Source organism: Microcoleus sp. Pol11C3 (assembly GCF_036701485.1).
Taxonomy (GTDB): Bacteria; Cyanobacteriota; Cyanobacteriia; order Cyanobacteriales; family Microcoleaceae; genus Microcoleus.
The window spans coordinates 115,344-173,014 of the sequence record NZ_JAUBQW010000001.1 but is presented as its reverse complement, the minus strand read 5'-3'; the positions used below and the strand labels follow the sequence as shown (position 1 = coordinate 173,014).

Genomic DNA, 57,671 nt, shown 5'->3' with positions numbered 1-57,671 from the left:
CAGCAGAGAACCGTTAGGCTTGAGAGTATCAAAGCAAAACGATATAATTTCTAAAAGTTCCTCTTTGTTGCGGAGGTGTTCAAAAAAATTTGAGATAAAAATGCGATCGAACTCTTCGGTAAAAGAGGTGTAATCCTCCAAATTTAACAGATCAATATTAAGCACCTTCACCTCAGCATTAGCAAATAACTTTGAATCGGGATTGAGGTCAATTAAACATTTTTTCTCAGCCCTAATTTGATTAATAAACTCGCAGTAACCGCCGCCAATATCTAAAATCGCGGATTCGGGAGGAACATAATTTTGCAAAAAATCGTCAATTAAAACTTTCCAGAGTGCAATCTTAGCTTGTATCTGTCGGGAATCAAATCGATTGCCGTACAATTTTTTGAGATATGCGTCAGCTTTCATAGTAAAATAGCATAGACTGAGTATGAGTTTATCACTTTCACTGCTAACTATGAATGTTATATCTACCGAAATTCCCGAAGTTTTGATAATTGAGCCTAAAATTTTCGGAGACGATCGCGGTTTCTTTTTTGAGAGTTTCAATCACCGAGCTTTTGTCGAAAAAACAGGTGTGACGGCAGCATTTGTTCAAGACAATCATTCCAAATCCTCTAAAAATGTGTTGCGCGGTTTGCACTACCAAATGCAGCAGCCTCAAGGAAAATTGCTGCGGGTAGTTGCTGGCGAAATATTTGATGTAGCGGTGGATATTAGACAAAGTTCGCCGACTTTCGGAAAGTGGGTGGGGTGTTTGGTGAGTGCAGAAAATAAGCGGCAATTTTGGGTGCCGGCGGGATTTGCTCACGGTTTTTTAGTAGTTTCGGAGACGGCTGAAGTTTTGTACAAAACGACAGATTATTATGCACCGGCACACGAGCGGTGTATCCTGTGGAATGACCCCGATTTGGCGATCGACTGGCCGCTAGATGGTGCCCAACCAATCTTATCAGCTAAAGACCAAGCGGGACAAACCTTAAAAAAAGCTGAAGTTTTTTAACAATGAAAATTTTACTCGCAGGTGGCAGCGGACAGCTAGCTCAAGAATTGCAGCCGATTTTATTATCTTGGGGAGAGGTAATTGCGTTCGATCGCACTCGCCTCGATTTATCTCAACCGGAAAGCATCCGTCAGGCAATGGCTGAAGTTCAACCGAATTTAGTCGTCAATGCGGGTGCTTATACTGCGGTAGACAAAGCGGAAAGCGAACCGGAATTAGCAAACGCAGTCAACGGTATTGCACCCGGAATTCTCGCAGAAGAATGCGAAAAACTGGGAGCAAGTTTGATTCACTTTTCTACTGATTATGTATTTGACGGCAGCCACGGTTCTGCTTATCAGGAAACAGATTCTACAAACCCGCTGGGAACTTACGGCAAGTCGAAATTAGCAGGCGAGGAAGCAATTCGGAAAGCGGGAAACCGACATATTATTATTAGAACCGCGTGGGTTTACGGCAACGGCGGCAAAGGTAATTTTGTCAAAACCATGCTGAGGTTGGGAAAGGAAAGGGAAGAAATTCGAGTAGTAGCCGATCAGATCGGAAGTCCTACTTGGACTGGGGATTTAGCGGAGGCAATTTCGCAAATTATTCCTCTGCTTGAACCAGAAACTTTTGGGACTTACCAGTACACTAACAGTGGCGTTTGTAGTTGGTACGATTTTGCGATCGCCATTTTTGAGGAAGCAGCAAAACTCGACCTTCCCCTAAAAGTTCAGCGCGTAATTCCCATCACCACCTCCGAATATCCGACACCCGCAAAACGTCCCGCTTTTTCTGTCCTCTCTACGGTAAAAATATCAGCACTTCTAGGCACGCATCCTCCCCACTGGCGGCAAGGGCTCAGACAAATGCTGGCAAGAGAAGTGAAATGAAATAAGACTTACCGATAGAAAGAAACCCGGTTTCAGCGCGCCATCTTTGGTTTGACGACTAGACAGACAGGAAGAAACCGGGTTTCTGGTTCAACAGGAAAACTCAAAACGCGAGGGCGGGTTTTGTTGATGAGTTACCTGTTATATGCAAAGTTTCTCGCCTAAACCCGCCCTTACCAATTAAAAATCTCCCCATGTCGGAATCCATGAAAGTCAAGCAACCATATATTTTAATTGCCGCATCAGTTTTCGGCATTCTAATACCAGCGTCATATATTTTGTACCTGATATCCCAAGCGGGAGACTTGTCTAATTTTGATTATTGGTGGATGACGTGGAATTTTTATTCAGTAGACGGTTTCTCTACAAATCCTTTTAATTGGATATTTCGGGCGAACGAGCATTTTGTCTTGATTCCGGCAATTATTTATGGCTTGAATATAGTTGTCACCCAAGGTTCAAATATTGGTTTATGTTTAGTGACCTGGTTCTTGGCTTGGATTCAGTGTCACGTATTAATTGCTCTGCTGCCGTTAAAATTGAGGCGTTTTCCCCTGCTATTTATCTCGCTACTCCTTTGCATTTCTATTTTTAATTTTACTCCGGCGGCGGCTCACAATTGGATGCGGGGATTCAGCGGCGTTCACTGGATAATTGCTAATTTATTTGTGATTTGTTCGATATTTTGTTTGCAATCTTATGTGACTTTTTTTGGTACACCGGGGGCGGGCACGGGGGCACCGCCCCTACGGAATGGTTGGGTAATTGGCAGCATTGTTTTTGGCGTTTTAGGCTGTATTAGTTACAGCACTGCTTTAGCTTTGTGGCCGATATTGTGTGCTGCTGCTGTTGTGCTGCGGTTTCCTCGGCGAATAACTTATTTGTATTTCATTGCTTCGATTGCAGTGATAGGCATTTATTTTTTAACTTATAAAACTCCATCTTATCACCCTTCTTTAACTAAGATTAACCCGCTCAAAGCTCTCGAATATATTCCCACTTATCTCGGCGGAATATTTAGCGAAAATATTATTGTTGCTTCAATTATTGGTATAATTGGTTTGATTGCAGCGACGGGTTTTGTGAGTTATTGGCTATTTGTAAAAAAGGTCGATAGCCCGGATTGGCTGCCTTGGCTATCAATCCAACTTTACGCGCTGCAAACGGCGTTAATGGCTGCGGTTAGTCGATCGGGATTTGGCGTCGAACAGGCTACTGCTTCCCGCTATGCGACACTCCCAGCTTTGTTTTGGATGAGCACAATTGTGCTGACAGTATTGTGGGTGCGCGAGTGGCAGCCAACACCAAGAATTCAAGGGCGTTGGCTGACACCGCTGTTTGCAGTCGCCACAGTCGCGATTATTTTAATGTACGGGGTGGGAGGCGAAACTGCAATGGCGATCGCCCGCAGAGCAACCTATCAACCCTTAGTAGCATTATCACTCCAATTAGGCATCACCGACGTAACGCTCATTAAAGACCGCGTAGGCAACAAACCAGCCGCTTTTATCGGATTAATCGACGCCTTAAAAACTAACAATTTAGTGCCATTTAACCGAGACATCAAAAAACACAATTTCTGTGCAGCATTAGACACAAAAATCGACCCAAATTTACTGTCAGCGCCCAAAGACGGAGTACCCGGATTTTTTGATACAGCCACCAAACTTGCACCAACAGCAGCGAGAGTAATTGGCTGGGTAGGAGACCCCGAAAACAATGTAAAATGTATTGCTATTCTCAACCAAGAAAATGTCGTTCGAGGTTTCGCCATGTCAGGATTTCCGCGCCCTGATTTAGTTAAACTGTTTGGCTATTCCTACGAATTCGCCGCTTGGAGAGGATACATTCAAACATACCCAACAGATAAATTATTGACAGCTTATGCCTCATTTAAAAACCGCGAAGGTTGGATAGCTTTGCGGAACTCCCAAGTTATCAATAAAAACTAAAAAACCTCTCTTTCTCCTCCTCTGCGCCCTCTGCGCCCTCTGCGGTTAATAAAAAAATCTCATTTACAACACTAATGAAATAGAATAGCCCTATGCCAAAACACCTCAGCTTCGTAATCCCAGTTCACAACGAAGAAGCCACCCTCAAATTACTGTTTGAAAAAATCCAACTTGTCATGTTTCAAACAGAAATTGACAGTTACGAAGTCATTTTCATAGATGACGGTAGCCGCGATTATTCGTGGCAAGAAATCGCCGATTTAGCCAGCCTACATCCCACACTAATTAAAGCCATTAAAATGCGCCGCAACTTTGGCAAATCCGCCGCACTTTCAGCAGGATTTCGCAATGCAGCAGGGATAATTATCTTTACTCTCGATGCTGACCTTCAGGATGACCCCGCTGAAATTCCCAAGTTTTTACATCATTTAGAATCGGGATTTGATTTAGTTTCTGGTTGGCGAAAACAGCGGAACGACCCGCTTTCTAAAACTTTACCTTCCAAGCTGTTTAATGCCGTTGCGTGTTTGCTGACTGGGGTGCAAATGCACGATATGAATTGCGGTTTTAAAGCTTATCGTAGGGAAGTTTTACAGTCGATTAAATTGTACGGGGAATTACACCGCTACATTCCGGCTTTAGCAAACAATTTAGGATTTAAAATTGGCGAAGTAGTTGTGGAACACCATCCGCGAAAACATGGTAAATCGAATTACGGTTGGGAACGCTATGCACGGGGTTTTATTGATTTGTTGACGGTGTTAGCCACGACGCAGTATTTGCACAAACCGGGTCATTTGTTTGGGGGTTTGGGATTGTGTTTTGGCTTGGTGGGAACGGTTTCGCTGAGTTATTTGATAGTTATTTGGTTTCTGAATTTGGCGGGGATGAATTTTGGCCCTATCGGGAATCGACCTTTGTTATTTTTTGGGATTTTGTGTACAATTCTGTCGGTGCAGTTGATTTCTTTGGGGATTTTAGCTGAATTGATGGCGCGGAATGTGGATGCTGATTATGTGGACAAGCAAATTAGCGAAATTATTGATGATTCGGGTTTTGATATTTAACCGCAGATTAAGGCTGATTAATGCTGATTAACGCAGATAAATCGGATCTTGAAATTGCTTCTATACAAGCAAAGTCTGCATCCGCAGACTAAGATAAAAGTCATATTTGGATTTAACAAGTTTTACCAATTACCTATTATCTAATTTTAAACAGTATCCATTTGCCTTCTTGATCTACTATTTCTCCGTCAATATTTGGATGCCAATCGCTGCGAGTCAGGATATAATCGGCATGATAGTTTCGGGCTACTTTGACTAAATCCGCACTGCTGCGTCGGATGAAGAAGTCATTTCCTCCCCAAATCATTTGCGGGTTTAAGGGAATTCCTAAAACAGCTTCCATGCGAGTTTGCCATTCTTGGATGCCTTTTTCGGTAAAGGGAAAGTTCTTGAAGTTTACGACAATCGCTCTTTCGGAGAAAAACTGGAAGCTGGTAACTGAGGGGGGAATTAATACGAGTGAATCGCGGCTACTACTTTGCGAAAATCGCACAGCTAATTTGCTTAAGTCGTCTCTGGGAACCGCATTGATATTAACTCTTGTTTGAAATACATTTAATATAGGTTTGGGCAGAATTCCTGCTATTCCAAAAACTAAGGTGGCGGTAGTTATTAAGGCTAATGTGTGAGTTAGAGTCTGTTTTATAGATGTAGTTAGGGAGGTTTTTTCTAAAATGAATGGGAAAGCGAGGATTGAGAAAAGGATGGGAATGCTAATTAGGTGATCGCCCATTATTTCCCATGAATCAGTCACCGGATATATCAAGCTGAAAATTACCGTTCCTACTGCTAAAATCCACAACAATATATTATATCGTTTGGGAAATACGTATTTTTTTGTTTGCCAAACTGATAAGCCTAGGAAAATGATACCCCTAAAAGGCAAAGTTAGTACAACTAACAGCAACAAGCTAATAGCTATTTGTTTTTCTCTGTAAAGTAGATCAATTGTCAAACAAACAGCAATAAATATGATTAATTGAGCAAAAGGTACGGTTCTAGCTAACTGTAGTTTGGCGATAAAAGCCAAAGGATAAACTTCTACAAATATGTAATTTAGAAACAGTGCAAAAATTGATGTGCCAACAATTACATAAAAATTAACCTTGTCTTCTTTTCGCAATAATTCGGCATTTTTGATGCACAGCAAGCCACCCATTATGAAACATATAAAGTTCAACCAATTCCCCAAATCCCAATTTGACGGGAGGATGTGGTGGGGGTTGCGGACTTTGGCGTGAATGTAGACAAACTGGGCGTTGTCGATAGTGTGAGTGCTGGTAGTACCTGTTAATAACATCGGTACGTAAACGATACTTGCCATTGCTGCTAAAAGTGCGATCGCCAAAATCAATGTTTTAAACTTCCGCTGTCTTACAGATTCAATAAATAAAACAGGAAGCATCATCAATCCGGGCAACAAACCAACTAAAAATTGCAGCAAACAACCCAGTCCAAAACAGAAATATCCGATCAGCCATTTTTGGCGCAAACTAAAGTAAATTCCCCAGACTGCGAAGGCCATAGCGAAGGTACTGGGTACTGATTTAGTGGAAAATATTAGGGTGTTACCAACATCTGTAAATGAAGCGGCTATACATAAAAAAGCCATCGCTGCGGCAGGCAGTTTGGAATTAGTATAGATATTGATAATTGCGTAGCAAGCTAGGATAAATGAACCGAAGGATAGGAATTGATAAATAAAATGCGCTAGGGGAATGCTTGTTCCTAAGTTTGCGAGCAAATAAATAATATAATAATAGTAATATCTGGGATTAAACTTAACCATTTCCTGAACGTAATAGTCATTTTTGTATAGTTCAGGATTTAACATAAATTGAATGGGTGGCACTTCGGGGAAATTGCCTCCAATGGGGAAAATATAGCCTGTAGCCATCAGGGAACCGATGATTACAAAAGTATAGAGAGATAGATTAAAATACCAGTTGGATTTTTGATGTTTCTGCATGGATGCTTCCACTTACCTACGCACAGCCAAATTGTTAATCTCCAGTTGGCATTGCTTTGTTAAATCCTGTTTGCTGCTACTCAATACCTCAAGCAGCAGATACATGGGATTTTTGCCCTCAACTAATAGATTTAAGCCGATGATCGCACTTTTTTGACTATAAGCCATCTCTGCTGAGTCTACTAATTTACCTTGCTTGTCCCACAAAGTCAAGCGCAGGGCAATTCCCGGACATTGTTTGTTAGGTAAATTGAGTTTGCCGGTAACTTTTGCTTTGTCTGAGATGGCACCTAAATACAGGAAAGATGTATCGAGTTTCTTGCTGTTGTTAATTGGATGAGTTACAATATTATATAGGTTATCCGATTCTTGACTGACTGAATAATTGGCACTTGTGTAGATTGATTGATGCAAACTAATCCAATCTAACTGCGTGCCAGGTCGATCGCCTATTTGCCGCTGCATCGCCTCCATAGTCCTAACTGCCGTTGCTGTATCAGTCGGCCGCACCCTCCGGTAAACGCTGACAGTCACGCCGTTTTCTAGCTTAAACTGTTCCGGTAGCAATTGGAAATCGCGGGCAATTTCCCAGTTTTGAGTAAAGGCATCGTACACAACTTTAACAACATCTTGTTCGTGCGATCGCAAAACTTGTTCGTCCGTCGGTAACACCTGCTGAAAAGGTACAGCAACCACCGCATATTGTGCCTGCAACAACTCCGGTAGCGGGTAAGTATCGCGTGAGTCAATTTGCGGCCTCCCGATTGTATTTAATTTCCACCAGCCCTCCGGCGGGTTTAATTTTCGGTTGGCTTGTCTGAGGATGTTAGCATTGAAATTGTTAGAAGCACCGACAATATAAATCGGTTCTTCGTTGGGTGCTAATTTTCGCAGAAACTCTACTAATTTTACAACTTCGCCGTAGTCCGATCGCACTAACGGCGGAAAATTAGCCATAAACAGTCTTGACAAATCAATTTTGAGAGGAATTAACCCGACTGCGGCATTCAAAACCAGGTACAAACCCGCCGCGCCCAGCATGAAATACCGGACTTTTCTCTTGAGTGTCAGCCAAGTTGTCCAGAAAAATGTGGATAGTCCTAAAAGTGCGATCGGTGTAAGATGAATTGTATAGTGCAAGTAGCCGTAACGCAAAACTAACAGCCATTCAATCAGCGACAAAACCCCAAACAACGAAACAAAAATAGCCGCCGCCGGTACCAGGGTTCGGGTGAGAATTCCCGCAGAAAAACCAATCAGTACCAGCAGCCAAGTTCCCAAACCGTAAAAATCCGCATAACGAGTTAAAATATCATTTACAGGCAAACTCCAAGCGACATACAAATTGCGGTAGTCAACCGTCAGAGCACTGCGAGTAAAATCTCCCGCTACCAACATTAAAATAGTCAAGCTAGTTACAGCTATCAAACCCAATTTTACACAGGATTCAAACAAGCATCTGTAGGCAAACGGCACTGCAACGTCCTTGTCTTTTGGAGACGACAATGCCGTTTCCCTACGGTATATTAGTACAATAAACTCGATGAAAGCCTGTAAAGTCGCGGCACCAAAAAATGCGATCGCACTATAAGCAAAATGGCGCCGCAACAGAATCGCCCCCGCCAGAAAAAACCCAATTAACGGGATTTTCCACCAAGATTTTAGCTTAACATCCTGCAAATAAAGCCAAATTGCCAAGGCTACAAACACACAGCCGCCAGTATCCAAATATCCCCGCAGAGTCGGTATCCAACTCATCGGAATTAATAAACTCAGCAGCACAGTTGACCAAAATACCCGGCGGGGATAAACTGGAATTAGCTTTGCCGAAATTGCCCCCAGCAACAGGCGCAACGGCACTACATAAATCAGGGATACGCTGAGAATATAACTCAACCGAGACTCGCCAAATAAGAGAATAAACGGCACTAACGGCAGAGAAATTAACAGGTTTTTTTCCTTAGATAGCGATTCTATAACTCCCCGCCATGCTTTATCTGGCGAGTCTCGAAATAAATTTGCCGTGTTGACTGTAGCGGTATTGTATCCCGCGTAATCCCACCAATAGAAAGTATGTTCGCTGGATACATAGATTGATGTTACTGCCACTGTGACGAGAACAACTAACAACAATAAAAACCCATCAATCAGAAACTTGCGAGGCAATTTAAAAGAAACCCAATCAAATAATCCCATCAGTCTAGCAACCCTAAATAACTCCTCAACTTCCTCTTTATCTCTTCCTTCGCGCCCTTCGCGCCTTCGCGGTTCGTTAACTTACTTTAAAACAGCACGTTGCAAAAAAAACTCCAGCTTTTCTGCATATTGCCGATTCGCGATCGCACTTGGATGAAGGTCATGAGGTAAATTATTATTGGCAGGTATTTTCAAATCAACCGAAATATCCGCCGTAGCAATTCCCTCCTGACTTAACTCCTCCAACATCTTAGCAGAACCTGTATTAATTCCCGCCACAACTAACTTAACACCATTAGCCTCAGCCACACGGTTAAACTCTTCAATAATTGCCTTAGAAACCTCGTGACTTTTGTACAATCCCTCTTCAAATTGATTGTAATTAACCTCCAAAAAATGGCTTAATGCAGAAACCCGCATCAGGGGGAACTCGCGATATTCAAGTTTAGCCATGCTGTAGGTAAAATTATTTTCTCCATTCAGCCTAGCATCGGGCTGGAATAAAATACCCAGTTTATTCCAAGCAGCCATTTGCTTTCTTCTCGCCCTTAACAAAGTATTGCGGCGGTCATGAAATCCCGCATAAGCAATCACCGCAACTTTGGGTTTATTTCCTTGTTTGAGCGCTTCTTTGAATTGAATCAACGAGTGCAGCGTGCCGTAGCCGTTAACGCCGAAATTCACTATTTCATATTTGGGTAATTTCTCTTGCAGCAACCAAGGATAAGTTTCGCTGTCATTCAATGACCAACCGTAGGTAAAAGAACAGCCAAATATCCAAATTTCTGGCTTTTTTGAGGATTGATTGTAAGTATTGAGGGGATGTGTTATTCTTAAACTATTAGTGAGATGAGTTGCATTAAATGAGTAATTACCGTTAAGTATCACCTTGAATTTACCAGGCAAATGCTTGTAGCCGAGCTCCGAGTCTTTGGTGAAAAAGTTACCTTTGGGTTCGACCGCAACATCAACATTTTCTATTTGCCAGGGTTTGTATCCCGCAACTCGCAAGACAATTTCAGCCGTGGTGGTGGATAAAAAAATTGGAAAAATTAGATATGTTATTAATCTGAAAGCAACATTTTTAGCAAAATCTTTTTCGATCCTTAACATAATATGAAATGTCAGCCAAAGTATAGTAAACTTCCATGCGAGTATTATCTAGTTCAGGGATCTAATTTAATTAGATTTAGCGCCTTTACTGCATCCCCCAATCTACCCCATTCGATTGTTTGCCAGAATTAAATATTATTCGTAAAACCCCTGCCTACAAAATATTGGTTTAAACTGAGATCCTGCACCATTCTCAATTACTTGTTTAGGAACAGGCTTTCCGGCCTGTTCCACAAGAAGAGATCAATTTTATTGTGGAACAAGCCGGAAAGCCTATTCTTGACATCCGCAACGGGCTAGAAAGAAGCCCGTTCCACAAAAAATAAACTTGATTGTGGAACGGGCTTCTTGCCCGTTCTTAAGAAGAGTGCAAAATATTGGTTTGAGCTAATTGATTAATTTCTAATAACCAGCCTCCTCCTCGTACTCAGGAGTCTTAGTTTTCTCAGGGATATTCACCCGAGGAGCCTGGTAAGGCTTCGGCGCCTCATCGTCAGCCCAAGCATCCGCCTCCACATCATCCTCGTACTCGTACTCCACCACCGGCTCCTTCGGGCGAAAACTCTCAGAGCGAGTGTACTGCGGCTTCACCTCGTACTCCTCCTCGTAATCGTCCTCCTCGCCACCCCAATTATCCTCTTCGTAATCCTCGTAATCGTCTATCGGCTCAGGCTGCACCGCGCGCATCTGCTGCTGCTGTTGTCGCACCGGCGGTCGTTTCCACTGCGAATCCTCGTCCCAAGGAACTTCCTCCACCGCAGGCGCGGCTACCCGGCTCCGCATTTCCGGTGCAGGTATCCGCACGCCCGGGCCCAATTGATTTCCTGTAGCCACGGGTTTCGGATAATAACCTTGCTCGTCCTCTTCTCGTTCCCAAGGTGCTTGGCCCAAACCGACGCGCTCTAGCAAACCCACACTAAGCTGCCTGAGCCTTTCCTCGGAACCTTCAAACACAATCAAGCGATTCGGGCCGCTGCTGACAATTTCCTCAATCCCTAGCTCGTAGGTACTGAGAACTTGGTCGGGGATTTGGGGGATTCCCAAGGAAGCGATAATTATAGAAACTAACTTACCGTCTTCGGGGTCGAACCTAAAGCCCCGCACCCTACCTAAAAGTTCGCCGGTTTCGGTAATAACTTCGCTGTTAATCAAAATGCTGTAGACTTCAACATCAACATCATCTTCGATCGCGCTCTCATCTTCCACCAACAGCACGTCGCCGATTTCACTAACATTGCTGAGAAACATAAACCTCGGCATTCCAGCGACCGCAAATATATTATCTCGCAGACCGATCGCCACAACTTCCCGCCGATCGATGTCCACCCACAATTGACTAACCACCCCCAAGCGTTTACCTCTGTCGCGGGTGATGACCTGAGTGCCTAGAATGTCGGAGCGTTGGCAGATTTGTTCGGATGTCATTGTAAGTTTAATCCTGATTTATTAAGTACATATATCACTCAACACGATCGTTAACAGAGACTCCGGGACTACAACTTCAGTCCTATGACTTGAGTATAAGCTCCCCGCGCTTGAGTAACCCCAATTGTACGCTCAGCCGATTGAATCATAGGTCGCCGCAAACTCACAACAATAAACTGGGCTTGTTCAGACTGTCGCTTTATCATTCTAGCCAATCGCTCAACATTTGCCCCATCCAGAAACATATCCACTTCATCAAAAGCGTAGAACGTAGACGGGCGGTAGCGTTGCAGCGCAAAAATAAAACTCAGCGCCGTCAACGACTTTTCGCCTCCAGACATGGAAGCCAGCCGCTGTACGGGTTTGCCCTTCGGGTGAGCCACCAAATTCAAGCCACTGCTGAAGGGGTCTTCCTGGTCATCTAGCTGGAGATAGCCATCGCCTTCGGAAAGTTCCGCAAAGATAGTCTGGAAGTTCTCGTTAACCGCGTCGAAAGCTTCTTTAAAAGCACGCCGCCTGAGTGTGGTAAAATTTTCGATTCTCAACAGCAGTTCAGTGCGTTCTCCTTCCAATGTCGTCAATTTTTGACTCAATTCTTGAAGGCGTTCTTGAGTGCGGTTGTACTCTTCCAAGGCTAGCATATTGACTGGTTCTAAAGCTTGAATGCGTTTGGCGATCGCCTTTACTTCTTGCTGCAATTCCGTCAAATTGGCTTTCTCGACATTTTCAGGAATCGACGGCACGGGGTCGGGCATTTCCGCCCGCTGCGTTTCCAATAGAGTACGGATTGCGGCTAATTGTTCCCGGCGTTCTTGCTGGGTTTCGTGGAGTTTTTGCAACTGCCATTGTAACTGTTGTTTGGCTAAATGCTGTTCTCGCAGTTGAGATTCCGCCCGATCACGCTCTCCCTTCTGCACGCCCAATTTTTCCTCAATTTCCCCCAAAGCCGCCTTAGCAGCAGCAATTTGTTCATCGAGTTCTAACTGCTGCGAAACAATGTGATCGAGTGCATCCGCCCCCGCATTTTGCTGCACTTGCCATTCCTGCAATTTCTCGCTGCCTTCCTTAATTTTGTCTTCCAAACGTCCGAATTGATTTTCCAAGTCTACAAGGCGCTGCTGGACGTTTCTCAGAGCCAATTCTCGCTCTTGCAGTTGCGCTTCTAGAGCTCGCAAACTCGATTGCATTTGCTGCCATTCGCTGTGACTGTTCGACTCTTCCAACTGCGCCAAAGTTTGGCGGTATTGCTGCAATTGAGTTTCCTGTGCGGGCAATTCTCGTTCCAGCAACTGCAATCTCGATCGCGAATTAGTTAATTCCTGTGTATTTTTCGCAATTTGCGATCGCACTTGTTCCTGTTGCGCTTGCAAATTCTTACTTTCTGAATCCAACTGTTCCAAACGCAACTGATTTTCGCGCAAATTCTGTTTCGCTTCCATCAATTCTTGGCTGCGAGTTTTGACAGCAACAGAAGCGCGATCGATCGCAATTTTGCACCGTTCCAAAATCCGCTCAATTTCCTCCAACCTTTCTTGCAAAGAGGCGATCGTCCGCGCTTCAATAGCAGCCTCACTAGCCTCAACCGTGCCAAAATGTAAGGTAGATCTATTAGTAGAACTTCCCCCAGTCATCGCCCCGCTAGTTTCCAAAATTTCCCCGTCCAAAGTGACAATCCGGTACTGTCCCAAATAGCGGCGGGCGTCGCTGAGGTTACTAAACACAACCGTATTGCCAAAAACGTAAGCAAAAATTTCCTGATACCGAGAATCGCAATCAATTAAATTCACAGCCGCATCCACAAATCCAGCCGCGCGGCGCAAATTTTCATTCACCGAATACCTGCCGCCCCTAATCTTATTCAAAGGCAAAAACGTCATCCTTCCCGCCCGTTTTTGTTTCAACAATTCGATCGCAGCAGCAGCCACGCTGTCATCTTCCACCACCATATTTCCCATGCGCCCGCCCGCCGCTATTTCCAGCGCCAACTGATAGCGCGGTTCCACCCTGCCGAGTTGAGCCACCAAGCCACAAACTCCGCCAATTCCGCTTTGCGCGACAATTTTTGCAGTAAACGTTCCCGTCGCTTCTTGCAGTGCTTGAAACTGCACTTCTAGTTTGTCTAATTTGCGCTGTCTTTCCCGCTGTTCTTCCAACAAACGAGTTTGAGTTTCCTGTTGCAGTTGCAATTCTTGTTCGGCTTCGACTAAAATCTGATTCAGCGATTCTACTTGCAAAGATGCAACGCCTTTGGTTTCCACAAGGCGAGATTGCTGCTCTTTTTTCGCTGCAATTTCCTGTTCCAATACTTGCAGCGATTGGTTTTGTTCTTGAATTTGGCTTTCCAGGCGATCGGCTCTTTCGCCAATGGTAGCTTGTTCTGTACGCTGTGGTTCTAAAGTTTGTTGAATTGTTTCGATTTGGCGGTGCAGTTCCGTTTGCTGCTGTACCCAAACTTCTGCCGTAGAGGCGATCGCATTTGCAACTTCCCGACTTTCATCTAAACTTTGCTGGGCTGCATCCCGCTGTTCCTGCAAACTTCCTGTTTGAGACTTAACATAAGATATTTCAATCTCAATTTGCTCCAAACTTTGCCGGAATTGCCGAACTTCTTGCTCGGTTTGTGCTATATTAGCCGCCATTTGCCCAGCAGTTTTTTCCAAATCCTGTTTGCGGTTTTGCAGTTGTCGCCGTTCCGCTTCCTGAGTCGCAATCGTGGCTTGCAAAGCCAACAATTCCGACTCTCCCAAAGCTTTAACGCGGGCATTCAGCGCATCAAGTTCGGCGGTTGCTTCTTGAATTTGGGTGCTAATTGTTTGCAGTTGTTCGGTGAGAGATGCAGAAGTGCGATCGCCCGCTTCGATTTGTTCGCGCAGTTTCCATTCTTGCTTTTGCAACTGGCGGAATTTCAGCACAATTTCCCACTGCGACTTTTCTTGAAATTCCGCCCGCAGCTTTTGATATTTTTCCGCTTTTGTGCGATCGGAAGCCAGTCTATCGCGCTGAGAAATCAGCTCTTTTTCCACAATCCGGCTGCGTTCTTCCACCTCCTTAACTTCATCTAACTTCTGCCTAGCTAAGGTGATTTTGCGATCGAACTGAGCCACCCCAGCTAATTCGTCAATGATTTCTCTGCGTTCCTTAGAATTCATTGAAATAATGCTCGTAACGTCTCCTTGCAGCACGACGTTATAGCCTTCGGGATAAATTCGCAAGCGGTTGAGTTGTTCGTGAAGTTGAGTCAGCGTGCAAGGTTGGCCGTTAATGTAATAAGTTGAAGTGTAAGTACCTTGGCGAGTGACTCGAAGTTTCCGCGTCACACTCCACTCATCCGATTTTAGATTTTGGATTTTGGATTTTTTATTAGTAGCGAGTAGTTGTCCGTTGTTGTCTTGAGTTGCTGCGATTTCAATCTCTTCTACGTCTTCAACAGATAACTCATCCGATTTTGGATTTTGGATTTTGGATTTTCGATTGGATGATTGTCCGTTGTTGTTTTCAGTTTCTGTAATTTCGATTGCTTCTATATCTTCTGCTTCCACAGATAACTCAGCCGATTGTGGATTAGCAGCAGATAGTTGTTCGTTACTCTCTTGAGTTTCTGAGATTTCATCCTCATCTTCATCCTGGGCGAACCATTCCTCCCCCACATCTTCCAGTGCAAAAGTCGCAGTCACACTAGCTTCGATCGTACCGCGTTTGTTTTGGGCGCTGTTCACCAAATCCGGTAAACGTTCAGCCCGCATTCCCTTAGAACTCGAAAGTCCGAGACAAAACAGCAAAGCGTCGAGGATGTTGGACTTCCCAGAACCGTTGGGCCCGGAAACCACAGTAAAACCGGGCAGCACGGGAATGGCCGTCGTGCCGCCAAAAGATTTAAAGTTAGTCAGTTCGATCCGTTTAATGTGAACCATGTGCTAGGAGTAGCTTTGGCTCTAGGTTGTTGTCACAGGGTAGCACAGGCAATGGGGCGATCGACAATGTGTGAACTTTCCGGCATTGTCGATCGAACCGATATCTTACAACTTTGTCAACAACCCAGCCGGCTTTTACTTAAAAAGTTCGTTGACAAAGGTACAACATCTGTGAGCCGAGCGATCGCTACAAATGAACGTAAATTTTGATACAAATAACTCCATGAGACTTGAGCGACTTTATTTGTGCCATTAAACCTGAAAGCCTTGCACTGTATGAGTGCTGGCAAATATAATTCCCGGAATTGCTAATGTTACCCCTAGACATATAAAAACTTTCCGGTAAAATCGAACCAAAATTAATAATGTATAAAGTAACGAAGCGCATTATGGAGGGCAAACCCATTACACCAGCTCAGAACTCATCTAACCTGCCAGCTTCACCTGAAAGCGACCAACAAGTATTACAAATTTGGGGTCGCGAACCCCTGAAAGGACACGTCAAAATCAGCGGTGCCAAAAACTCGGCCTTAGTAGTCATGGCAGGAACCCTGCTATGCCCAGAGGATTGCCGTCTCCGCAACGTTCCCGGTCTAGTCGATGTAGCCCGCATGGGGCAAATTCTCTCGGCTGTAGGAGTCAAATTACAGCAGAACGGGGACGTTTTAGACATCAACGCCAGCAACCTCATAGACGCTCAAGCCCCCTACGAATTAGTCAGCCAACTGCGGGCGAGCTTCTTCATCATCGGGCCGCTGGTAGCGCGTTTGGGATTTGCCAAAGTGCCCTTGCCCGGTGGGTGCGCCATCGGTGCCCGACCCGTTGAACTCCACGTTCGCGGTTTGCAAGCCCTCGGTGCCGAAGTCCACATCGACCACGGCACGGTTCACGCTTACGTCAAAGGGCCGAACCGCCGCCTCAAAGGAGCCAAAATTTATTTGGACTACCCCAGCGTCGGCGCAACTGAAACCTTGATGATGGCGGCGACTCTGGCTGAAGGAGAAACCGTGATTGAAAATGCGGCTCAAGAGCCCGAAGTCGCAGATTTGGCGAATTTCTGCCGCGCAATGGGAGCAAAAATTCAAGGCGCGGGCACGAATACGATCGTCATTTCGGGAGTTCCCAAGCTGCACGCGGTAGACTATTCTATTATTCCCGATCGCATTGAAGCCGGAACATTCTTAGTAGCAGGAGCCATCACTCACTCCGAAATCACTTTGTCGCCCGTAATTCCCGACCACCTGACCGCAGTCATTGCCAAATTGCAGACAATTGGGGCGAAAATTATTGCAGAATCCCCCGACATTTTGCGGATAGTTCCCGGCCAAACTCACTCGGCGACAGACATCGAAACTCTGCCTTACCCCGGTTTCCCCACAGATATGCAAGCTCAGTTTATGGCTTTGCTGACGCTGAGCCAAGGAGACAGCTTGATCAAAGAAACCGTGTTTGAGAATCGCTTGCGCCACGTAGCAGAACTCAACCGCATGGGCGCCGACATTCGCCTTAAAGGCAATGTAGCGATTGTGCGCGGAGTGTCGCTGCTGTCTGGTGCGCCAGTAGTGGCAACAGATTTGCGGGCTTCGGCGGCGTTAGTGCTAGCGGGACTTGCAGCCGATGGTGTCACAACAATCAGCAGCTTGCAGCACTTAGACCGCGGCTACGAGCAGTTAGAGGTGAAACTGCAAAAATTGGGAGCTAAGTTGCGGCGCGTCAAAGAGGGTACAGACCCGGCGACTGCTGAGGCTCCTGTCAATCCCGTGCGATCGGGTTTAAACTGTTAAGTAGTCAGTTGACCGTTGACTGTTGACTGTTGACGGTTAACTGTTGACGGTTGACCGTTGACTGTTAACTGTTGACTAATGAATAATCACTACAATGTCGAACATACCCCTCATCGGTTTGAAAGCAGACCAGTTTCGCCACCCGCTAGACTTGGAAGCCACCAGCACTCTCAAACAACTGCCCGGCCTGGATTTGATCGTGCGGCAGTTGCTGGGACAACTTGGCGAACAGTTTTTCATGCTCGAAAATCTAGCCTCCAGCGTCCAAGTCGGCGAAAATCAATTGCCCCACCTGCATCAATTGCTGTTGGATGCCTGCAAAACTCTGGATTTGGAACCGCCACAGCTTTATGTCCGCCAGCATCCGATGCCGAATGCTTACACCTTTGCGATGCGGGGAAAACAGCCTTTTGTGGTGATGCACACTTCTCTGATTGATTTGCTCACAGACGAGGAAGTTAAGGCAGTAATCGCTCACGAGTTGGGGCATTTGAAGTGCGAGCACGGAGTTTACCTGACTCTGGCTAATTTAATTGTGTTGGCCGCCGGTCAAATTTCGCCTGTGGGAACCGTGCTCGCGCAGGGTTTGCAGGCGCAAATGTTGGAATGGTTGCGGTGTGCCGAATTTACGTGCGATCGCGCCGCCTTGCTCGCCACTCAAGACCCAAGAGTGGTAGCATCTTTGTTGATGAAACTGGCCGGAGGTTCGCCGACTTTAGCTCCGAAACTCAATGTAGATGCGTTTTTGGCGCAGGCGCGGGTCTACGACGACCTCAGCAGCACTCAACTGGGAGAAATGCTCAAACAAGCTCAGACGGCTCAGTTGTCCCATCCTGTACCAGTATTGCGCGCCAGAGAGATCGATCGCTGGGCAAGTTCAAAAGATTATGAATCTTTGCTTGCAGGAAATCGATCGGTGTGTTATGATGGTGAAACCCAAAAGGGCGGGTGGCGAAATTGGTAGACGCATCAGACTCAAAATCTGACACCGAAAGGTATGAGAGTTCGATTCTCTCCCCGCCCACTACTAGAAAAGCTAGTGATGTCTTAATAAATAACTGTGTGCTAGGTAGCCCAGTAGCTCCAAGTGCATATCTCATCACTTGATATCCCCCTTGCTGGTGGCTGTGGTTGGTAGCCGAGTATTTTCCGAACTTCAGTTGAAATAACTCATGACCAACCGCACTATCGTCTGCTTTTTATGTAATAAAAACAGAAAAAGATGAGTAAGGAGGCAAGCAATATACCTTCTTTGGATTTAGCTATCGTTCCAGGCACAGTTTATATCCAAGATTGTGTCTGGAATCAGTTAAGTAAACTGTATACTCTTGATTTAGCCACAGGTAAAGCAACATTCATCGGTGAGATCATTACAGAAGTGCATGATATTGCCTTTGTTGATTCACGACTCTATGGCATGGAGCGAGTACGAGCTCGATAAAATGCTCGTTGCTGCTGACTTCGCACCACTGAAAGATGACAAAGATGTATCCGCTCAATAATTCGGGGCGGACTACCCACTCAGGAACGATTTTGCGTCATTTGAGGTGCATCGTTGAGCGATTTACTCCGGATTATTGAGCGGATACAGAAAGATGTTACGCTTTATTACGAAAAAAAAAATTATCTACCCCTTTAGATAGACTAATAGTCATTCCCGGAGCTGTTAAACTTTCGCCCGATTCTACCAGATGCTGAGTTTATCAGCACTAAGGGAAATACCGTCATCAGCAACCTCGATTAGGATTTCTTAACAGGTTTGCAAAACAAGTCTAATAGCATATATCACATTAAGTGATTACCAAAAACTGAATGTAGACGAGTTTTTGGCGCAGGCGCGAGCCTACGACGATCTCAGCACCACTCAACTCGGAGATATGCTCAAACAAGCTCAGACGGCTCAGTTGTCGCATCCTGTACCAGTATAGCTGGCCAGAGAGATCGATCGCTGGGCAAGTTCAAAAGATAAAGATGAGTAATCAGGCAAGCAATATATCTTCTTTGGATTTAGCTATGGTTCCAGGGACAGTGTATATCCAAGATTGTGTCTCAAATCAGTTAAGTAAACTGTATACTCTTGATTTAGCCACAGGTAAAGCAACATTCATCGGTGAGATCATTACAGAAGTGTATGATATTGCCTTTGTTGATTCACAACTCTATGGCATTGAGCAAGAAGGCGGCACAACGCAGCTCGTTAAAATTGACATCAAAACGGGCGATACGATTGTGATTGGGGATACGGGCTTTGCTACAGCCGGCTTGGCTTATAATGCCCAACGTCAAACCCTTTATGCCAGCACAGCTAAACAACTGATTGCCATTGATATCAAAACAGGAAAAGGTACACCAGTAGCTACTGTAGCTAATAAAGACTACAACTGTGGTGAAGTTGCCTTTGATAGCAATGGCATAGCATATATAACCTTAATTGGTTACGAAAAGAAGAAATTACTTGCTAGATGCAATCTCGATACTAGCGAAGTTAAAACGATTGGTGATACCGGATTTCCTGGTATTGGCAGTATGGAATTTGTTGGTAATGTCCTTTATGGCGTTACGGGCAGATTTTTTAACTTGGGAAAAGACGGTCAATTAATCCGCATCAATACGAAGACAGGTAAAGGCACATTAGTGGCTCAAACCAAGCCTAGCGGTCGTTGGGCAGGAATTGCACTTTATCAACCAGCAGCAGAAGCGATCGCAGCCATCACTCCAAAAGTTAACACTGAACCTACACAAGCTGCACAAACAACTACTACAACTAGGGAGGCATCTATGAAACTGTTAACAATTGATACCAAAGCAAACTGTTACGTTATCAATACCGAGCAGATGAATAACTTGCAACAAAATGTTGCTAAGTCTCTGACATTAGACAAAGGAAGTTTTGACATCCAAATTACCAGTGGTAGCTACAGTTATAGTGCCGACAATACCGTCGGTGAGCCTTTTGTTTTTCTCTGGATTTATGGACTTGATGGCAGTACCTTTATCAACACAAAAACAGGTGTTGAGACAGGTGGAACTTGGGCTACTTTAAACGGCAATAACGACAAATTGCAGTTAGATATCAAAGAAAAAGCTGTAGTCTGTGCCTTATTCTTTGATATCTATAGTGGTGATAATCAAGGACAAGTCACTGTTTCAATCACTGGCAATCAACAGAATCCCCAAACTTTAACCGTTGATAGCAAGACAAACTGCTACCCGCTTGATGGCAATTATCTCTCAACTCTTAAAAAAGCCAATGCTAATTCTATCGAGTTAGCAGCAGGTAACTATCGCGTCAAGATTCGGGAAAGCAATGCCACTTATGGAGCAGAAGCAAAAAATTTCCAATTAGAACCTTGGGCGTTACTGTTGATTGAAGGGGGAAAATTTATCTCCAAGTTGACAGGAATTGAACTTAGCGAAAGCTGGTGTTCCTTAAATGGCTTCAAAGATGAAGTTATTTTTGAAGTCAAACAAAAAACAACCATCTCGGGCTTCTTTTTTGATACATACATAGAAGATAACGAAGGGCAAGTTGTTTTAGAAATCAACAACATCAGTGATCTAGAACTAGCCAAAGAAAAGGAAAAACTAACACCTGATAGGGGCAGCAGCGAAAGCACTGTTAGTGTAGTGGATGGTAGTAGCACAAGTAGCTCTGGTGGTACAAGTAGCTCTGGTGGTACAAGTAGCTCTGGTGGTACAAGTAGCTCTGGTGGTACAAGTAGCTCTGGTGGTACAATTACCCCGGGTTCTGAAAATATCAATATGGGCAGTGGATTTGGGTTCACTTTTGACCAAGCTCAGATGGAAGAAATGTGGCAGAAAATGGCCGGCGACATCACTCGTTCCATCACAGTAACAGGTGACCCGAACGAGAAAAAAGAAGCTTATTGGGACAATTTGGAAAAATGGCTGCTTAAAGGCTATCAAACTCAAGCTAAAGACTTAGGTATGAAGGTAGCACGGCTGGAGTTTATGCTTAAGACTGTTACCCAACAAATGGAAGTTAGTTTTAATCAGAATTTCCATAATTGGTCGGCGCACTTCAACCAAAATCTCAACGACTTATTTATTTCCCGAATTCCCCGCATTGTTAGCGAGCAGGTGAATTTAAGAATCTCTGAACAAACCCAAGAGATTAAAAGCTTAGTGCTGCAACAAATGCAAACCGAACTCAATGAGCGTGTTGAGGCCGTCGTTAATCTCAAAGTGGCTAATCAGACTCAAGAAGTTAAGAACCTCGTAGTTCAGCAAATGCAAACTGAACTTGAGCAACGGATTGAGAATGTAGTTAACATCAAAATTGCCAATCAGTCTACAGAGATTAATACCCAGGTAATTAATCAAATGTCTGCTGATATTGATCAGCGCATTAGTAACTCCGTTAATGTCCAAATCGCCAATCAATCTCAAGAGATCACTAATCAGGTCATTCAGCAACTCCAACATAATATTGATCAGCGTGTTGAGAATGTGGTGAGCATCAAGATTTCTGATCAAACCCAGAATGTGAAGAATCTGGTGATTCAGCAAATGCAAACTTACATCGATCAACGCATCGATAATGTCGTGAACCTGAAAGTGTCTAATCTATCTCAAGATATTAACACTCAAATTGTTCAGCAAATTCAACACGACATCGATCAGCGGATTAATGCGGTAGTTAATCTCAAAATTGCTGACCAAAGCCAAAACATTAAAAATCTGGTCATTCAGCAGATTGAATCTAACATGGATCAACGCATCAGTACCATTGTTAATCAATCTAGCACTAGCAACGTGCAGTTAGTGACTAATAATATTGTCAATGATCTTGACAATCGCATTAATGTTAGCTTGGATAACAAGATTCTCAACTTCCGTAATGATGTCTCTACAATCGTCAAAAATGAGCTGAACCAAAACTTCACGCAGAACCTCAAAAATACGATTTTTGCAGAATTGAGACAGCAACAATTCTACCTGGATATGAACTTGATCAAGTCAGAAGTTGAGAACTTCTACTCTAATCTTGCACAGTTTGAGAATCAGTTCTATTTACGCATCGAACAAGGGGACACTCAACTGTATAACTGGACGCTGGAACAACTTCTTGCTCTCCAAGGTTGCTTAACAGATCGTCAGGCTTTAGTGGAAATGTTTGAATCTTTCGCCAATAAACTCAAAGACGAATTAGATAATGCTGAATGCGTTCGTCCCGATCGTTTTGGTTCTTGGGTAAGAACAGATATGCGGTCACAATTTCAACCTATGCAATCTCCGCAATTACCACAAGGTTAATCAGTAGGTAGACATATATATTGGGTGTCCGAAGAAAGGAACGAAGCCATCCCAAACCGCAAGCGAATTCGTTCCTCTATTCGGACATGATGGTATTGATTTATGTTCACCGCCCACTCCTAAAAAAGGTCAATAAATCTAGGGTTCCAGGTAGGCCACCGGGAACCCTAATTTATATGGCATGGGGAATCGGGCATGGGGAATTGGTAAAAACAGTCAACAGTCAACAGTCAACAGTCAACAGATTTTATGGGTGAATTAGCCGCTTTAGGCGCTGCATTTGTCTGGGCTCTATCTTCCACAATCTGGCAGCGAGTAGGACAGCAAATTCCCGCAGTGGTGCTAAACTTGCTCAAAGGCGCGATCGCCCTTTTCATGATCCTTGCCACTGTACTAATTTTAGGAAAATCTTTACCCGCAATCAACCCTAATATTTTAGCAATGCTGCTGATTAGTGGCGGCCTAGGAATTGGCATCGGAGACACCGCTTTCTTTATCGTATTAAAATATTTAGGCGCGAGGCGAACGCTGCTTTTAGAAACCCTATCTCCCCCTTTAACAGCTTTATTGGGCTTAATATTTTTGCAAGAAAAGTTATCGCCCATTGCTTGTACTGGCATCCTTTTAACAATCTGCGGCGTAGCGTGGGTAATTGCAGAACGAACAGCCGAAACAACCTTATCATCAAAACATCTTTGGCAGGGATTAGGTATTAGTTTATTAGGACAAACAACCCACGCCGCTGGAGCAATTCTATCCCGCGCCGTCTTCACTCAAATAGATATTGATCCTCTGTGGACGGCGGCCTTGCGTTTGAGCGGCGGCATGGCAGTCATGCTGTGCTTTTTTAAGCCAACAAACCTTGACAGTTTTAAACAATTAAAATCCTCAAAAATATTAGCTGCAATAATTCTGGCAGCTTTTTTAGGAACCTATCTCGGGATTTTCCTGCAACAGACTTCGCTGAAATATGCACCCGCAGCAATCGCTCAAACACTCAGTTCTACCAGTCCCCTATTTATACTGCCTTTAGCAGTGCTGGCGGGCGAAAAAGTCAGCATTCGGGCGGTTTTGGGGGTAGTTGGTGCGATCGCTGGCATCGCGCTATTATTGGGTTTGAAGTGATTAGATGTGAGAATAGAGATTTTAGATTTTAGATTTGATATCATTTCCCAAAAAGAAGGAAACTGTAGGTCGGCTCTCAACCATGATAGTGATCATTGACAGTTGACAGTTGACAGCTTGCCCGCTCGCGAAGTCGAAGGGTTGACAGTTGACCGCACGGGTAGCGACCTCTACCTGGAAGGTAGAGGATTGGAGTAATGAATAGTCTTCTTTTAATTTCTCCCGATCGGGGTTCCGACTTTAAACCAATTCTTTCTGGTAATTTTCCCATCTAAAATCTAAAATCGTATGACTGATTATAAAGGCGATTGGCAGACCAGCAATTTAGCAGCTATTAACCAACAAATCAAGTGGCTTCAGCAACAGCCAGACGGCATCCTATTTCAACACAATTACGGCGACAACTGCATCGCCGTCAAAAAAAATAAATCAGTGCTACTACTGCTTTTAGTAGACACAGAAACCTTCACCACAAATGTAGCTCAATCAATCCTCGACATCAACAATCCACTAAATTTAATCTTTCCCTATGCCAGAGCAGCGCTGTTAGCATTAGTCTGGAAAAGTCAACCCAAAAACATCTATATAATCGGCTTTGGCGGCGGCAGCATTCCTAATTTTTTTCACCACTATTTCGCTAACGCCATAGTCGAATGTGCAGACATTGACCCAGAAATAGTGGAAGTAGCTCAGAAATTTTTTGGCATTCTATTCGACGATAGACTAAAAGTAGCTATTCAAGACGGGCGCGAATATCTTTCCCAACAAAATTCAACAGTCAAATACGATATAATTCTTGTAGATGCAGGTTTTGGCAGCGGCTATATGCCCTATAGATTGGTGACGCAAGAATTTTACGAACTGTGCAAAACTCGCTTGTCAAGCGCAGGTGCTTTAGTTGTCCACCTGTTCCACAAACCAGAGTTTAATGCGGCTGCGGTGAAAACCCTTCAAACTATGTTCGTACAAGTTTATATATGCAATTTAGAAACCGGCAACAGCATTGTCATTGCGACTAATGCTCCCGATTTAACTAAAAATGAAATTTTATTGAAAGCCGAACTTATTCAAGATTTCCACAATTTAGGATTTTCCTTAATAGAAATGTCGCTTCAGCTAAAAAAAGTAGCCCAATTGCCGGAATGGGTGAAAAATTGGGAAACGCTGCCAATTTTTACAGATGCTGAAATACCTGCAGGATATTGGGACTAATAAATACAAAATTAAAGCTGTTGAGGCTAGACAAAAAACTCTAATTTTAGGGTGCTTATGGCCCACCATCGCTCTGCCTCTAGCAAATCCCAATCAGTCAACACTTGATACTATGAAACATCTCTCAAAAATACTTGACAGTGAAATTGCGTCAGTCTATTATAGAAGTAGTACAACCAATTAAAAATATGAGACTAAAAAGTTGGGAGTCTCCCCGCAGCGAGGGTAGAAACTCCAAAGGTAAAGGCGGCTCAGCCAGGGCTCGGCAACTCAAAAAGCAACAGCAAACTCTGCGAAAACAGTTAAAAGCTCAACACGATCGACACACCCACCAACACAACCATCAAGGGAAGGAAACCGATAATTCCTTCCCTTATTTTGTATCTTTCCCCCGCTCAATCCCGCTGAATGTTCGGACAAATCGTGCGAGTAATGCTCGCCTGCGAGGGTTGCTCTTGCCAGCAGTTGAGAATGCCTTGCAACTCCCTCTTCAAAGTTTCTAAAGCTGCAATTTGCACGGAAATTTCCTCTACCTTAGCCGTAAGATGCTGCTTCGCTTCAGAGCAAGGCAACTCTCCCCGATCGCGAACTTGTAAAATATCCTTAATCTCCTGAAGGCTCAAACCCAGAGTCTGAGAGCGTTTAATAAACGCCAACCTGTTGAATACCGTTTCGCCAAACAAGCGATAACCAGCGGGCGAGCGCTTTACCGCAGGAGACAGCAAGCCCATCTCCTCATAGTAACGAACAGTTTTCACCGACAAACCACTACAGGCAGCTACAGAGCCAATTTTGTACAGTTTCTCGGCAACAGAAATATTCATAAACCAAGCATCCAAGATCGAAAGACTTTCTTGCCCTCTCTTTTAGTGCCTCAGATTCAGGGAGTCGATCGGCACATCGCCCAGTCACCATTGCCCGGTAATCTTAATAAGGAGGATTTTTTTTAGACACATTAAGCACAGGCAACTGAGGTCTAGAAGACTGAGGAGGAAGATAGTATTCGGGAGCAGGTGCGGGTTGTTCGGCTCCAGAGCGGTAAAATTGCCACCACCGGAGAGCCATCGCCACCCCAGCGGTACCCAGCCCAAAAGCCAATAAAGAGCCACTGGCACCGATGCTGCCGATGGCTGCATCGACAACACCCACTGTCACAACAAAGCTGGTAATTGGCTCTCTACGGTAAGCTGACCTCAAAAGTCGCGTCCACGAAGCATTCATTTGGTTTTACTCTGTTCTATATTTATTTACAAGCTCTAAAACTTAGAGTTGGCGGAACGATCGGGATTTCTAGCTCAAAGACTAGCTTCACCTAAATTAATCTTCTCGCCTGTGGGGAATTGTACGGGAGCGAGGCAAAATTGCCAAGCTTGTCAAATCAAAATTCCACCCCATATACACCTCCAAAAGCCAGCTATTGCATTCGGGAACAGATCTCTCTCAGCAGAGAAGTCGCTGGGCTTGTTTGTAATTAATATTTTAATCAATTCCCGAATTTGTCGCGGTCAGCAAAAGTCACACCCGCTGCCGGAAGAGTCAAGACAAAGTGTAAGGCTGACCGCGCCATTGCTAAAATTAGTTGAGACCTAACCAGGACAGCAAGCCCTGGCCTGTGACATACTCGATAATTAAAGTTAAAGAAAAACCGATCATCGCGGCTCGACCGTTAAGGCGTTCCGCGTAGCTGTTGAAGCCAAACTTTGGCTGTTCCAGTTTGGGAGTGACAGTGGGTTGTAGTTGTGTCATTGCTTTGGGTACCTGGCGATCGACGCTATTCAAATGTGAAATCCAATGTTAGTTACAAATCTTAAACATTGCTACTTCTATTATAAAGAGGGTTAACCGCCGTCAACCGTCCCCGAAGAGAAAAAACTGCTGCCAACTAATGCCAATTAATTATACCCGCTCAAAATATGACTAATCAGTTAGATAACGATAAGCTTCCTGTCGCCGTACAGCGAGTTGCCTTTGCCCTTCGTACAACAGGCTGGGTTTGCTTCTGGGTACAGTTAGTGCTAGCGGTGGTAGCGGGGATCATTTTGCTCTTTGCCATCCCCTTCGCCATCCCCAGCACTACCGCCGGTGCGAGTTCAACCAGTGCTGGCACCGGCGGGGGCGTATTTTTTGCCATTTGCGGGCTGGCCGTACTCGCTTACAGCGTATATCGCTCTTTCCGCTTCACCCGTTTGTCGAGACAACTGCGATCGCCCGCTAACGCTGTCCGCCCCAAAAAAGCAGACACCATCAAAGAGGTGCGGCTGTCACTTTTTAGCAACTTGTCAGGAATGCTGCTGACGTTGATCGGCGCAGAAGCCATCAGCGGCACGCTTTTAGCCAAATCTCTAGCTCAGCCACAAGCCTTGTTCGGTGCCGCAGTCGATGTGGGCAGATTTATTCAGCCCCTAGACATATTTGTGGTACTTGCCAATACTCACGCCACTGTTGCCCACTTTGTCGGGATTTTCGGGGCTCTTTGGTTGCTCGATCGCATCCACAAGCAATAGACAATCAATAAGTCGGAATTGCGCCTCTCCCACTCTCCCACTCTCTCACTTTCTCACTTTCCCTCACACTCCTACTCTTCCCCAACCCACATCCGGAATCACTGCCAACCTGTCGAAGAACGTACTCAGATACCTTCTACTAAGACAACATGAATATCATGGCACTGAAACCCGAGGCTTATTTTGGGGTGACAGATCACCCAACTATTGAAATTTCTCAAGAAAGTTTTCGTTCTGTTCTAGGTCAAATAGAAGCTGAACTCCTCTGTAGCGACACCTATAGCCACGCTCTAGCTAGCCTGCAAACAATGTTGGGCGAAGCAGCCTCCGCTGCCGAAATTTTAATTAGAGCAGTTAGCAGAGAAGCGGTCAAGCTCGCATTTGACCGATTTCCCAAACAAAACAAAATTGAATCGCAAGTACCCCAAGAGAGTTTTACTGCTGTAAGTCCCGCCATTGAGACAGTGACAGAAATTAAAGAATTGGAGCCACCAGTAGCTGTTCCTGTCTTCTATTGGCGCAGCGCTAGTGTGGAAGCGCCGCCCCAAACTGAATCCGACACTGAAAATTCCGATCGAGACACTAACACTTCTGAAGACAGCAAACAAGCGCCCCAAGACGAAATTAAAGTCGAGTCGGCTCCACCTGCAACTGTCACAGTCCCCGGAAAATCCTTCCCAGGGTTCGGTTTTCCCAAGAAGCCAAAAAAACTCACCAAGGAAGAAGAAGCAGCTTTAGCCGTTCAACAGCGAGAAGAGTGCCTGCGGGAGTTGGGTAGAGAATTGCGTAAGGGACGGCAAATTCGCTCCCTATCCATGCAGCAACTCCACAGTCAAACTCTCGTGCCGCTGCACCACATAGAATCGATCGAAAATGGGGAAATCGACAAACTGCCCCAAGATATTTACGTGAGAGGTTTTATCCGCAGACTCGGCGACGCCTTGGGACTAGACGGCACCGCTATGGCGAATGCTTTGCCCAAACCCGCTGCGAGTCCAATTCCCAGTATGTATGTGTCTGTTTCCGATTCCGACTCAGGCGAAGGCTTTCAAATGCGTCCGGTGCATTTGTACATCGGCTACACCGCTTTGATGGCTGGGGCTGTAGGGGGTTTGGGTTGGCTGTCGCAGCAACCCGTGGTGCCAGGAGCACAGGCAGCACCTCCAACGCAGGTGACACCGCCAGCCTCAGTTGCACCGGCTCAGAAGACCCCAGAAAAAGCACCTCAACCGGGCTTGAAGAAGTCTAATAGTCACGGGGGAGTGATTGTGGGGGCTGACATGGCGCCGCCGGAGGTGATTTTTGGTTAGTGTGTGTCGGGCGAGCGATCGTCCGACAACTCTCTTGGCGCAGGTGAACTCGGAAACCGGGTTTCCGAGTTCACCTACATACGGATACTTGCTTGAAGAAATAAGTCCAGGAGAGCAATTACGGTGGAGATTTTAGTTCAATCCCCCACCTTCATCTATCTGTGGAGTCAAATCTAAAATCTAAAATCTAAAATCTAAAATCTAAAATCTAAAATCTAAAATCGCCGGGCCGTTTACCCAAAGTGATTTTTCAACTGCATCAGGAAACCCGATATGTGCGATAAACTATCTATTTGACCACTCGTAAAAGAGGTTTCCGATAAGATGAGTTCCCCAGCCACCGCTGCTTTCTCCGATCTCGATCCGCTATCGACTCACTCGCCAACAGTCACGAGTTTGGCTGCACCAGACAGTGCTTTAGTAACGGCGGCTCAACTGCCACAAAAATCTTGGACAATAGAAGATAGTGAGAAACTCTACCGAATTCAAGGTTGGGGCGAACCGTATTTTTCGATCAATGCAGCCGGTCACGTTACAGTCTCTCCCAAGGGCGATCGCGGCGGTTCCCTCGACTTGTGCGAACTGGTAGAATCCCTGAAACAGCGAAATTTGGCTTTGCCCCTGCTGATTCGATTTTCTGATATTTTGGAAGACCGGATCGAGCGCTTAAATTCGTGTTTCGCCCGAGCGATCGCTCGGTACAATTACAAAAATGTCTATCGCGGTGTCTTTCCAGTTAAATGCAACCAGCACCGACAATTAATTGAAGATTTGGTGCGTTTCGGTCAACCCCATCACTTCGGCCTCGAAGCCGGATCTAAACCGGAATTAATGATAGCTTTGGCGACCTTAAAAAACCCAGGCGCTTTATTAATTTGTAACGGTTACAAAGACCGCGAATACATCGAAACTGCTATTTTGGCGCAGCGGCTAGGGCAAACTTCTGTAATTGTGCTGGAGCAAATAGAGGAAGTAGAACTCGCAATCGCTGCGAGCAAAGCATTAGGAATTAAACCGATTTTGGGAGTGCGAGCAAAACTCACTACCAAAGGCGTTGGCCGCTGGGGAGGCTCCACGGGCGATCGGGCAAAATTTGGCTTGACAATTCCTGAAATTATCCGCGCCGTCGGCGAACTAGAAAAAGCTGGAATGCTCGATTGTTTGCAGTTATTGCACTTCCACATCGGCTCTCAAATTTCCTCAATTAGTGTCATCAAAGACGCCATTCGAGAAGCCAGCCACATTTATGTAGAATTAGCTAAATTGGGAGCTAATATGAACTACTTGGACGTAGGCGGTGGACTTGGCGTTGACTACGACGGGTCTAAAACAAACTTTCACGCTTCCAAAAACTACAATATGCAAAACTACGCTAACGACGTAGTAGCGGGAGTGAAAGATGCCTGCGACGAGCGCAAAATCCCGGTTCCAATTATCATTAGCGAAAGCGGGCGGGCGATCGCTTCTCACCAATCAGTGTTAGTTTTTGACGTACTCGGTACTAGCGATGTCCCCAGAGAAGTACCAGAACCTGTAGACGAAAAAGCACACCAAATTCCGCGCAATCTCTACGAAATTTACCAATCTATTACTCCCGAAAATTACCAAGAAGTCTATCACGATGCTATCCAATTCAAGGAAGAAGCAGTCAGTTTATTTAACTTAGGCTATTTGGGAATTGCGGAACGGGCCAAAACCGAACAGTTGTACTGGGCTTGCTGCGATAAAATACAGGCGATCGCGCGGCAAAAAGACTATGTATCGGACGATTTGGAAGACCTAGAAAAGGTGATGGCATCCATTTATTACATCAACTTATCTGTTTTCCAGTCAGTACCCGACAGTTGGGCAATTAACCAATTGTTCCCAATTATGCCAATTAACCGACTCGACGAAGAACCAACTCAACGCGGTATTTTAGCCGATCTTACCTGCGACAGCGACGGCAAAATAGACCAATTTATTGATTTGCGAGATGTCAAGTCGGTTTTGGAGCTGCATACTCTCAAACCCGGAGAACCTTACTATTTGGCGCTATTTTTGGGAGGTGCTTATCAAGAAATTATGGGCAACCTTCACAACTTATTCGGTGATGCAAATACAGTTCACATTCAGCTAACGCCTTCTGGCTATCATATCGAACACGTTGTGAAAGGGGACACTATGAAAGAAGTCCTCAGCTACGTACAGTACGATTCAGAAAGTTTGGTTGAAAGCATCCGCCGTCAGACAGAAGCAGCTTTGCAGCAAAATAAAATTACTCTTTCCGAGGCCCAACTTTTGCTGCAAAATTACGAGCGGAGTCTAGGCCAATATACTTATCTACAGTCTTAAAATTTAGGGTGCAACCTAAGCACAATATTAGACTTGAAAGGTGAGATAATAACCGTAAAAGTAGGGTGCGCCTAGCGCACCTTACCTTGAGTAATTACTTATTAGCAATTATTCAGCATGACCGAGAATTTCAGATATCGCCCGCCGCTCTTCTCCGTGTTGAGTCGGTAAAACTTGGCGAGCGTCAGTAATCAGCCAATCGAGAGCCGCCGCTTGCAAATCGATCGCAGCCCCGGTTTTATCAACGCAGTAGCGCCCGAACACCAGTTTGTCAACCAACCGCACCTCCGGCCCCAAACGGGAATACTCAAAAATCACGCTGTTTTCCACAGTTGCGCCACTGCAAAGCCAGCAATTTGGGCCAATCATTGTCGGCCCGACAATTTTGGCTCCATCCTCAATGATCGTCATCCCACCAATGTAAACAGGCCCAGTAATATCAACCTTATCCCAGTTGACAGCTACATTCAAACCAGCGTAAATGCCGGGGCGCACTTCAATTCCCGGAATCGAAACATTTTTAACTTGTCCTAGGAGCACGCTCTGAATTGCCCGCCAATAGTCAGGAACTTTGCCGATATCCACCCACTCAAAGTCCATGCTAATCCCGTAAAAAGGCGCGCCTTCTGCTACTAGCTTGGGAAATAACTCCGAACCGATATCGTATTCCTGGTCTGAAGGGATGTATTTGAATATTTCCGGTTCAAAAATATAAATACCAGTGTTAATGTCGGTACTCAGAGCTTCCTCTACAGAAGGTTTTTCTTGGAAATCTTTAATTTTGCCAGACTCGTCTGTTACCACTACTCCGTAACTGGGAACCTCCTCGCGGGGAACCGATTTCATAACAATAGTAGCGATCGCCCCTTTTTCCCGGTGCCACTTCACAGCAGCAGTCAAGTCCAAGTCAATCAAAGCGTCGCCGCACAGCACCACAAAAGTATCGTCAAAAAACGGCGAGAAGTCCTGAATTCGTTTCATGCCACCAGCCGAACCGAGAGCCTCTCCAATCATTTCTCCCTCCTCAATTCGCCCTTCAAAAGAATAGGCAATTTGTACCCCAAACTTTTGACCGTCGCGGAAGTAGTTTTCAATCACGTCTGCCAGGTGGGAAACGTTGACCATAATTTCGTCAAATCCGTGTTGGCGGAGCAATTCAACCAAAAACTCCATCACTGGCTTTTGCAGGATGGGAATCATCGGTTTGGGTATTGTCTGAGTAATAGGACGGACGCGAGTGCCTTTACCGGCCGCCAGAATCATCGCTTTCATTATTAACTTCCTCAACCCTCTGTTAATTGATATAAACTCAACAATTAGATGCTAGCGGTTGCGATCTTTGAATCGATCGAGCACAGCAAAATCCTGACCTGTTTATAGGCGACATCGTACCAGGCTATCAATCATTTATTCCGAATTTACCTGGATTTAAGAAACCAGGTATCGGGAATCAGCAAAAACTTCGCACTCCCGCTGTCCGCATTCGAGACTCAGCAGCAGAATGGCGGCGAGCGAGTTTCTGTCTGGAATTTTAACCGACGCAGCGACACAGTTATTAGTTTCGCCGGAGAAACTAATACCCTGCAAGCTCAAAGCGCCCGGATTTTCAGGTCTTTATAAAACTCCTCTTGAAGCAACTCTACTTTAGACTGAGCCGACAGTAGCAACAGCGCCCAAAAGATACCCACGCGGTCATGATTTGGCAAGTGAACTTCCCCAGTCGATACCGGAGGTTCTGGGTCAACAGAGGAGTGCAAATCCTTATGAGGCCAAAGTTCCAGCAGTTGTTCCAAGTCCAGCCAACCCTCGTCAATTTCTTGGCCCCGTTCTGCCAGAAACCGATCGAGTTCACTAGCAGTTTCCACCAAATTTTCTTGGTGAGCTAGCTCAAAGATAGCCTGCGCTGCTTGCGATCGCATTTTTGAGGTAGGGCGACGCCGGGGGGCAACTGTCTGCTCCATTGCTGCTTTCATTAGCTGCAACTGCTCAATTAGTTCGGGGAGAGTCACCGGGCGTTTTTGCGGCAGTTGAGCTACACCCCGACGGCGCAATTGTCGCTCCAGATGCTGCGGCAAATGTCGTCCGCCTAAGTGCTCTGCATCTTCTAGTTCCCCCTCGTCCGAGTCGGGGTTCACGGGGGGTTCTGAGAGGACGATACTTTCTGCTTTGAGCAACACCAGCATTGAAGCGTACAAAAACGCTTGACCGGAGTGAGACAAATCGGAGAAATCCTTACTTGGATCGGCATCACAGGCGTTCGTAAGCTTGCTCAAACATCGATCGAACACTTCAATTACCTTAACGTCCCAAGGATCAATTTCTCCCCGTTCGGCTAGGTCAATTAAAATTGCGATCCCCTCGGAAATCGTTGCTAAGCCATCTTGGTCTCGGGAAACGGCCATTCGATTTTAGATTTTAGATTTTAGATTTTAGATTTTAGATTTTGCCTCTGAGAAAACGAGAGAGCATATCAAGTTAATTGGCGGTCATTTCAGCAGTTGTGCCCTCAATTGCTGCTATTTCTAAACTTATCGGTTCTGCACTTTCTAACAAAGGTTGTTTGCCTTCTATTTCGGCTTTATAGCGTTCAAGATTTTGTTCTAATTCCTGAATCCGCTGCTCTTTTTCGCGAACTTGGCGGAGTTGTTGGCGCGAGGCGAGGGTTCGCTGCATTCTCGACCACAGACTGAACAGCCACGCTAGGGTTGCCCCTAATCCAGTCGCTACAATTAGTTCTACGCACAGCGGAGCTTTAACTTGGACGCCTTTGATAACTTGAATCGCGACTGGCTCTGTATTTTCGATGCTGAATAATACTAGAGCCAAGCAAATCAGAAAGATGAAGAAGAAATTTAGCGATCGCATTTTCTCTGTTCCTAATTCTCAATTCAGCTTAAGCAAATTATTTACCATTTGTCAACTGTTTTTTGACAGAGGTTCTCAGTTTTTTTTGATAATATCAAATCCAGTCAATTAACCATAATATCCGGGGAGGGGCGGGTTTATTGGAGTTCTGAGAGTTGATTGAAGATATTGGTTAACCCGCCCCTCTAGGACATATCCTCTTTAGGTTTGACCGATGTTTTGCGGTTTCTTGGCCATTCCCAGTGCTGGCAATATTTGATATTTCAAAGCATTGCCCGCGGCCACAAATAAGGCAATAATCAGCGCCCCAATTCCTACGGGACTGGGAATCCAGAATATCGCCTCCAAATAGTTAATTTCCCCGGGTTTGAGCTTCCAAACTAACTGTTTCCCCTGCTGATAGCTTTCGGGAACCAGCGCACCGGCGACAGTTTCAATACTTTCGGCGCCCCAAGGCGTGTTCAAGCTAAAGTCTAGCTCCAAAAGTCCCCCCGGACTCAGCAGCAGACTGCCATTAGAAGAAAGCAGTGAAAGAGAGCGCAAATCCAATTCCAAACTCAATCGATTTCGCAGCACCAATAACAAATTATTCTGCTTGACACTAAGGTGAGATTCAAACTTCGGCAAATCTGTTTCTAGCGGACTTGCGGCCCGATACTTTGTGGTTGGTGCGATCGGATTGTAAAATTGGTTGAACTTGTCTTGTAACTCGGCTCCATTATTGAAAGGAATCCTCACTAGAACTTCTGTGGGGGAAAGCCGTTTAGTTTTTCCGTCCAGCAACCTCACCCGGCGTTCTACGCTTTTCAACCATTCTGCAACAGTTTCGCTGCTGAAGCTCGTCAACCTTTCCCCCAGTTTAATGTGCTGCACGATTTCGCCGCGAGTTTGACTCTCAAAGTTCACCCCGACATCGTACTGAACGCATCCAGTCACTAGAGTTAAAAGGCAAAAAACCAAAGGTAAAAGAAAGAAAAAATTCTTTTTCTTCTTCCCAGTTCCATCCTTGACATTTTGCTCTTTCATTATACATTTTTCCCTATTTTTACCTATTTGCATGAATTAGCAAAGCGTTGAATTGCCGACACTGTTTCTATGTTTGTTTAACTGGTTCCTAGGCTCTGCCTGGGAACCAATGTCCAGAGGCTTTGCCTCGCAAGATTTCATCCAAATTCGAGGCATAGCCTCATGATATGTATTACCAGGCAGAGCCTGGTAACGAGTAAAACCGCACTGAACTTATTGCCTGGAAGCTACACCCAAATGTTGAAACAGCATACTCGGCAAATATGCCGCACCGCCTACCCATTCGGCTTCGCTGCTCAAATCTGCCAAATTTTTAAAGGCTTCAAAAATGCTGCCTGCCACCATTGTATTCTTGACGCGACCCACAATTTTGCCTTTTTCTACTTTATAGCCTAAGTCCAAATTGACAGAAAATTCGCCAGCTAATTGATTGGACTGACCGGCACCTAAAACCTGCTCTACTATTAGACCTTCGTCCATGCTAGCAATCAAGTCTTGAGTGGTGGTATTTCCAGGGGAAATGCAAAAGTTAGTCAAATCAGGGCCTGGGCGAGACAATCCGCCGCGAAAACCGTTGCCGGTTGATTGTACACCGGCGCGAGCGGCCCACCTGCGATCCCAATAAAATCCGGTGACAGTACCTTTGTCTATCAAGACTTTGCGGGTGGTGGGTGTACCTTCGTCGTCAAAGGGACAAGCAGAAGGGCCTAAAGTGGGGTCTTCAAAAAAGGTAAAGCGTTCGTCAAATAAGGTTTCGCCGATTTTGTCGGCTAGGGGAGAAGCTTTTTGAACTACTGCTTGACCTGAAAGGATGGTATCAAACAAGCTGCCGAGGGTGCTAGCGGCGGCGTTGGGGGTGAATAATACTGGGTATGAACCGCTGGTGATGGTGGCTGAATTTTCGGCGAGGCGGTATTTTTCAAGGAGTGATTGGAGGATGCTGTTGGTGTCGAGGGGGCGATCGCGCGCCACATCGTAGCTATATGCTTGCATAAAGTCTTCTCCCTGTACCAAATTTCCGGCGATCGAGCCGCTGACTATTTGGCTGCTTCTTTCGGCATACAGGTCTTGCGTCGTGGCAATTTTCACTCTGCCGCTGCGGACGTGGAAGCCGACATCTACCATAATATCGGGATTGTAGGCGTGAACTTGCTCGATCAGGTTTTTGCCGTTTTCGACTAATTCTTGAGTAGTGGGTGGAGTGTAGGTGGTTTCCGGGCCTTTTAGGTGGAAGTTGGAGGCGAGTTCAAATTCTGCGGGGTCGCCGATTTCGGCTGTTTGAATCGCTGCATCTACTAAATCGTCTATCCGCGTTAAATCTGTGGAACTAGCAAAACCGATTTTGCCTTGGTAAATCAGCCGGAGTGCTACGCCTTGCAGTGCTTTGGTTTGCAGGGATTTGAGGCGATTGTTTTCAAATTCTATGGGGGTGTCTTGACTCGACAGGTAGTATACTTCAGCCGCATCGGCGCGCTGAGAGGCCAATTTCAAAATCTGGTCTACGGTTGAATCGCTCACAATAATAGCCTTTCTGGTTTGGTCTTTTTTTTATTTTAGCAATTATCGCTATTCAACTTCTGACTCCTGCCTCCTGCTTGATAATTAAGCCGTGTATCCGTGTGAAAATCAGTGTCGTTCCTAACTTTTTCCTTCTCCTATAATTGTAATTCACACTGTTTAAAAACATAGTTAACGGCTGCAAACAGTCGCTCTAAGTCCTGAATTGTATAGAAAAATTTATTTTGAGTAAACATTTCTAATTTCAGCTTGCCAAACTGCCAAATAGCCCCATTAGAAACAATACCAAAGATAGTTTGTTCGGGTTCATTGTTAAGTCGCTGCACGGCGATCATTTCTGCCAAACACTGCCCCCATCCTTCATCAAATGCGCTCTCTTTCTTGGCTTCAACTAATATGAAATAGGGCTTGTCAAAAACTACTGTGCCGAGGGGTGAGCGCTTCGCCAATATATAATCTGGAATTCCTGACAGATTCTCATTATAGACTAAGGTTTGGTGACTCCACAGGAGAAAATTACTTCGATAATTTTTCCAAACTTCTTTTAATACAGGATAAATGATATTTTCACAAATGGCGATTTCCGAGTTGTCAAATACTCCGTCATTGAAAATCAATTCTAATTCATTCCGAAAAACGTCGCTGACTGCAAATTCTGTTTCGACAAGGAAATTATCCCGCAGGTAATTAATTTGGAATTCTTTGGCGACGGCGCTGATACTTTTATAATTGCTAAAAGGCATTGCATAACTTCTCTCAGGAGTAAGGCAAAAAAATGGTTTACTCCGCTATTGGGATCGCAAATTAAATAATTTACACAAGTTTGTGGGGAGTAGGGGTTGGGCGTCCCGCCCGCCCTTTCTGGACGGGCGGGACGCCCATCCCACAAGAACCATCAAAATTGTAAGGTATTTAATTCTCATTCCTGGTAGGGGTATGGTGGGGCGAGGCGCCCCCTACAGATAAAGTTTGTGCGAATGAAAAAATGATTAATAACTAATAAATAAGCCACCTAAAATTAGCCCGATCGCAATTAACGCCACCCAGATAAACCTATTATCTTTCGTATTAACCTGACTCAAATCTACTGGCTCTGGTACGGCGGGCTTGGGTTTAGCGTACTTGATATCAGCGTTTGGATTGGCTTGAAAACTGATTGATTGATTTTCATCTAAAGCTGCCAAATCAGGGATTTTCACCATCCATTCAGGAGGGATAGTAAGTTTGGGAGCTTCGAGAATGAACAGCAAGCGCTTTGCTTGCTGGCGGGTTTCTTGGCGGGGATGGCGGGTGAGCTTGCGGCAAAGCTCGATCGCCATTTCTGTATTGCCAGAGGCTTCGTAGGCTGTCACTAGCCACATCTGCACCTCGCCGCCCAACCGGGAAGTGCGATCGACTAAACCGGTAGCTGTTTCTAAACTCTGCACAGCTTGAGCATACCGGCCACTCTCAAAAGCTATTTGCCCAGCTTGGTACTCAGTTTGAACAATTTCTAACTTTTCTGAAGTCACGAGCACCCACCCAATTCCCAAATATTACTTCCCAAATTCCCCAAACGCTAGAATTCGCTGTTTTGTTGCGACATACCCGACTCGTTGTCGCGTTTGGAACCCAGCAAGTCTAAATGGTCTACCTTAATTACCGGCTTCGAGCGATTGGAACCCGTATTGCGGTCTTGCCAGCGATCGAACTTCAAAGAGCCTGTGACGCCAATTAGAGAGCCTTTGCGAACGTAGTCAGCAGCAATCTGCGCTGTTTTGCCCCAGATTTCCAGATTGAACCAGTCTGGTTGATCGCTGTTCTTGGTTCTGCGATTCACTGCCAGCGTCAAACTACACTTCACTGTACCCGACTCAAAATACTTCACGTCCGGGTCGCCGCCGACGCGGCCTACTAAAGTCACAACATTAAGACTCATAAACTTTTTTGGGAATGTGGTCGATCGGTGATGTAGTTAAACAGTCCACACGCGCATTAGCCTCCAAACTGAACTTGGAACAACGCTTGTGAGGCTTCATCCTGATTGTACACCCAGTTAGCAGAACATATTGATAGTGGATGATTGGCGAGTCTGCGCTCAACCTGAGCTCGACAATGTACATTTCTGACTAGACTCAGGATGAAAAACGTAATAGAATCCACCTCGGTTACACTTTTGTAACAACATTATTGCACACAATAGTATTTTAGTTTATGGGGGGGGTACAAATCAGTGGGTCTTCTCAATCGATTTTCGTTATCTAGAGATATGGGTATCGACCTCGGTACTGCTAACACGCTCGTTTATGTATCGGGCAAAGGTATTGTTCTGCAGGAACCTTCTGTAGTGGCGATCGACCAAGATTTAAAAATACCGCTGGCTGTTGGAGAAGAAGCCAAAAAAATGCTCGGGCGCACGCCAGGGAATGTCATAGCACTGCGCCCGCTTCGCGACGGGGTAATCGCAGACTTTGATACGGCGGAACTGATGCTTAAGACTTTTATCCGCAGGGTTCACGAAGGCCGAAGCTTAGTTTCGCCCCGGATAATTATTGGTATCCCCAGCGGTGTCACCGGAGTCGAGAGGCGTGCTGTCATTGAGGCGGCGACTCAGGCCGGTGCTAGAGAAGTACGGTTAATTGATGAACCCATCGCTGCGGCGATCGGGGCTGGACTGCCTGTTGCTGAGGCGACTGGCAATATGATTATAGATATCGGCGGAGGTACGACGGAAGTTGCGGTTTTGAGTTTGCAAGGTACGGTGATCAGTGAGTCTGTGCGGGTAGCCGGCGACGAACTCAATGAGGCGATCGTCCAATACATGAAAAAAGTTCACAATTTGGTCATCGGCGAACGCACTGCTGAAGAAATTAAGATTCAGGTTGGTTCTGCATATCCAACTCCAGAGGATGACGACGTAATGATGGAAGTGCGAGGCTTGCACTTACTGTCTGGTTTGCCGCGAACTGTTACGATCAAAGGCCCAGAAATTCGCGAAAGTATGTCGGAACCGCTTTCAGTAATTGTGGAAGCTGTCAAGCGTACTTTGGAACGCACTCCCCCGGAATTAGCAGCAGATATTATTGACAGGGGAATTATGCTGGCTGGTGGTGGCGCCCTGATGAAAGGTTTAGATACTCTGATCAGTCACGAAACAGGAATTGTCACTCACGTGGCGGCAGATCCGCTGTGCTGCGTGGTTTTGGGAACTGGTAGGGTATTAGAAAACAAACAGTTGGAACGGGTTTTCAGCGGGCAGTCGTCGCGTAATATGTAGTTAACAAATTTGGGATTTTGGATTTAGAAATAGGGCTGCCATCTCAAATCTAAAATCCTGACATAACAATTTTAGATTAGTGAAATTATGCTAAAAAATACATTCCGAAAGTGGTGGGATCTGCGGCTGCAAATTGCTCTTCTAGGTTTAGCTGTAACTGCCGCTTGGGGAGTTCGGCAAACACAAGGTGCGGCAGTATTTGAAGTTTACAATTGGGTGACTCGTCCGTTTCACCCCAACGGCTCGGGGCAAGAGGAACTCATCTCGGCGCGCACTCAAGAATTGCAAGCGCAGCTATTAGAATTAGAAACTCAAAATCAGAAGCTAAAAGAGCTTTTAGGTTACGTTTCGGCTCAGAAACCTAAAGGGATTGTTGCTCCTATTGTCGGCCGCAGTGCCGACCACTGGTGGCAGCAAGTAACCTTGGGGCGCGGCAGTAACGATGGCATCAAAACAGATTTTACTGTGATGGGTCCCGGCGGTTTAGTAGGCAGGGTGGTCAGCGTTACTCCTAATACTAGCTTGGTGCTGTTAGTCAGCGACGCTACGAGTCAATTAGGTGTGGGAATTACCCGCAGTCGCCACATGGGTTTTATGCGCGGTAAAGGCGGAAATCAGGCTGTGATGGAGTTTTTTGAGAATGTTCCCAATGTCAAGCCTGGGGATGTGGTTTCAACTTCTTCTTATAGTCAGTTGTTCCCTGCTGGTTTGCCGGTGGGAAAAGTGGTTTCGGTGGATATGAATAAAACTCCGGCTCCCGAAGCTGTTGTTGAGTTCTCTGCACCGATGAATGCTCTGGAGTGGGCGGTGGTTTACCCCCACTCTAAGCAAGCCGAATCAAAGGATTCGCAGAGTCAATCTTCTGCTGCATCTGGGGGAGTACAGCAACAATGAAAGCTTTATCTCGGATGTCTTCGCGATCGCGCCAATTTCTCAACTTCGCAGTTACATTTCTATCTGTGATGCTGTGCATACTGATATTGCCCACTCGGATGCCGGGAATGGAATTGCTGGGAATTGGACCTAACTGGCTGTTAATTTGGTTGGTAGCTTGGAGTATTAAGCGGAAACGTACAGTTTGGGGAGCTGCTAGCATGGGCTTGGTTTTGGGGTTTCTTCAAGATGCGATGACAGCTCCTCATCCCACCCATGCTGTCAGTCTAGTTTTTGTAGGAGTCTTAACAGTTGTTTTGCAGAAAACCTGGTCGATTCCGGTAGATATTGTTGAGAGAGATCCGATTCCGATCGCGTTAATTGTGTTTGGGATGGCGGTGGTAGCGGAAACGGTGATGGGGCTGCAATTTTTTGCTATGGGCGATCGGGCTTTACTGGAAATTTGGAGCTATCACCAGCGAGTGGCTTTGTGTTCTGCTATTCTTAGCAGTCTTTGGGCTCCGGTGATTTATTTTCCCCTCAATCGTTTGTGGGAAATGACCAGGAATTTAGAAAAGCCTTAGTCAGTTGACAGTTGACAGTTTTCAGTTTTCATTAGTTAGCTTAATTGGGACTTACGCGCGAGTGGCGAGAAAGCGGGTTTTTTACGAAAACACTTAATTTCAGTCCACCGATTCGGTAAAAAACCCGGTTTCTAAGGGGCGAAGTACATTCAAGGCTGTAGTCATTCTACTATTACTTGTTGGCTGGAACCTAATAAGTGATGAACGGCAATAATCAAGTCGCTGAGAATTAAATTAGGCTGGTGCTTTTGCAGTTGATAGCGGCTGCGAATTCCGCAGGTAACGGCAATTGTAGGTATTCCTAATGCTTGTCCTGCGAGGATGTCTGCTTCTGTATCTCCGATCATCCAAGCCGAACCCAGCGATGACTCAAATTCTTCTGCAACTTCAGCCAACAATTCCGTTTTTAAGGCTGTATAGTTGTGATAGGCGGCATCCGGCATCTGAGTTCCGCGAATGCTGGTAAACAGTCTGGCTAAACCGTAATTTTGTAACAGTTGAACGGCTTGATTTCTCGGCCGCAGGGTAACTAAAATCAGCCGCACGCCACGGGAGTGCAAAAGTCCGATCGCCCATTGCACTCCCGGCTGGATGCGATCTAAGTGCAACAAGTCTGGCTGATTGACAATCCGACTCACGCATCCGAGAAAAACGTGAATTTCTTCTCCCGACAAGCCGGAACTTTTGGCTATTTCAGCATCGGGTACTCGGTTTTGTTTCATTTGCCAAAACTGCTGTTTGCTGAGGATTTGGAGGTTGAGGTTGATTCCCCTAGCAAGATAAGCTGCTTGAGTGTCTGCTAATCCCTGTTGATAGGTGGCATAGTAGCGATCGGACACATCGACTATGGGCCCGTCTAAATCGCAAAATACCGTCATCCGGGGGGACGAGTCAGCCTCTGATGGTAGCTTGTACTGAAGGTTTTGGGAGTCTTGGGCGACAGCAGTTAACATAAAACGTTAAGTAAATCAAGGGAGTTAGACATTTCTTGACTGTAGCAAAAAATGTATAAGTTATAATACATAATTTTTAATGATCTTATTAAAAAAACCTATTAATTTTTTGAGGATGGGGCTCAATAAGGGCGATCGAGCCTGCGCGTGGATAAATTCAAGGGAAAAAGTGATTTTTGTGGCTGTTAATATGTGCTTTAGCCATTAAAGTTTAGAATTAAGTTTTTAGTCTTTTGTAATTTACCCATGCTCAAACAAAGCGATTTTGTTAGGAATTCGGACACTAATCGAGTAGAGGTGCTGTCCGAAGCACTGCCTTACATTCAACACTTTGCCGGTCGCACCATAGTGGTCAAATATGGCGGTGCGGCGATGAAAGATAGCACGCTCAAAGACAAAGTGGTTCGGGATATTGTGCTGCTAGCTTGCGTGGGGATGCGTCCGGTTGTGGTTCACGGCGGGGGCCCGGAAATTAATATTTGGCTGGAAAAATTGGGAATTGAGCCGCAATTCAAGGATGGTTTGAGAGTGACTGATGCGGCAACAATGGAAGTTGTAGAAATGGTTTTGGTGGGGAAAGTAAATAAGGAAATTGTTTCGTTAATCAACCAAGCTGGCGGCAAAGCAGTGGGATTGTGCGGCAAGGATGCCAATCTGATTCAAGCTCGTCCAGATGGCAGGGAGGGAATTGGGTTTGTTGGTGAAGTCAGCGGCGTGAAAATCCAGATTTTGGAGTCTTTGGTGAACAGCGGTTATATTCCGGTGGTTTCGAGCGTGGCAGCGGATGAAAATGGTCAATCTTACAACATTAATGCTGACACGGTGGCTGGAGAAATCGCGGCTGGTTTGGGAGCGGAAAAGTTGATTTTGATGACTGATACTGCGGGAATTTTAGAGGATTATCACAAGCCGGATAGTCTGATTGCTAAGTTAGATATTCAGGAAGCGAGAGAGTTGGTTGAGTCGGGAGTTGTGTCTGGCGGGATGATTCCGAAAGTTAATTGTTGTGTGCGGAGTTTGGCTCAGGGTGTAAAGGGTGCTCACATTATTGACGGTCGAATTCCTCATGCTTTGCTGCAAGAAATATTTACGGATGCGGGGATTGGGTCGATGATTGTGGCTTCTGAGTTTAGCAGCGCGAACTTAAGGCCTAAGTAAGGGGTAAATCCTACCGTGGGGAGGGCGGGTGCGTGAAAGGGGTAAACTCGCTGCGATTGCGTATATCCTAACTAAACCTGCCCTTACAAACCTTAAGAGGGTACTTCGGGGAAATGACTTCAACTAATTCTAACCATTGTTGAATTTCAGCTTTTCTTAAACTATGATCAAACACTTTAGAGTTTTGGATTCTGTTGCGATTCTCAAGCCTATTTCACATACGCGATTAGCGCTAGTGGAACCAGAATACGCATCTATTTCTAGTTTGCCAGTTGGACTTGTGGGAACGATTGTTGAAGTGTATGATACGGGAAAAGAATCTCAGTATTTAGTGGAGTTTGCTGATAGTCAAGGGAGTGAATATGCTATGGCTATGTTGAACGCGGATGAAATTTTAGTTCTGCAATATGAACTTGCAGTTGCTTAGTAATGTGAGGAGAATAGAAGTTGGATAAGGGCGATCGGACTTTGGGAAAAAAAGCGTGATCGTACTAGAGAAAAGGAAAAATTGCGCTACACCCAAGACATTATGAAACTGCTTCGAGGTATTGCGTTACAGGCTTCAAATCAATGTCATCGTTGTCAGTCAGTATTTTAAATAAATGACGCGGGATGCCGCCTGCCATCAAAAATTCCAAATCGCGATCGAGCTTTGAGCACTTCTCATAAATGCCGACTTGCCTGACTTACGCTAAACAGGCTTTTCATTCTCCCGCGAACTAAATGCAGAAAGCGATCGCCCATTGATAGAGTTTCAGTGCTACACTAAAATTAAAGCATTGTTCGGTGGCAATTGCGTGATACCCTACTTGCACGAGGAAAATATATGGTAACTACGCTCGAAATTGACAAAACTCTCCTTCAAGAAGCCCTTGATTTGAGTAATCATCCCACACCTACTACATTAATCGAAGCTGTTTTACGCGAGTACATTCAACGTCGCAAACAACTCAAACTAATGGAATTGTTTGGTACTATTGACTACGATAATGAAAATTAGGTGATGTTAAAGTGTCATCAACCAAACCGAGTTTTAGGGTAAGTTATAATCAAGATCGATGTGTCCGGTTAATCTATCATGACTACACAATCTGCTTCGCGTTATGTCGCACGTCACCCTGAAATCTTGCAAGGGGAACCAATTATCGCAGGAACGAGAACTTCCGTTCGTGCGATCGTAGAATTGTGGCGTTTGGGTATTACTTCCGTAGGGTCGGGTTCTCAAAAAATCTTCAATTCCAATCTATAATCTAATTAAACCCGCCCTCTCGTCTGAATCTATAGGTCAGAAACCTGGTTTTTACAGAATTTGAGTTTTCTACAGTGATTTTTTGAAAAAACCCGGTTTCTGGTAATTTTTTAAATCAATCTAAATCGTTTCAACTTGCCAATCTTCGGAACTTAATCCGACTCTTTCAATCACTTTTAAACAAAATGAATTAATATCTTCAGCCGATAAATTAACTTCAATAAATGCCCCGTTTTCTAGTTGTCTGGAATATCTTAAATTTTGATCATTCCAATTCACAAAACGAGGATAATCTTGAACTAATTCCTGAAACTTATCTTCATCTAAATCAGCAACAATATTTAGGGTAGTTTCCAACACATCACGCCAGGTTTTAACAGTATATTTTTTGCCATTTACAAACAAAACTTTCGGTTTTGTTCCCCTAACTATACCCTCAACTTTTTCTTGTCCCGATCCTTCCCCAAAGTAGGGCCATATTTTCAGGCAAATTTCGGCTAAATCTTCCGATCGCTGTTCAATATCTTCTCTATTCCAGGTTGTTTTTTCTTGAAAATACTGATTTAATTCCAGATGACTTTCTAGTAAAATCTCCCGCTTTTTTGGAAAAGGATGATTAGAAAGTTCGGGATTATATCCTGTTAAAGTTAAATTTCCCAGCGTATGTAATAAAAGTTCGTGAATTATTTCCCAATCTTCCCCTAAAGATTTTTCCCAATCTTTATTTAGCTTTTGGGGCATAATATGTTCAATTGAAAGATTATTGAAAGATACCCCTTCTTTATGACCGAATGATTGTTCGATTGATTCTAAAATTAGTCTAGCCTTTTCTGACTTCTTAACACCATAAAGTTCTACTTCTTTTAACATTGATTTAAACTTCTCGTCCTTGGGATAGTTTTTGCTACTAAGAGTTTCCTTTAATCCCACCATAAAATTTTGATCTATTTTTTGTTTAATTTGACTGTATAGAGAAGGAAACATTTTGTTTAGGGAGTTAGTGGGAAGGTTACAAACAAAACGCCGAATAATAAAATTTTCAAGAATCTTTAAGACTTCCACAAATTCATCAATTGAAAATTTACCTTCGCTGTAATCATCATAACAATTGAGTAGAAATGGATAGACTGTAGTTAATTCTAGTCGTTTGATCCGCATCAGCCAACTATTAATATATTTATTGGTTTCCTGACTCGGATTAATTAGTTTATTGTAGTAATCAGCAAATTTAGCTAAATCTTCTAAAGATTCTAAAGCATTTTTGACATTAACCCTATCCTTTAATGTCAAATAAACTTGGTCGTTTTTAACTTCCCGACCATATTTCATTAAGTAATGACGAATAAACTCAGTCAAATTATCACCTAAAGCAGCTTGCATCGGTTCCCAATATTTGGCATAATTTTTCTGCTGTTCTTCTTCATTAATCTTCATAAAAAAGTAGTTTCTAATTAAGTCAGCTTGACTTAATGGTTTTCCTTTAGCATTTAAACTTTCAAAAACTAAGTGCGGATTTTCGTCTTTGTCTAAAAGAATACTAACCAAGGAAAAACCGCTAATAATGGCTGTTTTAATCAAGCTCAATTCAATGTCTTTCTGACTTATTTTTTTGTCAAAGAAGTGATAACACTCATTAATTAAAGATGTTTCAAAATTTGGATCACCCTGATCGATAATGTGATGAAAACTCCCGCGATCTGCTTGAGTAGGTTGTAGTTTATATAGTTCTAAACCTGTTTCATAAGGATTAATTAGAATAGTATTATTAATTTGTTCTGCTAGTTTATTTGTTTCTTTTTGTTGTTTGGCGCGATCGCGGACAACAGCCAATAAAATCAAAATAGTTGTTAGTCTTTGTTGACCATCAATCAATAAATATTTAGAGACTCCTTCAGGTACAGAAATAGTTTGCAAGGTGACAATAGAACCCATAAAATGAGGTGTTATAGTTTCCTGTTCTGTCAAGTCTATTAGATCATTCCATAAATTTTCCCATTGTTGTTTTTCCCAGCTATAAGGACGTTGAAATAGCGGAACAAGATATTGTTGGGTTCCTTCTAGGATTTTTTGTAGTTTAGTTTCTGATGCTTTCATATTTTTTGAGGTATATTTCAAGTAAAGTTATTTAAGGCTTGATGTTAGTGGTTTACCACTAAGGTCATTTTTTCAGTCTTTTCTCGTCCGTTGGGTTAACGCAAGAAAAACCAATATTTTTTTCCATCACAATCTAATCAATATGGCAATTATACATGGAAGTTGGTGCATTACGCCGAATCAGGATTTCTTTCTTTGGGGAGAAACTTGGCGACGAGTCACGCCGGAAGTTCTGAGTTCAGATGCGATCGCCCATTGATATATTTTCAGTGTTACACTAAAAATACAGCATTGTTCGGTGACAATTGCGTCATACCCTACTTGCATGAGGAAAATATATGGTAACTACGCTCGAAATTGACAAAACTCTTCTTCAAGAAGCCCTTGATTTGAGTAATCATCCAACACCTAATACATTAATTGAAGCGGCTTTACGCGAGTACATTCAACGTCGCGAGCAACTAAAAATATTGGAATTGCTCGGTACTATTGACTACGATGAAGATTATAACTACAAGCAACAGCGACAAACAAGCGAAAATTCGTTATTAAATTCAGGCGTAAAAAAATAGACACGTTATTTCCTCGTGTTGAATCGGGACAAGTACAGAGACTTGCCGCGTGTTTTCTTGTATTAAATAAATGATTTCTTGTCAAAAACGATCGCGCCCATTACTGACTCTGAGTATTTCTACTCGGCGTTTAACCGCTTCAACAAGCTCAACTATGCCTGATGTATATAACAATACAGTAAGTAAAGCTAGCATAGCACACAACTAACAAACGTTAGCAAATTCGGTTATGCTAACGTTAGCTAAATCTCACAAAACCCGAAAATAGCCTCAAAGGAAGACTTATTTGCCGAAGCCGCCAAACACTGGGACTTAGAAAGGCTGTACCAAGCTTTTGCAGAAGCTAAACGGCAAATCTCACCCCGATCGCGCAGGGGACTAACAGAAACTGAAAAGCTTTATCTCCGAGGGCTACTTTCCGGTTGCAGTCCCGCCGAAATAGCTAAAAAAATGTTTCAGACTCCGAAAAGTGCAGAGGTTTATCTGTGTAAAACTTTATACCAATATGTTAAAAAACTCGCAGATTTACCGAATGAACCTGTAGGAAATTGGCGCAATATTTGCGATCGCCTACAGGAAGCCGGATATAAAACTCAGTCTTCTCCTGAATTTAAAATAAATAATTCTGTACCTACAGAAGCATTAGTAAAAATAGTTAATATAGGTTTCAAAGAAAGTACAGTATCAATTGATATTAACATTCGACTAGAATTCCCTTCAACTTCAGAAACTCATAAAAAAGAAGATTTGCATAAAGAGGATTAGATGGGCGATCGCACTTTGGGACAGAAAGGGCGATCGCCCCTCCACTGACAGGCACCCATGTTAATAATCTTATAGCTAATAGTTTGAGAAGGAACTTTTTGATAAAATATAAAAATTAAAACTGCCTCACCCGCTTCGATTTAACCTAAAACAATCAAATTAGTCAAATTTATGTCTCGATTAAGTATCCGATCGAACAACAAAGCTCTGGGCTTTGTGCTGGGTTTATTAATTTTTGTCATTTTCATTCCCGGATGTTGGGCTTTAACAACTAATATTGCTCCCACCGCAGCACGGCAAGTAGATAACAAAATAGCTGTGCGTGCAGATGTACAAAATACGTCAAACTCTCACTCCTCTTTAGGAGTTGGACTTAATGGTATTGCTGACTGGTCAACACAATTACCCTTTTTAGATGGTTTCAAATCTTCTCGACAATGGATAACTCAATGCGTCAGCGGACAACCCAACTGTAAAGGTGAATGGGATACTGAAGAATATAATCTTTTAAATCTTGATGAAAATGGGTGGGTGAAGTCTCTCCCATCTGCCGAAGATGCTCCTAAATATACTAGAGTAAGTACCCTATTACTTAGGGAAATTCCCAATCGCTATCCTTCAGGGCAATATATTGTTACTTATGAGGGTGAAGGTGCGATCGAATATAAATTTGATTCCAAAAAAGATGAGGCTGCGTCGAAAGCCGGAAGGGATATCATTAATGTGGATGCCACACAAGGCGGAGGCATCATGATTATAATTACTGCTACCGATCCCAAAAAAACAGGGAACTACATCCGCAATATTAAAGTTGTTCGCTCCCAAGATGAACAGCTTTATAAAAGCGGTGAAATATTTAACCCGCTGTTTATAGAAAAGATTAAAAAGTTTAGAGTCTTGCGTTTTATGGACTGGATGGGGACAAATGGTTCTGAACAAAAAGAATGGTCAAACCGACCGAAACCAGAGAGTATATCCTATGCTTACAAAGGAAATGTTCCCATTGAAGTTATGGTGAATTTAGCTAACAAAGTCCAAGCCGATCCCTGGTTTAATATGCCACATCAGGCTACGGATGAATACATGACTAACTTTGCTAAAATGGTCAAAGATAGTTTAGATCCAAAGCTGAAAGTTAATGTAGAGTATTCTAATGAGGTTTGGAATTGGTCATTCCCACAAGCGACTTATGCTTTGAAACAAGGTAAAGCGAGGTGGGGAGATAAAGGCGATGCTTTTATGCAATGGCACGGAATGCGTACTGCTCAAATGTGCGATATCTGGAAAGGCGTCTTTGGGGCTCAAAAGAATCGAGTTGTGTGCGTGTTAGGAACTCAAAGAGCATGGAGAGAGTTAGGAGATTATGCTTTAGATTGTCCCTACTGGGTAACTGAAGGCAATAAACCTTGTTATCAACACGGCATTGATGCCGTAGCCATAGCTGGATATTTTAGCGGAAACTTGGGCGGGAAAGAAAGTGTCAGCACTGTAGAGTCTTGGTTGAATGACGCAGATGGTGGCTTTGGCAAAGCTTTTAAGCAATTAAGAGAGGGCGGGTTGCTACCTGGATTCAAAGATAGTTTGCCCGATGTTGAGAAGGACTTTAAGTATTACTTAGATGTGGCTCAAAAGAAAGGTCTCAAGTTATTTGTTTACGAGGGGGGTCAACATATTGTAGGTATTGAAGGAGTTGAGAATAACGAAAAACTGACCAAGTTTTTTATGGAATTAAATAGGCGTTCAGAAATGTATGAGCTTTACACGCAATTACTGAATAGTTGGAAACAAGCTGGAGGCAGTCTTTTCATGCACTTTGTGGACGTGGGTGGATTTAGTAAGTGGGGAAGTTGGGGGGCTTTGGAGTATGTGGAGCAAAAGGGTTCGCCTAAGTATGATGCTTTGATGGATTTTATTGATAAGAATCCTTGCTGGTGGGATGGCTGTGCTGTGGAGGGATGATCGGGAATTGGGTGGAATCAAGAATCGTTCGATCGCACTTCCTCAAAATCTTCAGCATCCCCCGGCAAACCAGAACCCTCGCTACCCCTCAACCGGGGCGATTCCCCATTACTCGTACCCGCACCGTAACCCCCAGAATACCTGTCCTCCAAACCCGAATCCCTCAGCGAAAGCGCACTTCTTTGACTGGGCGACAATCTATCTGTTGATCGGCGATTTGTCCCAGAAATCGGCGGCTTCCGAGTTAAAGTTTTCCAAGCAGCCTTCATCCCACTCACCACGCTGCGAGTTGTAGCCTGCACATTTTGCGCCTGCTTTTTGGCGCTACCAATACTTCGATCGACCTGTTTGACAACCTCGCCCGCACTTTGTACCCCCTCGCTGACATCATCCGTCAACTCGCTAATTTCCAGACCCGTCAACCGAATCGCCTCCAAAGTGGGCGGAAACTCGCGAGAAAGCGTGTCAGCGAGCTTTTCCACGCTGCGGGCCGCCCTTGCCAGCGCTTGCACCGCAGGTATTAAAGTCACTAAAACAGCAGTCAGGCTAACTGCCACTAGCAAAATCGAAAGTCCTAGCCAGAATATGGGATCACTCACTTGAATCTCGGATTTGGGGTTTGGGATTTCATGTCATTTAGCGGATGGGAGGGCGCGACGGGGGACTCACTTCAGCTTCAGTTTCCGACAATATTTGGCGTTCCCGCTGAGTCGCTTCTAAACCCGCTGCGATCGCCTCTTTGAGTCTAATCAAAGTTTCGTCCCAATTTCGGATTGCAGTTTCAGAAAGTCGATCGGCCTGCAACTGCACGCTAGTCGATAAATCCTCCGCCAACTCCGGCAAAGCATCGGCCGATTTTTTCAATATCTGCCGCGTCTCCTTGCCCGGTCGCGGTGCCATCAGCAAGCCAGTCACGGCCCCGATCGCAGAACCCACAAGCAAACCGCCAATAAATAATCCTGAACGTTTAGTTGACATTTTTATAACTTCTCTCCATACACCAATTTTAGGGGCGTTTGCCCGATCACAGCCCTTTACAAAGGTAGAAATATTGTTGAAAATCCTACGGAGTTAGCACGGGCGGCAGTTTTAGGATAGCTTACCTCAAAGGTCGATCGCGCCTGGGCCAAAGCATCCGTCCCAAACCCAGCAATCCCAAAAATTGTTGAACCTGTTGCAGTTGCAATTCGAGTTGTTGATAACGTCGTCGCAGTTGGCGGGTACCTTGCTGCCTTTTAGCAAGGAAACCGGGCGACATACTGAGGACATTGCTGCTGCGGCGTTCCATTCCTGCGATCCGAATTTCCAAACGTGCGATCGTCCGCCTGATTTTCCACACTTTCGCAGCGATATAAAAACAGACCACAGATATTAGTAAATTGATAATTACAACAGCAGTCAGCATTTATTACTTATTTTTAAACTACTAACATATTCGGCTTTTTATGGCGGGCTAGAAGCCCGCCCCACCCGATATTTGGTAGGGACAAAACAATGTTTTGTCACGATCTATATGTCCCTATCCATAAGGCGCGTAAAGTGTTAAGCCTGAGACATAGCAGGCAAACAAACCTTAGTACCGCCCAAACCGCAATAACCGTTCGGGTTTTTAGCAAGATACTGCTGATGATAGCTTTCTGCGTAATAAAACTCAGGAGCATCAATAATCTCAGTGGTAATCTTGCCGTAACCGGCCGCCGTCAAAGCCTGCTGGTAAGCATCTCGCGAAGATTCAGCTAGCTGCATTTGGGTAGCTGAATACGTGTAAATTCCCGATCGATATTGAGTACCCGAATCATTACCCTGCTTCATTCCTTGAGTAGGATTATGGCTTTCCCAAAAAACCTTTAGCAGCGTTTCGTAACTAATTACTTTCGGATCGAACACAACCAGAACTACTTCATTATGTCCAGTCATCCCGCTGCAAACTTCGTTGTAAGTAGGATTCGGAGTAATCCCCGCCGCGTAGCCAACAACAGTCGAAAAAACTCCATTTTGCTGCCAAAATTTGCGTTCTGCTCCCCAAAAACAGCCCAGGCCAAACAAGGCAGTCTCCATGCCGTTTGGAAAGGGAGGTTTGAGCGGATTGCCGTTAACAAAGTGAGTTGCCGGTACCGACATCGACTCTGCCCGTCCCGGCAAGGCCTCTTGGGGAGAGGGCAGGCTCGACTTTTTGCCAAATCCAAATAGCACCATAAGTTTGTGAGGGGATCTCTGATAAACGTCTTTACCTTACTTAATAATATCAGATGTATACTGAAAATAGTGGCCCTCTTAAAGGTAGAAGGTAAAAACCCGAAGGCAGATTTTTTTTACGGAAGGTTTTTGGTGATACTGCTCACTGCCAACGAAGTTTTAAATCACATTAGGCAGTGTTCTATGTCACCAAAACATACCTCAAATATCACCTATTGTTGAGTTATAAATCACGCGGATTTTAGGCAAAATATCCGATTATTAAAGGTATGGTGTTGTAGTAGTTATTCAATACCAGTTATTGGGAGTGTGTAGAAATGGGCGCTAAACCTTGCAGTCAACCTTTAAAATCTAATCCGTTTATTACTTACCGCGACCCGATTACGGGCAAGTGGATTGTCGTAAATCAAAATTTGCCCCAAGCCGCAGAACAAGCACAGTTAGCAGCAGCTTGAGTTGTACTATTAATTTTTGACCTAAAAATTAACCATTCTTTCAAACTTCAGGACTTACGCAAAAAGTTATTGGACGCGCTACTTATATTCGTAAGGTGCTTACGTTGCACCTACCTAAGCACCTTACTTTGAAACATTTCTCATCTCTTTTTGCAGTTCCAAATACCGATAGAGATATTCCGAAATTATTCCGTGCAAAAACAAGTCGCGTGCTGCATTAAATGGACTGTTGGGCGCTAACGGGTGGCGGTTGACAATTATATGATTCCAGTCGCAATTTCCGGTAATTTCGCTGACGTAGACTCCGAAGTTTTCATCTAACTGAAGCGACATGACTGCTCGCGCAAATTCGTCGCTAGTCAAACACAGAGAATAAAAGACTTTAAACAATTCGATCGCCGATTCTAAATCCAGAATTTTTAGCCATCTGCGTTTTTCAAAGTCTATTGCAACTTCTACAGGTTGAATACTCTCATAATTTATTCCCCGTTGTTTGACGAGCTGCAACCAGTTAGGATTTGTCAGCATTGCCTGGTTGTAATCCCAGACAAAATTATAGAGAATTAAGTCGTGTTCGAGAAACGCATTGTCAGCTAAATCGCTAACAGTGCGCGGATAAAGCTTTGACTTTTCAATCTGGGTGTCGGGGCCGTTGTCAATCAAGAAGTTGATAATGTTGGAGCCGGCGCCGATGTGCCGCACAATTAAATAACAAGCTTCTGGCGAGACAAAGTTATTTAGGAAAAATGCAGCCGATTTGTGCATTAAAGTGTAAGCGCGAAATTGAAAGGGCAACAGGCGCTTTGTGGTCATAATTACCGCCAGCAACAAGTTAGCAATTACTTTGATCGGGATGAGCAAATAATTGCGAGTCCAGTTTTGCAAATCCCTCATCATATATGCTTTTGCCACTAAATCGACTGGAATCGATCGATCGCAAAACAACACATCCCAAACATTCGGATCTCGGCGGTTGTAGGGTTTGGTAGCGTAAGGGATTTTTCGCTCATCTGGGAGATTTTCGGTATCTTGTTTTTGCAGCTTTTGCATTAGCGAATTTCCTCCAATTGCAGCAAATATAAACGAGCAGTGACGCGAGCGGTTTTGACAATGCGACGGGCAATATCATCTGTCATCCATTCGGCATTAATCAAATTTTCTAGTTTGGCTAAATGCGACTCGTCATTAGCTCCGTGATAAGCTAAAAATGATACTTGTTCTGATTGCAAACCGAGAGTTTCTTTAATGTGTCTTGCCCACTTTCCCGCCAACTGATTGCCCAATCCTTCGATAATAAACATACTGCCAATTAAATCGACCGGATTGTCCCGGGATGCTTGGTGGAAGATAAAAGCTGATAGTGCTTCGCTGCCAATATTCTTATCATATTCCACAATTTTCGATAAATCGCCGCCCACAGAAACATAATTTTGTTCTAGCATTTGATAGTCGCGGTGTTCGTCTTGAGCATGACCGATAAAAGTCGATCGCAAGCGAAAGTCACTCATGTTAGAAGCAGCGCGAGCAATCCAGCGAGCTCCCTCTACAACTTGTGGCCGGAGATTGCACAGCAAAGCTTGATAATCTTCTATTGTAAACTCTCCTCGGTACAATTTGCGGACAATAGGAACGGAACGAATTTCGCGCTCAAACTTCAGCCAAATCCCTGCTAACTCCCGCAACAAATAAGCTTGCGGAGAGTTAGGGTGTTCCGGTTTAACGCTTTCGAGAGGCGAAGCTTCGGCAACAGCAAGCGAGTTAAAACTTTGAGAAATCATAGATTTATTGGTATTTTCCACAACAGTTAACATCATGTACGCCGTTGTAAAGCGGCCGCTTTCTGGCACGAAACAAAAGATTTTCTGCCCCGACTGCAACTTGCCAGAATTAAACAATTCCTCTAACATTAAATAAATCGACGCGCATCCTGTATTTCCCCGACTGTACAAGTTAGTAAACCATTTTTCTTCAGGAATCATGCACCCAGCCTGTGCCAAAAGTTCTACAATTTGCCCCCGGAAAAAGTGAGACGAATAGTGGCATAGCAGCCAGTCGATTTCCTGCGGACAAACTCTCCCGGCTTTAATCAACCGCAGCCAACCTTCAACACCTAATTTCATTACATTGTCCAGCAAGCGAATATTCTGCCGCAAGTCAAAAGCGCCCGCTGTGGCTGCATCGAGGTAGGAGGAATAATCCAACCAGCTTTTAGTTGATGTTTCGTTGGCTAATCCTGAATACATACAAACAGGATAAGCATTGGCGTGAGAAACGAGTTCAATCCATTCTATTTTTAAACTAATTCCTGTCGCGTTGGGATGGTTTTGAAGCAAAAATGCTCCGGCGCCGTCGGAGAGCATCCAGCGCAGAAATTCTGTATCGAAAGGCAGGGATTTCCTCGCTTGCACCGAAGTCTCTGCTTCAAATTTGGTATTTTTGAACAGGCGGGAGGGAAATTCGGAAGCGACGGCAATTGCTGTTTGTTTTTTGCCGAGTTCGATTTGAGAGGTGGCGTAATTTAAAGCACTAACTCCGGCACAGCAAACTCCTTGAGTTGACACTATTTCTAGGGGGGATAATTCGGAAAGTTCCCCGTGTACTGTGCTGGCAAATCCTGGTACTAATAAGTCTGGTAAAGTGGTAGCGCAGGCCAATAAGTCGATCGCCCCTGGTTCCAGATTTGACTGAGAAATCGCGTCACGGACGGCAAACGCTGCCATTTGGCTGTTAGAATAGAGTGTTTGCTGCTGTTTGTTGATCGCGTAGTAGCGCTGTTGAATGCCGTTGCTGTTGAGAATTCGCTGCCTGACTCTCGAAGGGCGCGAGGCAATTTGGCCGAGATATTCTTCCATCTCATCATTATTAATCGGTTCTCCCGGCAAAAATTTTCCCATCCGATTGATATAAGCACTGTACATGGCGTAAACCTCTAAAGTTGCTAATTTACTCGGGTTCGTTGGTTTGTTAAATCAAGCCAGAACATATCTAAAATTGATGATGCTTTGTGAAGCAGTGAACTTGCAAGGAGCAAGCAGCTATCTTGTAGAGTCGGCCCAAATCACGCAGGTTGAGCAGTAGCAGCAACAAGTAACCGGAAGCGGGGTGAAGTTTATTGTAATTGAGCCAATATGTAACTATAGTTCCTTCGCTGCTTCTCGACTGAAATGGATATTGCAAAACTAGATACTTGGTATTCTCCTTCTCAACGCCGCACGGCTGTTTCGCTGTTGATGAAACGAGTAGGCGTAACTCGCACTAGGGCTGAATGCTTTATCAGGCTTTGGGTTTACTTATCGGTGAAACAGCTTCAGGAAAGCCAGCCCCGTCTCAAACCACCGCTGGCGAAACTGGAAGTGCCAGCAACAGAAGTGCAGTGCACTCACCGGGAAGCCGCCGAACTATTTTACTGTGATTCCGATCGCGGGAGCGATCGCGCCGCCGGAATGATGTTAGATAAATTAGCAGCACTCGGATTAATCGCAAAACACTTTGATGGTAACGCTACGGCAATTCAAATTCAACCAGTTTCAGAAATTTTAGAGACCGCCGAACCTCAAAAGCCTGTACAACTCCAATTAGATGATTTCAACCCTCGGTGCGACGCAATTCCAGTTGCCAATTTATTAGCCACCAATTACAACTGGATGAACCGCAACACTAACGCCGTTCCCCACAAAATTGCTAAAATCCTCCGGCTTTTTGCCAGTCAATATTCAAAAGGAATGCGAGTTTTGCGCCGCTCAGATAATCTCAATCCAGTCGGATTTTACTTACTTTATCCCACAGCTAGCGAATCAGAAGTAAATTTTTTTAATGCTCCTAGTAAAGGGCTTCATTTAAGTTCTATTTCCGATATCGATCCTTTCAAGATGGCGCTACCAGGAGATATAAATTGCCAGTCAGTATTTGTCCGCAGTTGGATGATCGAGCCGCAGTATTTGTCAGAATACCGCATTGCTTTTCTCGAAGACACACAAAAAGTTTTAGGCGAAATGCAAACAGATTTTCCCAATCTTTGCGACTTGTACACCCTGATGATTCACCCCATGTACGAAAAACAGTCCCTGGCTTTGGGATTTCAGAAAACTAGCAGCGATAGTCAGTTATCTGTTTACTGGATGTATCTCGCATTGGATAGATTTTTAGCATTAAGTATCAAAGAAGCGTTGCTCCAACTATAAGTATAAAAAAGAAAGAAGAAGTCGAGAAAAGATATAACACTCTGATCCCCGACTTCGCCGAAATTGTCGGGGATCTAACAGCATTCGCCTTTTACGTTATTTTTTAGTTTCCTTCTGCTGGGACAAAAGCTTGTCTAGGATCGATTTCAATCACCCAGTAATATCAAATCCGGTAGCATCGTAAAGCGTCAAATCCAGTCAACATTCAACCACGAACAGTGCAACCGGAATTAATCTAATTCATCTGCGTTAATCTGTGTTGATCTGCCCTCATCTGCGGTCAAAAAAAGAGAATTTGTTAACCGCAGATAACAATTGATTCACGCTGATTCACGCAGATTAAGAGAAGAGAGAAAGGAATAATTCCGATGCTAACAGATTTGATATAACTACAAACTTGTTTATAAAACTTCCCGTCCCAAATAGGGTTGTAAGGCTTCCGGCACTTTTACAGTTCCGTCTGGCTGCTGGTAATTCTCTAAAATTGCTGCCATTGTGCGGCCCACAGCTAAACCGGAACCGTTGAGGGCGTGAACGAATTGAGTGCCTTTTTTACCCGCTTCTTTAAAGCGAATATTTGCCCGCCGCGCCTGAAAATCTGCGACGTTGGAACAACTGGAAATCTCGCGGTATTTGCCAGCAGATGGTAGCCACACCTCTAAATCATAGGTTTTTGTCGCCGCGAAACCTAAGTCACCAGTACACAGTGCGATCGCCCGATAAGGCAATTTCAGCGCCTGCAAAACTCCCTCAGCATCCTGCACTAACTTTTCGTGCTCTGCTTCGGAGGTACTCGGATGCACGAGTTTTACCAATTCAACTTTATTAAATTGGTGCAATCGAATTAATCCTCTCGTATCTTTGCCGTAACTGCCAGCTTCGCGCCGAAAACAAGGAGTGTAAGAAC

At 44.5% G+C, this 57,671-nt stretch carries 52 protein-coding genes and 1 tRNA gene (2 of these 53 cut by a window edge); 27 read left to right on the top strand and 26 right to left on the bottom strand.

The window, feature by feature from the left end; translation table 11 throughout:
- Window positions 1–411, bottom strand: the 5' portion of a protein-coding gene (locus QUA40_RS00755) for a methyltransferase domain-containing protein (protein ID WP_333120974.1). It extends 270 nt beyond the left edge of the window; the window shows 411 of its 681 coding nt (coding positions 1–411); it begins with the start codon at window positions 409–411; the stop codon falls past the left edge of the window.
- 49 nt (window positions 412–460) lie between these two features.
- Between QUA40_RS00755 and rfbC the strand changes: the two genes are divergently transcribed.
- The 4 genes from rfbC to QUA40_RS00735 all read left to right on the top strand — a co-directional run bounded on the left by rfbC (window position 461) and on the right by QUA40_RS00735 (window position 4,900).
- On the top strand, window positions 461–1,006 hold the full coding sequence (rfbC, locus tag QUA40_RS00750) for a dTDP-4-dehydrorhamnose 3,5-epimerase (protein WP_333120973.1): 546 nt from the start codon (window positions 461–463) through the stop codon (window positions 1,004–1,006).
- A gap of 2 nt (window positions 1,007–1,008) precedes the next feature.
- Window positions 1,009–1,881 carry a dTDP-4-dehydrorhamnose reductase gene (gene rfbD, locus QUA40_RS00745; protein WP_333120971.1) on the top strand — a complete coding sequence of 291 codons (873 nt, stop codon included), beginning with the start codon at window positions 1,009–1,011 and terminating at the stop codon, window positions 1,879–1,881.
- Between the two features lie 206 nt (window positions 1,882–2,087).
- Entirely contained in the window at window positions 2,088–3,833 is a 1,746-nt protein-coding gene (locus QUA40_RS00740; protein WP_333120969.1) for a hypothetical protein, read from the top strand.
- Between the two features lie 92 nt (window positions 3,834–3,925).
- Entirely contained in the window at window positions 3,926–4,900 is a 975-nt protein-coding gene (locus QUA40_RS00735) for a glycosyltransferase family 2 protein (RefSeq protein ID WP_333120967.1), read from the top strand.
- 136 nt (window positions 4,901–5,036) lie between these two features.
- On the opposite strand, the gene QUA40_RS00730 is transcribed toward QUA40_RS00735, so the two are convergent.
- The 5 genes from QUA40_RS00730 to smc all read right to left on the bottom strand — a co-directional run bounded on the left by QUA40_RS00730 (window position 5,037) and on the right by smc (window position 15,514).
- Entirely contained in the window at window positions 5,037–6,869 is a 1,833-nt protein-coding gene (locus QUA40_RS00730; protein WP_333120966.1) for a DUF6798 domain-containing protein, read from the bottom strand.
- 12 nt (window positions 6,870–6,881) lie between these two features.
- On the bottom strand, window positions 6,882–9,065 hold the full coding sequence (locus QUA40_RS00725; RefSeq protein ID WP_333120965.1) for a hypothetical protein: 2,184 nt from the start codon (window positions 9,063–9,065) through the stop codon (window positions 6,882–6,884).
- An 81-nt stretch (window positions 9,066–9,146) separates the two neighbouring features.
- Window positions 9,147–10,178: an SGNH/GDSL hydrolase family protein gene (locus QUA40_RS00720; protein WP_333120964.1), complete on the bottom strand. Its 1,032-nt coding sequence runs from the start codon at window positions 10,176–10,178 to the stop codon at window positions 9,147–9,149.
- A 402-nt stretch (window positions 10,179–10,580) separates the two neighbouring features.
- A complete protein-coding gene (locus QUA40_RS00715; protein WP_333120962.1) occupies window positions 10,581–11,603 on the bottom strand; it encodes a PRC-barrel domain-containing protein in 1,023 nt (340 codons plus the stop codon).
- Window positions 11,604–11,671: 68 nt separating this feature from the next.
- Entirely contained in the window at window positions 11,672–15,514 is a 3,843-nt protein-coding gene (smc, locus tag QUA40_RS00710; protein ID WP_333120960.1) for a chromosome segregation protein SMC, read from the bottom strand.
- Here smc and QUA40_RS00705 point away from each other — a divergent pair.
- From QUA40_RS00705 to QUA40_RS00670, 8 genes are all read left to right on the top strand, one after another.
- Window positions 15,506–15,724 (top strand): hypothetical protein, encoded by a 219-nt coding sequence (locus tag QUA40_RS00705; RefSeq protein ID WP_333120958.1) that lies wholly within the window; start codon window positions 15,506–15,508, stop codon window positions 15,722–15,724. The two genes, smc and QUA40_RS00705, sit on opposite strands and share 9 nt — an antisense overlap.
- Before the next feature lie 155 nt (window positions 15,725–15,879).
- Window positions 15,880–17,298, top strand: a complete 1,419-nt coding sequence (murA, locus tag QUA40_RS00700; protein ID WP_333120956.1) for a UDP-N-acetylglucosamine 1-carboxyvinyltransferase — start codon at window positions 15,880–15,882, stop codon at window positions 17,296–17,298.
- A gap of 94 nt (window positions 17,299–17,392) precedes the next feature.
- Window positions 17,393–18,262, top strand: coding sequence for a M48 family metallopeptidase (locus QUA40_RS00695; protein ID WP_333120954.1), 870 nt, complete (start codon window positions 17,393–17,395; stop codon window positions 18,260–18,262).
- Window positions 18,241–18,322 (top strand) — tRNA-Leu (locus QUA40_RS00690). The genes QUA40_RS00695 and QUA40_RS00690 overlap by 22 nt, the downstream gene beginning before the upstream one ends.
- 198 nt (window positions 18,323–18,520) lie before the next feature.
- On the top strand, window positions 18,521–18,739 hold the full coding sequence (locus QUA40_RS00685; protein WP_333120952.1) for a hypothetical protein: 219 nt from the start codon (window positions 18,521–18,523) through the stop codon (window positions 18,737–18,739).
- 530 nt (window positions 18,740–19,269) lie between these two features.
- Complete coding sequence (locus QUA40_RS00680; RefSeq protein WP_333120951.1) at window positions 19,270–22,575, top strand: hypothetical protein; 3,306 nt, start codon at window positions 19,270–19,272, stop codon at window positions 22,573–22,575.
- A 249-nt stretch (window positions 22,576–22,824) separates the two neighbouring features.
- Window positions 22,825–23,700 carry a DMT family transporter gene (locus QUA40_RS00675; RefSeq protein WP_333120950.1) on the top strand — a complete coding sequence of 292 codons (876 nt, stop codon included), beginning with the start codon at window positions 22,825–22,827 and terminating at the stop codon, window positions 23,698–23,700.
- A 288-nt stretch (window positions 23,701–23,988) separates the two neighbouring features.
- The gene (locus QUA40_RS00670; RefSeq protein WP_333120948.1) at window positions 23,989–24,912 is read left to right on the top strand and encodes a fused MFS/spermidine synthase; all 924 of its coding nucleotides are present in this window, start codon (window positions 23,989–23,991) and stop codon (window positions 24,910–24,912) included.
- Between the two features lie 395 nt (window positions 24,913–25,307).
- Here the strand turns inward: QUA40_RS00670 and QUA40_RS00665 are convergent, their stop codons facing one another.
- From QUA40_RS00665 to QUA40_RS00655, 3 genes are all read right to left on the bottom strand, one after another.
- Window positions 25,308–25,736: a heavy metal-responsive transcriptional regulator gene (locus QUA40_RS00665; RefSeq protein WP_006632299.1), complete on the bottom strand. Its 429-nt coding sequence runs from the start codon at window positions 25,734–25,736 to the stop codon at window positions 25,308–25,310.
- 103 nt (window positions 25,737–25,839) lie between these two features.
- The gene (locus tag QUA40_RS00660) at window positions 25,840–26,133 is read right to left on the bottom strand and encodes a hypothetical protein (protein WP_333120947.1); all 294 of its coding nucleotides are present in this window, start codon (window positions 26,131–26,133) and stop codon (window positions 25,840–25,842) included.
- Between the two features lie 354 nt (window positions 26,134–26,487).
- On the bottom strand, window positions 26,488–26,658 hold the full coding sequence (locus QUA40_RS00655; RefSeq protein ID WP_172186391.1) for a hypothetical protein: 171 nt from the start codon (window positions 26,656–26,658) through the stop codon (window positions 26,488–26,490).
- Between the two features lie 167 nt (window positions 26,659–26,825).
- Between QUA40_RS00655 and QUA40_RS00650 the strand changes: the two genes are divergently transcribed.
- The 3 genes from QUA40_RS00650 to speA all read left to right on the top strand — a co-directional run bounded on the left by QUA40_RS00650 (window position 26,826) and on the right by speA (window position 31,060).
- Window positions 26,826–27,416, top strand: a complete 591-nt coding sequence (locus tag QUA40_RS00650; protein ID WP_333120946.1) for a DUF3611 family protein — start codon at window positions 26,826–26,828, stop codon at window positions 27,414–27,416.
- Window positions 27,417–27,574: 158 nt separating this feature from the next.
- A complete protein-coding gene (locus QUA40_RS00645) occupies window positions 27,575–28,726 on the top strand; it encodes a helix-turn-helix domain-containing protein (RefSeq protein WP_333120945.1) in 1,152 nt (383 codons plus the stop codon).
- 324 nt (window positions 28,727–29,050) lie between these two features.
- Window positions 29,051–31,060, top strand: a complete 2,010-nt coding sequence (gene speA / locus QUA40_RS00640) for a biosynthetic arginine decarboxylase (RefSeq protein ID WP_333120943.1) — start codon at window positions 29,051–29,053, stop codon at window positions 31,058–31,060.
- A gap of 108 nt (window positions 31,061–31,168) precedes the next feature.
- Here speA and QUA40_RS00635 read toward each other — a convergent pair whose 3' ends face one another.
- From QUA40_RS00635 to QUA40_RS00600, 8 genes are all read right to left on the bottom strand, one after another.
- A complete protein-coding gene (locus QUA40_RS00635; RefSeq protein WP_333120941.1) occupies window positions 31,169–32,332 on the bottom strand; it encodes an NDP-sugar synthase in 1,164 nt (387 codons plus the stop codon).
- Window positions 32,333–32,649: 317 nt separating this feature from the next.
- On the bottom strand, window positions 32,650–33,462 hold the full coding sequence (locus QUA40_RS00630) for a segregation/condensation protein A (protein ID WP_333120939.1): 813 nt from the start codon (window positions 33,460–33,462) through the stop codon (window positions 32,650–32,652).
- 73 nt (window positions 33,463–33,535) lie between these two features.
- A complete protein-coding gene (locus QUA40_RS00625) occupies window positions 33,536–33,925 on the bottom strand; it encodes a LapA family protein (protein ID WP_333120937.1) in 390 nt (129 codons plus the stop codon).
- A gap of 201 nt (window positions 33,926–34,126) precedes the next feature.
- Complete coding sequence (locus QUA40_RS00620; RefSeq protein WP_333120935.1) at window positions 34,127–34,951, bottom strand: DUF3153 domain-containing protein; 825 nt, start codon at window positions 34,949–34,951, stop codon at window positions 34,127–34,129.
- A 213-nt stretch (window positions 34,952–35,164) separates the two neighbouring features.
- Window positions 35,165–36,469 carry a TldD/PmbA family protein gene (locus QUA40_RS00615; protein ID WP_333120934.1) on the bottom strand — a complete coding sequence of 435 codons (1,305 nt, stop codon included), beginning with the start codon at window positions 36,467–36,469 and terminating at the stop codon, window positions 35,165–35,167.
- Window positions 36,470–36,606: 137 nt separating this feature from the next.
- The gene (locus tag QUA40_RS00610; protein ID WP_333120932.1) at window positions 36,607–37,212 is read right to left on the bottom strand and encodes a hypothetical protein; all 606 of its coding nucleotides are present in this window, start codon (window positions 37,210–37,212) and stop codon (window positions 36,607–36,609) included.
- A gap of 246 nt (window positions 37,213–37,458) precedes the next feature.
- Window positions 37,459–37,980 (bottom strand): tetratricopeptide repeat protein, encoded by a 522-nt coding sequence (locus tag QUA40_RS00605; RefSeq protein WP_333120997.1) that lies wholly within the window; start codon window positions 37,978–37,980, stop codon window positions 37,459–37,461.
- 47 nt (window positions 37,981–38,027) lie between these two features.
- Window positions 38,028–38,387 (bottom strand): single-stranded DNA-binding protein, encoded by a 360-nt coding sequence (locus QUA40_RS00600; RefSeq protein WP_333120930.1) that lies wholly within the window; start codon window positions 38,385–38,387, stop codon window positions 38,028–38,030.
- Between the two features lie 330 nt (window positions 38,388–38,717).
- On the opposite strand from QUA40_RS00600, the gene QUA40_RS00595 reads away from it, so the two are divergent.
- From QUA40_RS00595 to mreD, 3 genes are all read left to right on the top strand, one after another.
- Window positions 38,718–39,725, top strand: coding sequence for a rod shape-determining protein (locus QUA40_RS00595; RefSeq protein ID WP_006632285.1), 1,008 nt, complete (start codon window positions 38,718–38,720; stop codon window positions 39,723–39,725).
- Window positions 39,726–39,812: 87 nt separating this feature from the next.
- The gene (gene mreC, locus QUA40_RS00590; RefSeq protein ID WP_333120928.1) at window positions 39,813–40,619 is read left to right on the top strand and encodes a rod shape-determining protein MreC; all 807 of its coding nucleotides are present in this window, start codon (window positions 39,813–39,815) and stop codon (window positions 40,617–40,619) included.
- A complete protein-coding gene (mreD, locus tag QUA40_RS00585; protein ID WP_333120927.1) occupies window positions 40,616–41,182 on the top strand; it encodes a rod shape-determining protein MreD in 567 nt (188 codons plus the stop codon). Before mreC ends, mreD begins: the two co-directional genes overlap by 4 nt.
- A gap of 161 nt (window positions 41,183–41,343) precedes the next feature.
- Here the strand turns inward: mreD and QUA40_RS00580 are convergent, their stop codons facing one another.
- The gene (locus QUA40_RS00580) at window positions 41,344–42,135 is read right to left on the bottom strand and encodes an HAD family hydrolase (RefSeq protein ID WP_333120926.1); all 792 of its coding nucleotides are present in this window, start codon (window positions 42,133–42,135) and stop codon (window positions 41,344–41,346) included.
- A gap of 246 nt (window positions 42,136–42,381) precedes the next feature.
- On the opposite strand from QUA40_RS00580, the gene argB reads away from it, so the two are divergent.
- From argB to QUA40_RS00560, 4 genes are all read left to right on the top strand, one after another.
- On the top strand, window positions 42,382–43,293 hold the full coding sequence (gene argB, locus QUA40_RS00575; RefSeq protein ID WP_333120924.1) for an acetylglutamate kinase: 912 nt from the start codon (window positions 42,382–42,384) through the stop codon (window positions 43,291–43,293).
- A gap of 163 nt (window positions 43,294–43,456) precedes the next feature.
- Entirely contained in the window at window positions 43,457–43,720 is a 264-nt protein-coding gene (locus QUA40_RS00570) for a DUF4926 domain-containing protein (protein ID WP_333120922.1), read from the top strand.
- A gap of 399 nt (window positions 43,721–44,119) precedes the next feature.
- Window positions 44,120–44,293, top strand: coding sequence for a type II toxin-antitoxin system VapB family antitoxin (locus tag QUA40_RS00565; protein ID WP_333120920.1), 174 nt, complete (start codon window positions 44,120–44,122; stop codon window positions 44,291–44,293).
- Between the two features lie 78 nt (window positions 44,294–44,371).
- Window positions 44,372–44,542, top strand: a complete 171-nt coding sequence (locus tag QUA40_RS00560) for a DUF433 domain-containing protein (protein ID WP_445300899.1) — start codon at window positions 44,372–44,374, stop codon at window positions 44,540–44,542.
- A gap of 120 nt (window positions 44,543–44,662) precedes the next feature.
- Here QUA40_RS00560 and QUA40_RS00555 read toward each other — a convergent pair whose 3' ends face one another.
- Entirely contained in the window at window positions 44,663–46,636 is a 1,974-nt protein-coding gene (locus QUA40_RS00555; protein ID WP_333120918.1) for a DUF262 domain-containing protein, read from the bottom strand.
- 338 nt (window positions 46,637–46,974) lie between these two features.
- On the opposite strand from QUA40_RS00555, the gene QUA40_RS00550 reads away from it, so the two are divergent.
- The 3 genes from QUA40_RS00550 (at window position 46,975) to QUA40_RS00540 (ending at window position 49,932) form a co-directional block, all read left to right on the top strand.
- Window positions 46,975–47,208: a type II toxin-antitoxin system VapB family antitoxin gene (locus QUA40_RS00550; RefSeq protein WP_333120916.1), complete on the top strand. Its 234-nt coding sequence runs from the start codon at window positions 46,975–46,977 to the stop codon at window positions 47,206–47,208.
- Window positions 47,209–47,658: 450 nt separating this feature from the next.
- Window positions 47,659–47,973 (top strand): hypothetical protein, encoded by a 315-nt coding sequence (locus QUA40_RS00545; protein ID WP_333120914.1) that lies wholly within the window; start codon window positions 47,659–47,661, stop codon window positions 47,971–47,973.
- A gap of 216 nt (window positions 47,974–48,189) precedes the next feature.
- A complete protein-coding gene (locus tag QUA40_RS00540; protein ID WP_445301114.1) occupies window positions 48,190–49,932 on the top strand; it encodes a cellulose-binding protein in 1,743 nt (580 codons plus the stop codon).
- Between the two features lie 17 nt (window positions 49,933–49,949).
- On the opposite strand, the gene QUA40_RS00535 is transcribed toward QUA40_RS00540, so the two are convergent.
- The 4 genes from QUA40_RS00535 to msrA all read right to left on the bottom strand — a co-directional run bounded on the left by QUA40_RS00535 (window position 49,950) and on the right by msrA (window position 52,128).
- The gene (locus QUA40_RS00535) at window positions 49,950–50,531 is read right to left on the bottom strand and encodes a DUF948 domain-containing protein (RefSeq protein WP_333120910.1); all 582 of its coding nucleotides are present in this window, start codon (window positions 50,529–50,531) and stop codon (window positions 49,950–49,952) included.
- Window positions 50,532–50,568: 37 nt separating this feature from the next.
- Window positions 50,569–50,910, bottom strand: coding sequence for a YtxH domain-containing protein (locus QUA40_RS00530; protein ID WP_333120908.1), 342 nt, complete (start codon window positions 50,908–50,910; stop codon window positions 50,569–50,571).
- Window positions 50,911–51,031: 121 nt separating this feature from the next.
- A complete protein-coding gene (locus QUA40_RS00525) occupies window positions 51,032–51,337 on the bottom strand; it encodes a hypothetical protein (RefSeq protein ID WP_333120906.1) in 306 nt (101 codons plus the stop codon).
- Between the two features lie 137 nt (window positions 51,338–51,474).
- On the bottom strand, window positions 51,475–52,128 hold the full coding sequence (msrA, locus tag QUA40_RS00520) for a peptide-methionine (S)-S-oxide reductase MsrA (protein WP_333120905.1): 654 nt from the start codon (window positions 52,126–52,128) through the stop codon (window positions 51,475–51,477).
- A 317-nt stretch (window positions 52,129–52,445) separates the two neighbouring features.
- Here msrA and QUA40_RS00515 point away from each other — a divergent pair, with 317 nt between their 5' ends.
- Entirely contained in the window at window positions 52,446–52,583 is a 138-nt protein-coding gene (locus QUA40_RS00515; RefSeq protein ID WP_333120903.1) for a hypothetical protein, read from the top strand.
- Window positions 52,584–52,706: 123 nt separating this feature from the next.
- Here the strand turns inward: QUA40_RS00515 and QUA40_RS00510 are convergent, their stop codons facing one another.
- Window positions 52,707–53,633, bottom strand: coding sequence for a DUF6999 family protein (locus QUA40_RS00510; RefSeq protein WP_333120902.1), 927 nt, complete (start codon window positions 53,631–53,633; stop codon window positions 52,707–52,709).
- A complete protein-coding gene (locus QUA40_RS00505; protein WP_333120900.1) occupies window positions 53,633–55,501 on the bottom strand; it encodes a 3-oxoacyl-[acyl-carrier-protein] synthase III C-terminal domain-containing protein in 1,869 nt (622 codons plus the stop codon). Before QUA40_RS00505 ends, QUA40_RS00510 begins: the two co-directional genes overlap by 1 nt.
- Window positions 55,502–55,747: 246 nt before the next feature.
- Between QUA40_RS00505 and QUA40_RS00500 the strand changes: the two genes are divergently transcribed.
- Window positions 55,748–56,764 (top strand): hypothetical protein, encoded by a 1,017-nt coding sequence (locus QUA40_RS00500; protein WP_333120899.1) that lies wholly within the window; start codon window positions 55,748–55,750, stop codon window positions 56,762–56,764.
- 401 nt (window positions 56,765–57,165) lie between these two features.
- Here QUA40_RS00500 and serS read toward each other — a convergent pair whose 3' ends face one another.
- Window positions 57,166–57,671: the 3' end of a serine--tRNA ligase gene (gene serS / locus QUA40_RS00495; RefSeq protein WP_333120897.1), read on the bottom strand. Its footprint extends 775 nt past the window's final position; only the last 506 of its 1,281 coding nucleotides appear in the window; the start codon falls outside the window, past its right edge — the gene reads right to left on this strand; its stop codon occupies window positions 57,166–57,168.

Coding starts and splice junctions, on each gene's coding strand:
- rfbC (WP_333120973.1), top strand. CDS start 461: ATGAATGTTATATCTACCGAAATTCCCGAAGTTTTGATAATTGAGCCT.
- rfbD (WP_333120971.1), top strand. CDS start 1,009: ATGAAAATTTTACTCGCAGGTGGCAGCGGACAGCTAGCTCAAGAATTG.
- QUA40_RS00740 (WP_333120969.1), top strand. CDS start 2,088: ATGAAAGTCAAGCAACCATATATTTTAATTGCCGCATCAGTTTTCGGC.
- QUA40_RS00735 (WP_333120967.1), top strand. CDS start 3,926: ATGCCAAAACACCTCAGCTTCGTAATCCCAGTTCACAACGAAGAAGCC.
- QUA40_RS00730 (WP_333120966.1), bottom strand. CDS start 6,869: ATGCAGAAACATCAAAAATCCAACTGGTATTTTAATCTATCTCTCTAT.
- QUA40_RS00725 (WP_333120965.1), bottom strand. CDS start 9,065: ATGGGATTATTTGATTGGGTTTCTTTTAAATTGCCTCGCAAGTTTCTG.
- QUA40_RS00720 (WP_333120964.1), bottom strand. CDS start 10,178: ATGTTAAGGATCGAAAAAGATTTTGCTAAAAATGTTGCTTTCAGATTA.
- QUA40_RS00715 (WP_333120962.1), bottom strand. CDS start 11,603: ATGACATCCGAACAAATCTGCCAACGCTCCGACATTCTAGGCACTCAG.
- smc (WP_333120960.1), bottom strand. CDS start 15,514: ATGGTTCACATTAAACGGATCGAACTGACTAACTTTAAATCTTTTGGC.
- murA (WP_333120956.1), top strand. CDS start 15,880: ATGTATAAAGTAACGAAGCGCATTATGGAGGGCAAACCCATTACACCA.
- QUA40_RS00695 (WP_333120954.1), top strand. CDS start 17,393: ATGTCGAACATACCCCTCATCGGTTTGAAAGCAGACCAGTTTCGCCAC.
- QUA40_RS00685 (WP_333120952.1), top strand. CDS start 18,521: ATGAGTAAGGAGGCAAGCAATATACCTTCTTTGGATTTAGCTATCGTT.
- QUA40_RS00680 (WP_333120951.1), top strand. CDS start 19,270: ATGAGTAATCAGGCAAGCAATATATCTTCTTTGGATTTAGCTATGGTT.
- QUA40_RS00675 (WP_333120950.1), top strand. CDS start 22,825: ATGGGTGAATTAGCCGCTTTAGGCGCTGCATTTGTCTGGGCTCTATCT.
- QUA40_RS00670 (WP_333120948.1), top strand. CDS start 23,989: ATGACTGATTATAAAGGCGATTGGCAGACCAGCAATTTAGCAGCTATT.
- QUA40_RS00665 (WP_006632299.1), bottom strand. CDS start 25,736: ATGAATATTTCTGTTGCCGAGAAACTGTACAAAATTGGCTCTGTAGCT.
- QUA40_RS00660 (WP_333120947.1), bottom strand. CDS start 26,133: ATGAATGCTTCGTGGACGCGACTTTTGAGGTCAGCTTACCGTAGAGAG.
- QUA40_RS00655 (WP_172186391.1), bottom strand. CDS start 26,658: ATGACACAACTACAACCCACTGTCACTCCCAAACTGGAACAGCCAAAG.
- QUA40_RS00650 (WP_333120946.1), top strand. CDS start 26,826: ATGACTAATCAGTTAGATAACGATAAGCTTCCTGTCGCCGTACAGCGA.
- QUA40_RS00645 (WP_333120945.1), top strand. CDS start 27,575: ATGGCACTGAAACCCGAGGCTTATTTTGGGGTGACAGATCACCCAACT.
- speA (WP_333120943.1), top strand. CDS start 29,051: ATGAGTTCCCCAGCCACCGCTGCTTTCTCCGATCTCGATCCGCTATCG.
- QUA40_RS00635 (WP_333120941.1), bottom strand. CDS start 32,332: ATGAAAGCGATGATTCTGGCGGCCGGTAAAGGCACTCGCGTCCGTCCT.
- QUA40_RS00630 (WP_333120939.1), bottom strand. CDS start 33,462: ATGGCCGTTTCCCGAGACCAAGATGGCTTAGCAACGATTTCCGAGGGG.
- QUA40_RS00625 (WP_333120937.1), bottom strand. CDS start 33,925: ATGCGATCGCTAAATTTCTTCTTCATCTTTCTGATTTGCTTGGCTCTA.
- QUA40_RS00620 (WP_333120935.1), bottom strand. CDS start 34,951: ATGAAAGAGCAAAATGTCAAGGATGGAACTGGGAAGAAGAAAAAGAAT.
- QUA40_RS00610 (WP_333120932.1), bottom strand. CDS start 37,212: ATGCCTTTTAGCAATTATAAAAGTATCAGCGCCGTCGCCAAAGAATTC.
- QUA40_RS00600 (WP_333120930.1), bottom strand. CDS start 38,387: ATGAGTCTTAATGTTGTGACTTTAGTAGGCCGCGTCGGCGGCGACCCG.
- QUA40_RS00595 (WP_006632285.1), top strand. CDS start 38,718: ATGGGTATCGACCTCGGTACTGCTAACACGCTCGTTTATGTATCGGGC.
- mreC (WP_333120928.1), top strand. CDS start 39,813: ATGCTAAAAAATACATTCCGAAAGTGGTGGGATCTGCGGCTGCAAATT.
- mreD (WP_333120927.1), top strand. CDS start 40,616: ATGAAAGCTTTATCTCGGATGTCTTCGCGATCGCGCCAATTTCTCAAC.
- QUA40_RS00580 (WP_333120926.1), bottom strand. CDS start 42,135: ATGTTAACTGCTGTCGCCCAAGACTCCCAAAACCTTCAGTACAAGCTA.
- argB (WP_333120924.1), top strand. CDS start 42,382: ATGCTCAAACAAAGCGATTTTGTTAGGAATTCGGACACTAATCGAGTA.
- QUA40_RS00570 (WP_333120922.1), top strand. CDS start 43,457: ATGATCAAACACTTTAGAGTTTTGGATTCTGTTGCGATTCTCAAGCCT.
- QUA40_RS00565 (WP_333120920.1), top strand. CDS start 44,120: ATGGTAACTACGCTCGAAATTGACAAAACTCTCCTTCAAGAAGCCCTT.
- QUA40_RS00560 (WP_445300899.1), top strand. CDS start 44,372: ATGACTACACAATCTGCTTCGCGTTATGTCGCACGTCACCCTGAAATC.
- QUA40_RS00555 (WP_333120918.1), bottom strand. CDS start 46,636: ATGAAAGCATCAGAAACTAAACTACAAAAAATCCTAGAAGGAACCCAA.
- QUA40_RS00550 (WP_333120916.1), top strand. CDS start 46,975: ATGGTAACTACGCTCGAAATTGACAAAACTCTTCTTCAAGAAGCCCTT.
- QUA40_RS00545 (WP_333120914.1), top strand. CDS start 47,659: ATGTTTCAGACTCCGAAAAGTGCAGAGGTTTATCTGTGTAAAACTTTA.
- QUA40_RS00530 (WP_333120908.1), bottom strand. CDS start 50,910: ATGTCAACTAAACGTTCAGGATTATTTATTGGCGGTTTGCTTGTGGGT.
- QUA40_RS00525 (WP_333120906.1), bottom strand. CDS start 51,337: ATGCTGACTGCTGTTGTAATTATCAATTTACTAATATCTGTGGTCTGT.
- msrA (WP_333120905.1), bottom strand. CDS start 52,128: ATGGTGCTATTTGGATTTGGCAAAAAGTCGAGCCTGCCCTCTCCCCAA.
- QUA40_RS00515 (WP_333120903.1), top strand. CDS start 52,446: ATGGGCGCTAAACCTTGCAGTCAACCTTTAAAATCTAATCCGTTTATT.
- QUA40_RS00510 (WP_333120902.1), bottom strand. CDS start 53,633: ATGCAAAAGCTGCAAAAACAAGATACCGAAAATCTCCCAGATGAGCGA.
- QUA40_RS00505 (WP_333120900.1), bottom strand. CDS start 55,501: ATGTACAGTGCTTATATCAATCGGATGGGAAAATTTTTGCCGGGAGAA.
- QUA40_RS00500 (WP_333120899.1), top strand. CDS start 55,748: ATGGATATTGCAAAACTAGATACTTGGTATTCTCCTTCTCAACGCCGC.